Here is a 57,671-nt window from a genome sequence, read left to right as displayed (position 1 = left end):
AGAAAAAATTATCTTTTGGCAAAGCAAACGAAAGGAAAAGTGAGTGGAATGGCAGAAGACGTGAAGCGCGATCCGGCCAAGGTCAGCTCTTACTTTATCGCCCAGTGGCCCGCTTTAGCGGTCGTCACCGTCTCCGGCATCATCTACAATGTCGGCATGGCGGCCGGACCTTGGTTTGAAGGCCAGCTGGCCCAGTGCCTGGTCAATATCCTGCAGCAAAAGGCCCGGCCTAGTGCCATGGTCAAATTGAGTCTTGGCTACGTGCTGGCCATCTTCATCGTGCAGTTCATGCGCTATTTGAAGCGGCTTTACGTTCGCAAGTTTGCCAACCAGACGATCCTGTCCATGCGCAGCAGCCTGTACCAGACCCTGCTGACCAAGACCAGCCTGGACGACATCGGGACCATCATGACCAAGGCCATTTCTGACGCGGACGACTGCGCGGAGGGGATGCGGAAGTTTACGACGGAAATTTTTGACACGGGCGTGGTGATGATCGTCTACATCGTGATGCTGATGTGCTATGACTGGCGCTTATCCTTGATTGCCCTGCTTTTTCCGCCTTTGGCCTATGTCTTGGCCGGACAGCTGAAGAAAGTGGTCACGGGCGCCGTCGCCAAGGCTAAAGAGGCGGCTGGCGACTTGAATGCCGCAACCTTGGACCGGGCCGGCAACAGCCTGACCTACCGGATCTATGGGGTGGAAAGAATTCGCGACGGCATTTACGAAAAGTTTCTGCAAAACTATGAAAAGCGCCAGATCAAGGCCGGGGTCTTGATGAGCGCGGCTGAGCCGATCTACTACATCATCTCGTCCATTAGCGTCATCTTTATTATCTGGCTGGGCGGGCGCAACGTCTGCGGCTTGGGCTGGCAGAGCTGGAACATCGCGGCTTTTTCCACTTATTTGGCCTGCTTTGGCAAGCTTTCCGTGAAGTCTTCCCACGCCGCCAACCTCTTTAATGCCGTGCAGAAGGCGGAAGTCTCCTGGAAGCGGATCAAGCCGCTCTTAACAAACGACGTGCCGGCAAGAAAGCAGCTGGCCCCATTTGGCCCAGTCAAAGTCAAGCAGCTGACTTTCAGCTGGAAGGACGACCAGCCCTTGCTGGAAAATATTTCCCTGACGGCCAAGCCAGGCGAGATTGTTGGGGTTACCGGTCCAGTTGCCTGCGGCAAGTCGACCTTTGGCCAGGCCTTTTTGGGCCAGCTGCCATATTCGGGGACGATCGAGCTGAATGGGCAAGACTTGCGCCAGCTCCAGCAGGCCGGCTATTTGACCACGGCCTACCTGGGCCATGATCCCCAGCTCTTGGCCGCATCAATCAAGGACAACATCGCCTTAGGGCAGGAAAAAGCGGTTTCCGCCGTCTTAAGCGACGCCGATTTAGTCCAGGACTTGGAGCAGATGCCGGATAAAGCGGCAACCCAAGTCGGGGAAGGTGGGACCAGGCTGTCGGGCGGGCAGGCCGCGCGGGTTGCCCTGGCCCGTGCCCTCTACCATGAGCGGCCGATCTTGATCTTGGACGATCCCTTTGCCAGCGTTGACCAGAAGACGGAAATGAAGATCTTGCAGAATCTGCGCCAGCACTACCATGACCGGGTCATCTTCTTGATCTCGCACCGGCTTGAATTCTTCGCCAGCCTGGACCAAATACTGTACATTGACGGCAAAAAGACGGCTTGCGGCAAGCACGCGGACTTGCTGAAGAAATCGTTGGGCTATGCCAAGCTCTATTGCCGCCAAGTGAAAGGAGGCAGCAGCGATGAAAAATAAGCTCACGCCCTTGAAGATCTTTAACAAAGCCATTGCTCCCCACCGGGCATTGACCACCGCGCTTTTGGCCTTGATCGCGGTCAATGTCGCCGTCTCTTTGCTCCCGCCGCTCATTCTGGGCGTGATCGTCGACCAGCTGACCGGCAAGCACCCGTCAAGGAGCCTGCTGGGTGCTGGCCTGGTCTATTTTGCCGCGCTTTTGGCCAGCAAGCTGCTGGAGGCAGTCCGGGAAAGCATGATCACGGTCTGGGGCGAGAAGGTGACCCACGGGATCCGGACTGAGATGGCGCGAAAGCTCAGCCGCTTGCCGGCAAGCTACTTCAGCCATAATTCCAGCGGGACTTTGGTCTCCCGCTTCGTCAATGACGTCGATACCCTGGAAGACTTGTTTTCATCCGGCATCATCAGCATGATTGCCAACCTGGCTTCGATTATCGGCATTTTGGCGGTCGTCTTTGTCAAAAGCCTGGGGCTGGGCTTGCTCCTGCTTTTGTCGCTGCCCATTTTATGGTGGTTCACCGTGCTGATCCAGCGCGCCTCCTATAATGCGCAGCTTGACAACCGGCAGGCGGTCGCGGCCTGTGACCAGGTATTGCCTGAAACCTTGCGCAGCCTGCTGATGATCCGTCTCTACCAGGCAGAGAAATTCATGCGGGACCACTATCAGAAAATTCTCCGGCAAAGCTTCGCGGCCCTGGAGCGGTCCAACTTCTGCGACGCGGTCTACTCGCCGGTCGTTATTTTCGCGCAGGCGCTCTTGACCGCGGTCATGATGGTCTGCGCCAGTCTTGGCGGGGGCTTTCGCGGCTTCTTTGGCATCAGCGCCGGAACCGCGGTGACGGTGATTGCCTATGTGGGCCAGGTCTTTACGCCCTTGGCCGACATTGGGATGGAAATTCAAAATGTGCAAGCCGCAATGGCTGGGGCCAAGCGGATCGAGGACTTCATGAATGAAGCCGAGCGCCCGGCCAGTCAAAAGCAGGTCCTGGTCCAAACGCCGGCGATTGCCATCAAGGACTTGTCCTTTGCCTATGAGCCAGGTCGGCCGATTTTTGACCATTTCAACCTGACGGTCAATGCTGGCGAAATCGTGACCTTGAAGGGCCGGACGGGTGCTGGCAAGAGCACCTTGTTTAAGCTGATCTTAGGCCTTTATCAGCCGCAAGCCGGGCAGATCAAGATCTTTGGCCAGGACGTGGCTGTCCTGCCAGAAGCGGAAAAGCGCCAGCTCTATGGCTGCGTTGAACAGAATTTCAAGCCAGTCGCGGGCTGCCTGCTGGAGCAGATTAGCCTGGGTGACCCTGGAATTAGCGAGGACCAGGTCTGGCAGGCCCTTGAAACCGTGGGCCTGGCTGAGCGCGTCCGCAAATTGCCGGATGGCCTTGACAGCAGGCTGTCAAACGCCGCGCTCTCCAACGGCCAGCTGCAGCTGCTCTCCATTGCCCGGGCCATCGTCTGCCAGCCTAAGCTGCTTTTGTTTGACGAGATTACGGCCAACATGGACGTCGTGACGGAAGACAAGCTGCTGTCAGCCTTGAAAAGGGCAGCGCGGGGCAATACGCTTTTGTCCATTTCCCACCGGACTGAGCTCTTGCGTGGCGGGAAGATCATCACTATTGGTAAAGACCAATAGCCGATAAATAGCAAATCAGTCATATTATTGGCAAATAATCTGTGAAAATTCCCGTAGTTATATTAAAATAAAAGTTAATGGCTAATTATGCGAGTAAGCGAATGCTAGGCATAATAATTAGCATGATTATTAAGAGTTTGCTAGAACATGATTGAATATAATAAGAATACGCAAGTGCCTGAGCACAATAAAGAAAAAACGACAAATATCGCATTTTATCAATCAGCTGAATTGCTGGAGCGGGCCGCGAAGAACAATCTCAGTGCTGGCTTCGCTATTTCGGGCATGATTGCCGGCATCGGCTTGATTGGGCTGATTGGGATGAACAGCAGCGTGGCGACAAAGGATGTCTTGCCCCAGATTGACAACATGTTCGTTTATGTCCTGCTCTTGCTGGTCAACTGCTTGCATTTGAACGTTTTGCTGATCACCAGGCGCATGAAGAAGCTGACTGCCAAGACTAAGCTGAATATCTGCTACGGCAACTTTCTGGTAAATGCCTTTTTGTCAGGGGTGACGCTTTATAGCACCCAGGTAGGCAGCAGCTATTTCTTTGAACTGGTCTTGATCATGACCGTGATCTCGCTTCTGCCTTACTACCGCTTCGGCAGAGGGATGCTGGTAGTTGCAATCAGCGCCTTGACGACATGGGCGATCATTGACGGCAATCGGTTGCACGTGGCCTGGCAGGATTTCTATGACCTGCTGATCTTTTATGCAATTTGCATCGCCAGCATCTTTTTAAGGCGCTACTGGTTTAAGGAATCGTCGGCTCTTACTGAGCGCCTGCAGCTGGCCAACAGCCGGCTCGCCGTTCGCAGCCGAACTGACGATCTGACCGGCCTGCTCAATCGGACCGCCCTGCGGGAAGACTTTAACGACTACCAGCATGAGCAAGTCGGCATGGCCATGATCGATCTGGATGACTTCAAGCAGTTCAATGACCAGCATGGCCACTCATATGGCGACCGGATTCTGGCGCAGATTGGCCAATATATGCTGGATGAGCTGGATTCCCCGCGCATTTCCTGCTACCGCTATGGCGGCGACGAGTTTTTGGTGATCGGCATTGACATGGATCCGGAAATGTTTAAAGCCAATCTGCGCAAGTTCCAGGAAAATTACGCCTTCATCACTGAAGGGCAAAAGACGCCGGCAACCTTGAGCATTGGCTGCTGCGCCGGCTTCCTGGACTCAAAGCATGACCTGCGTTCTTGCCTGCGTCTTGCCGACAGCTGCCTGTATGATGCCAAGAAACGGGGTAAAAACGCGCTGGTTGCCAAGCGCTACAGTGCCTTCTCGGGCAATATTGACAATCATTAAAAGAATAAGAGGATAAACAAATATGTATGCTTATGCTGCAAAAGATGAAATCAAGATCTACCGCTACTTGTCCATGGACTGCCTTAAAGAAGCAATGGCCAACCTGCGGGCTGACTGCCAGATTATAGTCGAAGCTGAAGGGGTGGTCGGCACGGCTGGCAACTTCGTGACCCGCAACGACAAAGTTTACGATCTGGACTATGCGATCGTGCTTCTTAAGGCGCCAAGCGAGTATGCGGCTAATCCTGATTTGCTGCACCAGCTGATTGAAAAGGAATTTGACGCGGCCTTGGCTGACAAATTTGACAAAGTGCCGGGGATGCCACTGGCTCTGCGCTACGTCCACCATGCCAAAAAGAGCGGCCTGGTCAATTTCCAGCTGGACTTGACGATCGTCAAGCGGGATGAGGGCGATGAAGAGCGCTTATATGAAGCCGATGGCCATTACCGCTGGAGCGAGCCCTTCAACCGCCGCTTCTTGCGCATTCAAGAAGAAACCATCAAGGACTGGGACCAGTGGCAGGACTTGCGGGATGAATACCTGCGCTTGAAGAACGCCTCGCTTGACCAGGAAGGGCAGCAGCTGTCTGTTGACCTTTACCGGCAGGCCGTCGCCAACATTTATGGCTAAAAACTGAAAAATATGCCTGACTTTCAAGAAACTGAAAGCCGGGCTTTTTTCATTGACGGAATGTTTTGAAATTATGAAGCAAGAATGGAATAATAAGAAGCAGGTGAAGTTAAGCGGTTTTGTGAGAGTTATCGATTTTTTAAATGAGGATGAATTTTCGAATATGAAATTAAAGGATCAGATTAAATTAATTGCGACTGACATGGATGGGACCTTGGTCAACGATGCCAAGGAAGTGCCAGCCAGCTTTGACCAGTGGGTCTTGGACCACCCGCAGGTGCAGATGGTAATTGCCAGCGGCCGGCCTTACTACACGAATGAAAAGCTGTTCGGCAAGATTGCCGAACACCTGATTTTTATCGGGGACAACGGCGGCGTCATCTACCAAAACGGCAAGTTCCTGTATGAGCAGGCCTTGACGGCTGATGAAGCCTTGTTTTGCCTTAAGCTCTTTGAGGACAATCCATCAGCTAGTCCAATTCTTTGCGGGGCAAGTCAAGCGATCTGCTACGACCCAAAGGGGGACGAAGAATTGTCCAGGCAGCTTGATACTTACTACATCAAGCGCAGATACGTCAAACAGCTGGAAGCAGAAGTTGCCAGCGACAAGATTATTAAATTCACGGTCTACTTCAAGAACCAGGGGGCAGAAGAGGCCTACCGAAAGCTGCCGCCAATGCCGGAAAACCTGACGGCCGTTTTGGCAGGGGCAGACTGGATTGACATTGTGAATAAGCAGGTCAGCAAGGGGGCGGCCTTGCGGCAGATTGAACGACTCAAGGGACTGAAGCGGGAGGAAACTCTGGCATTCGGCGACTACCTGAATGACTATACTATGCTGCAAGAAGCCGGCCATAGCTATGCAATGGTCAACGGGCACCCCGACTTGAAGGCAATTGCCGACCACATCGCGCCAAGCAACAACGATGAAGGGGTCATGCAGGTCCTGAAAGCAATTTTTGACCAGGATTAAGACAATATTGAACTAGCGCTCATCTAACTTAGATGAGCGTTTTTTCTACTCTAAGTCAAGTGTTATCACCTGCAGCAGCAGCTGTACCAGATGGGGCTGCGCTTTGAAGCCCTCCAAGGCGGGGTGCATGGGCAGAACCGGTCCTTGGCCTTGCTGGCCCGCAATGAGGGAATGAAGCAGGCCGATCTGGCCCGCAATGCCCACGTGCGGCCGTCTTCAGTTTCAGAAGTTCTGGAGCGGCTTGAAAAAAGTGGCCTGATCGAGCGCCGGCGCGATCAAAAGGACCGGCGGGTTCTGCGGGTCTACTTGACGGACAAGGGGCGCGCGCAAAACGAAAGCAACAGTGCCCGCTGGTACCGCTTTGTTGGCCACTTGATGGAGCCTTTGAATGAAGCGGAAAAGGAGAGCTACTTGCAGATCCTGCAGAAGCTACAAAGCCAAGCTGACCTGCTGGAAAGCCGCTTGGAAGCTGATGCTGCCAAAGAGCGGAAGCAGTCAGAGCAAAAGCAGTGAGATGAAAAAACTAGAGCAGAATTAGTGCAAAAGCCATTGCCAAAACTCGCTTTCAAGCACGTAGACTTCAGCTATGCCGAAAAGCAGCCCCTGATTCGAAATGCCATGACTGACCTGCAGCAGAAGCGGACCAGCTTTGTCGTGGCCCACCGCTTGTCTACGATCTGAAACGCTAACAAGATCATCGTATTGAACCATGGTCACATCATTGAGACCGGGAACCACCAAAGTCTGATGGCCAAGAAAGTCTTTTACGCTGATCTTTACAACAGCCAGTTCCTGGGCAATCCAATCTAATTGACATAATAATTGATATGGAAAATAAAAAGATCTGCCTGAGCTGAGCTCAAGCAGATCTTTCATTTTGCCCTTTGACATTTTGAACACACGTTCTGTATAATGATTTTGTCGAGAAATTGCTTTTAAGTGAAAAGACCCTCAGCTTGGCTGAAGGTCCGGAATTACTTGTCTTTCTTGTCTTTTTGCTTCTTTTGCTTGACCCAATAGACGATCCCGAAGGGAACCAGGTTTTCATTGCCAGACAGAATTCGCTTGATGTTTGACCGGTGGCTCCACCAGATCAAGCAGACCAAGAGTCCGGCCATGACGGTTAGGAAGCAGTCATGGTAGAAGAAGCTGGAAATAAAGATCAGCACTACGGAAATCAGGCTCGTGGCTGAGACCATGCTGGTAATGAAGAGCAGGGGGATGAAGTAGCTGGCGCACAGCAGGAAGAAGTGAACGTTGTAGCCCAGCAGGAAGCCCGCGGTCGTCGCCACGGCCTTGCCGCCCTTGAACTTCAAGAAAATTGAGAAGGCATGGCCAAAGATGGCGGCTGCCCCAAAGACCAGGCATAGGTCGTGGCGGCCCAGCTGAAAGATCATCGGCAGGCAGGTCGCCAGGGTGCCTTTGAAGAAATCGACCAGGAAGACGATGGTCCCAGCCTTTGGGCCCAGCACCCGGAAAGTGTTGGTGGTTCCAATATTATGCGAGCCGTAATCCCTGATGTCCTTGTGGTAGAAGATTTTGCCAACCAGCACGCCGGTAGGAAAAGACCCGATCAAATATGCTAAAATTAAAAGCAATGCAAATTTTATTGCAAACATTCATATCAACTCCGTTTAATCTTGTTTTCTATTTTAACAAAGATTAGTATGAATGGATACGCAGTTTGCGATTCGAAAGTTTGGAGGAAAGCTATTTTGCCAAAAAATACCTATGATGATTCTTCAATTCAGATTCTGCACGGGCTTGAGGCCGTAAGAAAGCGGCCCGGCATGTATATTGGCTCCACGGATATCCATGGCCTGAACCAATTGGTCTACGAAATCGTCGACAACTCCGTCGATGAAGCCATGGCCGGCTTCGGCAAGGAGATCAACGTCACCATTCATGAGGACAATTCCGTGACCGTGCAGGACTTTGGCCGGGGGATGCCAACGGGGATGCACGCCTCAGGCCGCCCGACCATTGAGGTCATCTTGACCGTTCTGCACGCGGGGGGCAAGTTCACCGAGCAGAACTACAAGACTTCCGGCGGTCTGCACGGGGTCGGCTCGTCTGTCGTGAATGCCCTCTCCAGCTACATGAAGGTTCATGTGGTCAGAGACGGCAAGGCCTACGAGGAAGAGTTCCACAACGGCGGCCAGCCAATCGGTACCCTGAAGTGCCTGGGGGCGACCAAGGAAAAGACGGGGACGACCATTACTTTCAAGCCGGACCCGATGATTTTTTCTACGACCAAGTACAATTACGAAACCATCCAAGAGCGCATCCGCGAGTCGGCCTTCCTGCTCAAAGGCGTCAAGTTCACCTTGACCGATGAAAGAAAGCCGGAGCATCACGACGTTTTCGACTATGAAGACGGGATCCAGAGCTTCGTTGACTACCTCAACGAAGGCAAGACGGCGATTGGCAAGGTCTTCTACTTTGAAGGCGAGCAAGACGGGATGGAGATCGAGTTTGCCGGCCAGTACAGCGATTCTTACTCAGAAAACTTCGTCTCCTTCGTCAACAATGTCCGCACTGCTGATGGCGGCTCCCACGAAGTTGGGGCCAGAAGTGGCTTTACCCGGGCCTTCAACGATTACGCCAAGAAGCAGGGGCTGCTCGGCAAGAAGGACAAGAACCTGGAAGGGTCCGACTACCGGGAAGGCCTGAGCGCGGTCTTGTCCGTCAAGATCCCAGAAGAGATGCTGGAATTTGAAGGGCAGACCAAGGGCAAGCTGGGGACGCCGCAGGCCAGAAGCGCGGTCGACGCGGTCGTGTATGAGAAGATGTCCTACTACCTGATGGAAAACGGTGAATGGGCCCAAGACCTGGTTAAGAAGGCCCAAAGGGCCAGAGATGCCAGAGAAGCGGCCAAGAAAGCCCGGGATGAATCCAGAAACGGCAAGAAGCGCCGCAAGAAGGAAATTCTGTCCGGGAAGCTGACTCCGGCCCAATCCCGCAACCCCAAGAAGAACGAGCTCTTCCTGGTCGAAGGTGACTCCGCCGGCGGCAGCGCCAAGCAAGGGCGCGACCGGCACTTCCAGGCCATCCTGCCTTTGCGGGGCAAGGTCTTGAACACCCAGAGAGCCAAGCTGGCCGACATTTTCAAGAACGAAGAGATCAATACCATGATCCATACCATCGGCGCGGGCGTGGGCACGGAATTCAAGCTGGAAGATTCCAACTACGACAAAGTCATCATCATGACTGACGCGGACGACGACGGGGCCCACATTCAGATCCTGCTTTTGACCTTCTTCTACCGCTACATGCGGCCAATGGTCGAAGCCGGCAAGGTCTACATCGCTCTGCCGCCGCTTTACCGCATCAGCAAGAAGGGCCAGGACCTCTATGCCTGGACCGATGAAGAGCGCGACGAGGATGAAAAGAAGGCCGGCAAGGGCTATGCCCTCCAGCGCTTCAAGGGGCTGGGCGAAATGAATGCCGACCAGCTGTGGGAAACCACGATGAATCCGGAAACGCGGATGCTGATCCGGGTCAGAATCGACGATGCCCAGCTGGCTGAGCGCCGGGTCACCACTTTGATGGGGGACCAGGCCTCAGCCCGCAGAAAGTGGATCGAGGAAAACGTCAAGTTCCGCATGGGCGAGGAAGAATCAATTTTGGACAAGGTAAACGATTAGGAAAGGTGATTTTGCTTTATGCCAGAAACTCACGAAAGAATTCGTGAAATGCCGCTTGAGCAGGTCATGGGCGAACGCTTTGGCCGCTACTCCAAGTACATCATTCAAGAGCGGGCCCTGCCTGACATCAGAGACGGGCTCAAGCCAGTGCAGCGGCGGATTCTGTACGCCATGTACCGTGACGGCAATACTTACGACAAGCCATTCAAGAAGGCGGCCAAGGCCGTCGGTAACATCATGGGTAACTACCACCCCCATGGCGACAGCTCCATCTATGGGGCTCTGGTCTTCTTGTCACAAGACTGGAAGATGCGCGAACCCCTGATTGAAATGCACGGGAACAACGGGTCCATGGACGGGGACAGCCCGGCTGCCATGCGTTATACCGAATCGCGCCTAGCCAAGATTTCCAACGTCTTGCTGGAAGACATCGACAAAGAAACGGTGCCGATGGTGCTCAACTTTGACGACACCGAATATGAGCCGACCGTGCTGCCGGCCCGCTTCCCTAATCTGCTGGTCAATGGCTCGACCGGGATTTCCGCCGGCTATGCTACGGAAATCCCGCCGCACAACCTGAGCGAGGTGCTGGATGCCTCCATCCACCTGCTCAAGCACCCAGACGCCACTCTGGCTGATTTGATGCAGTTCGTGAAGGGCCCGGACTTCCCGACTGGCGGGATCGTCATGGGCACCAAGGGGATCGTGGACGCCTACAGAAGCGGCAAGGGGCGGATTCAGGTCCGCGCCAAGACCAGCATCCAGGAGATTCGCGGCCACCGGGAAGAGATCGTGGTTACGGAGATTCCCTACCTGGTCAACAAGGCCCAGCTGGTCAAGAAGATCGATGAGATCCGCGTGGCCCGGGAGCTTGATGGGATTTCGGAAGTCCGTGACGAAACTGACCGCCACGGCTTGTCGATTGTCATCGAACTGAAGAAGGATGCCGATGCCCAGAACATCCTGAACTACCTGCTCAAGAACACCGACCTGCAGGTTTCCTACAACTTCAACATGGTGGCGATCGACCACATGACTCCTGTACAGGTAGGCCTTAAGCGGATTTTGCAGGCCTACCTGGAACATGAAGAAGAGGTCGTGATCAAGCGGACCAAGTTTGACCTCGGCAAGGCAGAAGGGCGCTTGGAGATCATCAACGGCTTGATCAAGGCCATGAGCATTCTGGACCAGGTCATCAAGACCATCCGTGCTTCCAAGAACAAGGCTGACGCCAAGAAGAACCTGGTCGCGGAATTTGCCTTCAGTCAAAGGCAGGCGGAAGCCATCGTCTCCTTGCAGCTGTACCGTTTGACCAATACTGACGTCGTTGCCCTGCAGAAGGAGAAACAGGAATTGGAAAGCAAGATTGCTGCCTTCAATGAGCTCTTGTCCAACAAGAGTGCCCTGCAAAAGCAGATCATCAAGGAATTGCGGGCAGTCAAGCATGACTTTGGCAATGACCGGCGGACCGAAATCAGCGATGAGACCGCCAAGGTTGAAGTCGATGAGAAGGCCTTGATCGCTGACGAAGACGTCCGGGTGCTGATTTCCCGGGATGGCTACATCAAGCGGTCATCCTTGCGGTCCTTCCAGTCGACTGATTCAGCTGAAAACGGCCTGCCGGAAACTGATGAGGTCGTCTTTGAGCAGACCTTGTCGACTTTGACCAACCTCTACCTGTTCACCAATCACGGCAACTTGATCTACCGGCCAGTGCACGAGCTGGTGGAGACCAAGTGGAAGGATATCGGCCAGCACTTGTCTCAGGAATTGGGACTGGCGCATGACGAGGCGATCATCAAGGTCTTCGCCCTGAAGAGCCTGGACGATGAAAATGCGGTCTTCCTCTTGGCCACTAATGACGGCTTTATCAAGCAGGTTGCCTTGTCCAGCCTGCAGCCGACCCGGACCTACAAGTCTCGGGCCATCATGGCCATGAAGATGAAGACGGCTGATTCCCGGGTCATTGCCGTGGACATGCTGGACAAGCGGGCTGAGTATGAGGCAACCTTGTTTACCAACCAGGCCTTTGCCCTCAAGTATGCCGTCTCCGAGGTGCCAGAAACTGGGGCCAAGGCAGCCGGGGTCAAGTCGATCAACCTGAAGGAGGATGACTTTGTCGTTGGGCTCTTGGTAAATGAGGTCAAGTACGATGGCCTCTACAAGGTCGGAATCATCACCCAAAGAGGGGCCTTCAAGCAGCTTAAGCTGGACCTGATTCCAGTGACCAGCCGGGCCAAGCGGGGCGTTTTGGTCTTGCGGACTTTGAAGCAGCAGCCGCACCGGATTGCCGGCCTGGCCTTCTACGCGCAAAACCATGAGCTGCTGCTGACCACCTCAAGCCTGCGCCAGCAGACGATTCTGACGACGGATCACCCGTTGGGCGACCGGCAGACCAACGGCTCATTCGTGGTCGATGTCAAGACTGATGGGGAGCCGCGCAGCCTGAAGCTGGGCCGGCCGGTTTCCGACCAGCCCCGGGACGTCTCCAGCCTCTTTTAGTGCAAGCAAAAGAAAAAAAGAATTTAGGCAAAAAGATTGAACAAAAGCCGCTTTTTTTAGTAGACTTAAAGAGGATTAAATTTTGAATTAGAGAAGGGACAATTCAAATGGAAAAAGAACTTGTTTTTGGTCACAGAAACCCAGATACTGACGCAATTGGCACCGCCATTGCCTACTCATACTTCCAGAACCAGCACGGCTACAACACTGAAGCCGTAGCCTTGGGCGAAGCAAACGATGAAACTGCCTTTGCCTTGAAGAAGTTTGGCTTTGAAGCACCTCGCGTTGTCAAGACCGTTTCAAACGAAGTCAACGCCATTATGCTGGTTGACCACAACGAACCTCAACAAAGCGTTGAAGACCGCGACAAGGTCAAGGTAACCCACGTGATCGACCACCACCGGATCAGCAACTTCGCGACGATCGACCCATTGTTCTACCGGGCTGAACCAGTTGGCTGCACCTCAACTGTTTTATGGGAAATGTTCCAAGAACAAAACATGGAAATCCCAGCCAATATTGCCGGGATCATGCTGAGTGCCATCATTTCCGACACCTTGCTCTTGAAGTCACCAACCACGACCGACACTGACAAGAAGGCCGTTGAATCACTGGCCAAGATTGCTGGCGTCGACTACCAGGAATACGGTCTGGAACTGCTGAAGGCCGGCACCAACATCGCTGCCAAGAGCGTTGAAGAATTGATCGACCTTGACGCCAAGAGCTTTGAACTGGCAGGTAAGACGGCTCGCATCGCCCAAGTCAACGTCGTTGACGTTCCAGAAGCCCTGGAACGCAAGGAAGGCTTCCTGAAGGCCATGAAGGATGCCTCAGCAAAGAACGGCTACGACTTGTTCATGCTGGTGATCACCAACGTGCTTGACTCTGACTCAGAAGTGCTCTTCGTTGGCGACGACGAAAGCCAAAAGGTCTTTGCCAAGGCCTTCGGCAAGGAACTGAAGGACTCAGAAGCCCACTTGCCAGGCGTCGTATCACGCAAGAAGCAAATCGTGCCACCATTGACCCGTGCTTTTGAAGGCTAAGAAGCCCGATTAACAAGGTGAATTGATAGACTAATTAAGCGCTAGCCTGACGGCTGGCGCTTTTTTACTCCCAACAAAACAAAGCCTATCCGTTACTACAATAATTATTAAAAACAAAAAAGCGCGGCTTCGCCGCGCAATAAAAAACAAAGCAAACAGTCTAGCTCAATTGCAGAAAAAAGCAAGGACTAGACTGTTTAATTACAGCTGTTTCAGCTGCTCATAGTCGTTCTTGAGGCCTGAAGCAAGATAGACCGGGACTTGCACGCGCTCAATGTCAGTCTGCCCATACAAGGCCATCAGCGCTGCCAGCTGGTCTTTCCAAGATTCGATTTCCAGGTACAGCTCTTCTTGGCCATGCTGCAAAAGAAAGTGCAGGAAGCTGTTGGCCACGCCAACGAATTTTCCGCCCAAGGCCAGGCCTTTAAAGACGTCTAACGCGTTTCTGACGCCGCCAGAGACAATCAGCTTGTCAGTCAATGGATGAGCCAGAAGGGCGGCCAGAGCGGTTGGCAGACCTAAGTCATTCAGGTAGGGGATTTGGCTTTGCCGGCGGGAATTTTCAATTTGGGAGAAGTTGGTCCCGCCAGCACCGCCGATGTCGAACCATTCAAAGCCAGCTGCCTGCAGCTGGCGGATGGAGATTGGGTCAAGGCCGGAGCCGACTTCCTTGATCACGATCGGGACGCTGACGGCCTCGCGGATCTCTTTCAGCCGCTCTAGCCAGCGGAAGTCCCGGTCGCCTTCGGGCATGGCAATTTCCTGGGCGACGTTCAAGTGGATCTGCAAGGCGTCCGCCTCCAGCTCCTTCACAATCTCTTTGACGCTTGCGGCTGGGGTCAAAGGGTTGACATTGGCGAAAAGCAGACCATCGGGATTGGCTTCCCGGGCGACGTAGAAGGATTCAAGCTGGCTGGCTTCTTTGGTCAGGATGCTGGCGGAGCCTAAGGCCATGGCCAGCTTGGCCTTGGCCGCGACATAGCCCAAAGACTGGTTGATCTGCTTGGACTTCTCTGATCCGCCAGTCATCGCGTTGATGAAGAAAGGGGCAGACAGCTGCTTGCCAAACCAGTTGACAGCCAGGAGCTCCCGGTCAACGACAGTTTCCGGCAGGGCGGGACGCAGGAGGCGGACCTGGTCAAAAGAATTGGAATTTTCGGCATTAAAAAACATCTGAGTCAAAGCCAGATGTTCTTCTTTTCTTGTTGATCTTTGAGACATCGAAAACCTCTTAGTAAGTTAATTCAGATTGGTGAATGTGAAAGGCCAAGGGCAAGATCTTGTTCTTGAGCCATTCCTTTCTGAGTCGGTCGACATCAGTATTTTCATCGGTGATCACGATCCCGCAGTCGCCGTTGCCGGCACCACTGGTCTTGGCCGCGCCGCCGAACTTGTTGGCAATTTCGATTAGCTCAGTCAAGCGGGGGATTTCGATCGCGATGTTGTTCATCGCGGCAAAGTGCTGCAAAAGACGCCGGTTGACGGAAATCTGGTGCTTAATGAGGTCAATTTTGCCTTCTTCAAAGCCCTTAATCATCTTGAGCACGCACTTGCGTGAATCTTCAAGGAACTTCATGTATTCCGTCTTCAGGACTTGCTTGTTGGCATTGGTCTTGTCAACCAGGCGGGAGGTTGAGGCTGGCTGCTGGCTCCAGCCAATGAGGAGCTCCATGCCTTTAGGCGGAAGCAGGGTTTGGATCTTCAAGCCTGGCCAAGCTTCGCCCACGACGTCTGACAAGGACTTGGAAGCCAGCTGCTCTTTCAGCCAGACCTTGTCGAAAGTCTGGTAGGCAATCCAGCCGCCGTAAACGCTGGCGGCAATATCGCCGGCACTCCCGTTGCCTTGAACTGAGTAGTGGGAAATGGTGGACAGCTTGTAGATCAGATCCTTGCTTGCCTTGACCCCGTAGAAGTGCAGAATGGCCTTGACCGTAGCGACCGTTACTGCCGCTGAGGAGCCTAAGCCGTACTTCTTGCCGTCAGCTGAGTCTAAATCAGAGTTGACGTGCAGGTCGTAGACGCCCATCTTGACCTTTTGTTCCAAGCAGTATCTTTCCGTGAAGGAAATGGCTGAAAGAATGTATTCAAAGGGGTTGTCCCGGTTGTCGATCACCATCTTGGAACCGCGGCGGACCCAGTGAATTGAGTCTTGTGAGTATTGCTTGGAGTGAATCAAACCAGTATCGCCCTTGCTTGGGGTGATGGAAACTTTAACGTATTGGTCAAGCGCGACCAAAATTGCAGGACAATCCTGCTCTAATACGGCGTATTCGCCGGCAATATAAAGTTTGCCTGGTGCTTTTTCAGTAATCAAAAAAACTCTTCCTCTGTTCTATCTTTAATTTAACCTTAATCCTGATACGAAATGCCTGGACCAAAGCCAGCCTCAATAATCTTAACACGTTCAAAAGCCGTCTCAAAATTATTTATGATTTTTTTACAATTTTGCGACTGGCACAGAATCTTAACATTCGGACCCGCGTCAATCGTGTAATAGCATTCTACACCTTTTTCCCGTAAATTGCCGACAAGCTTGATCGCTTTGATCGTATCCGGCTCAAAATAAGTGAAGCCTGGCTGGGCGGTCAAGGTCAGTGAATGCATCTCGCTGGCATTGAGCTCGGCCAAAGAACCCAGCTTGGTGAAGTCGCCTGTCTTGATCGCGTCCTCCATGTCTGCCAGCTCCTGGTCGTTTCTGTCCAGCCAAGTCTGGTAGAAGGGGGAAGTCTTGCTGGCTTCCATGCCTTTAGTGGATGAAATCTTCTTTGGCTGATCATTGAGCTCAACCGCCAGCAATTTTAAATCCATCTTCGGGCTTTCAACAAGCGGGTAAGCAAAAGAATCAGCGTCGCTGCTCCCTTTCTGCCAGACGGCAAAGCCGCCGTAGATTGACCGGGAGGCGGAGCCAGATCCCATCCGGGCCATCCGGGAGAGCTCTTGCCGGTCAACATCCAGCTGGTAGTGGTCGGCAAAAGCCGCCGCCAGGGCCGCGAAAGCGGAACTGGATGAGGCCAGGCCGGCCGCGGTTGGAACGTGGTTGATGGATTCAACGGCCAGAGAGCCGGAGACGCCAAAGCGCTCCTGCATCAGCTTGAGATAGTTGAACACGCGGCTGGCGGCCGGACCCTCTTGCTTGACTCCGTTTAAAGAAAAGGACATCTCGCTGGCGTCAGTCAGCTTGGTTTCACTATAAAAGGCGTCCAAGGTCATGGACAGACTGGACATGAGCGGCAGGCGCAGCTTGGCGTCCTTCTTGCCCCAGTACTTGATCAGGGCGATATTGGTATGCGCGCGGGCAGTTCTACTCATTTGTTCTCCAACTTTCTTTTATTTTTGTCTATTGTTTTATCGTCATCATTTGGTGGTGTATTTTTCTTACAGTCTCTATTTTATAGTACAAATCGGGACAAAAGAAAAAATCTAGAAAAATTTCTAGATTTTTTCTATTTTTAGCTAGATTTCTTCAATCCAGTGGTGGGCGATCAAATCATGGCAGTCAGCCGCGATCTTCCGGGCACTGGCCCCATCCTTGCACAGGGCAATCACGATGCCGCCGAGACCCCCGCCGGAGAGCTTGCAGCCAAGCGCCCCGTCTTTTGCGGCAATTTGGCACATCTGGTCGATTTTTGGGGTCGAAAGGCCAAAAGAAGCCAGAATGGTCTGAGCTTCATTGAAGCAGGTCCCAACGGCGGCTGGATCCTGTTTGACCCAGGCATCTTCAACTTGGTCAGCCAGGCTGCCTAAGCGCTGCATGTCCGCTTTCGCCGCCGGCGATTTTTCCAGAAGCCGGGCGACCATGGTGACGGCTTCCCGGGTATTGCCCAAGTCCCCGGTATCCATAATCAGCAGGATTGCTCCCAGAGTTCCTTCCAGCGCCTGCGGGCCGGCTTGCTTGCTGAAAAAGACCAGGCTTTCGGAATTGACCGTTGCCGCGTCCAGGCCGGAAGCCTTGCCGTGGTTGATGGTTTCGGCATGGTTGGTGATGTCCATGATGTCTTGTTCAGTCAGCTTAAGGCCGAGGAACTGGCTCAAGGCCTTGGTCGTCCCTAAGGCCACGGTGGCGGAAGAACCTAAGCCGCGCTCAATTGGAATTTCGCCGGTGTAGGTCAGCTTGACCGGGATTTCTTTCCCAGCCCGCTTGCATAATTCGCGCACGACGTATTTGAGGCCGTTATAGTCATCTGGGGCCTCAAAAAATGGGCCATGGTAAAGGGCGGTATCCATCCAGGTCGTCCCAGCCGTTTCCTCAACGCTGGTCGTGATATGGAGGGCCTTGATTGGCATTGCCAGGGCATCATAGCCATAAACAACTGAATGTTCGCCAATCAAGATTACTTTGCCATGAGCCGTACAAGAAGTTTGCACTAATTAATCACCTCAATCGATATTTGTCTTCTTCTGTATTTGAACTAGAAAAATTTCCAAAAAACTGTCTTGCTTGCTAAAATTTAATTATTGAGTCATTCGCTGATAAGCAAGGAGTGAAAACCGTGATCAAGATTTTAACCGGACGTCAATACGATCCGCTGCAAGACGAGCTTCTCAGCCGCGCCGCCAAGTGCTACCTGGCCGACCGGCAAAAAGAAACTTTTGTTATCGTTCCAAACCATATCAAGTTTAACACAGAAGTGGCGACGATAGAGAAGGTCGCGCAAATTCAAGGACAGGATGAAACCAGCGTCAAGAATCTGCACGTCCTGTCTTTCTCGCGTCTGGCCTGGTATTTGTTCAAAAAAGCGGACATCAGCCTGCCGGAAAGCCTGGATGACGCGGCTGCGGTCATGATCCTGGAGAAAATCGTCAACCAGGAGCAGGAGAAGCTGCGGCTTTTTCAAAATACCCACGCCAACCAGGGGATGATCAAGCAACTCTACAATACGATCCTGCAAATTCACACCGGCCGTCTGGATTTGGCCAGCCTGCTTGATGACGCGGCCAATCCCGCGGTCGCTGGCGATCTGGACACGGAAACGGCTGACAAGCTGCACGACCTGAACATCATCTATGACCGCTTCTTGGCCACCATTCTCCAGAAGCATTTCGCGACAAAGGATGAGCTGAACATTGAGCTCAACGAAGTTCTGCAAAACAACCCCCAGCTTTTGGCTGGCAGCTCCTTCTTCTTCACGGACTTCAGCCACTTCAGCATTCAGGAAAAGACGACTGTGCAGCTGCTGGCCGTTTACGCGGAGAACCTTACCCTGGCCTTCAAGACAGCTGACGGCAAGATCGCCGGCGGGGTTCTGCCAGGCGACTATGACTATGTCGTGCAAAAGACCATCCGCGACCTGCTGGGCTATTTTAGGGAACACCAGCTGCCTTTTCAAACTGAAGCCGGCAATTTCTTAGGCCACAAAGGGGCAGGCAGTCCCGGCCAGGCCGACTTGAACCAGCTGTGGCTGCAAGGCAGCCAAGCCAGGGCCAGACTGCAGAACCTGACCCTGGTCAAGGCCGACTCCCGCTACGCCGAAGCCTATTTTGTGGCGCGGACGATTTACCAGCAGGTGGTGACTGGCGGAGCCAGCTATAACGACTTCTTGGTGCTTGCCCCCAACCTGCAGGAGTATGAAACCTATCTGCTGCCCATTTTGCGTCAGAACCGGATTCCCTTTTTTGACGACCTGCAGCAGCAGATGAAGTACCACCCCCTGGCCATCTTTTTGGAAGACTTGGCCAAACTGTACGCGGAGCCGGGGCAAACCGGGGCCATCTTGGGGATTATGAAGACCCGGCTGCTGATTCCGCGCGGCTACTTTATCAAGGCAGCCCAAAAGCACGGGCTTGACTGGTATGCTCTTGAAAGCCAAAAGGACCAGGCCGTCTGCCAGGAGGCTGAGCGGGCCTACTTGCGTGACGTCGACCGCTTGGAGACCTTCGTTCTCTCCCACGGGATCACCCACTCCTTGTGGAACAAGTCTTTTAAGGACTTTGCCAAGGCCCAGATCACTTATCTGGACCTTGACGATAAGTTGATCAAACGCCTGGACAGCCTGCGCGAGTATTTTGTCAGCCGCCTGGCTAAGCTTGCCGGTCAGCTGAAGCAGGAAACAGACAGCCAGACCGCGGTCACGGACTTCTTTACCTTTTTGACTAGCGAAGGGGTCAGTGACCAGCTGGACCGCTGGCGCGGCAGTGCCAATGACGCGGGCGACTTGCAGCAGGCCCAGTGGCCGGAGCAGGTTTGGAACTTGCTGCTGCAGCTGCTGAAGGACTATTTGCTGATCAATCCTGAGCAATTTAATGCCCAGTCCTTCTTCAAGATGCTCCAAGCCGCCTTCAGCGAAGCCGAATTTGCTACGATTCCTTCGACATTGGACGCGGTTACCCTGTCTGAATTGGGGATGGTGCAAAAGGCCAGGTACAAGCAGGTCTTTATTATTGGCGCCAGCAGCGGCAGCCTGCCCAAGATTGAGAACAAGCCGGCCTTTTTGACCAGCGAGAACTTGGCCCAGCTGGACCAGTTCTTTGACGAGGACTCCTACCTGGAAGACCGGCAGGACTTGAACAACCTGGACCAGGAGTACCAATTTGGCGGGGCGCTGGCTTTAGCTTCTGAGCGGGTATATGTTTCCTATCCAGTCATCAATTCCAACAACGACCCCCTGGAGCCGTCGCCGTACTATGAACGGCTGCTGAATCTGGCTGGCGGGCGTGAATATGCCCAGCATGACCTGCCAAAGATCGAAGCAGGGGGCGAGGAACTGGCCAAGCAGCTGCTCTTGTTCATGACCACCCCGCAGGCCAGCGTGGGCTACTTGACCTATGCCAACCTGCTGGCCAAGGGGCAAAGCCGCTTTTTGACCAAGCTGCTGGAGCTGACTGAGCGCTATATTCCAGACCGTCTGGCCGCCATCAAACAGGGGATGGCTTTTGACAACAACCCTGAGAATATCTCCCTGGAGCTGGCTGAGCGCCTTTATGGCAAAAACATGTCCTCTTCTGTCTCACAGCTGGAGAGCTACTACAAGAACTCGTATGAGTACTTCCTAAACTATGGCCTGCGCTTGAGAAGACGGTCAGAAAACGAGCTGGACGTCATTCAAGCCGGCAACTACTTCCACCGGACCTTTGAGCTGCTGGTCAAAGAGCTCAAGGCGCAAGGGAAGAACATCGCGGAGATGGACAACCTGGAACTAGAGCAGTTTTTGGCTGAAATCCGCCGCAAGATTGCCCAAGAGCCAATCTACCAGCAGCTGCTTAACGATCCTTTCAACCAATACCTGTTCCATGCCTTCGACAAGACCACCAGCAAGGTGGCCAGGGCATACCGGGATGAGCAGCAAATGACGCGGATGCATGCCGTCTTCGCTGAGCTGCCTTTTGGGCCAACGGAAAAGATCGCGGGTCTGGAGCTTCCGCTCAAAAAGTTCGCTGGCAAGCGCAAGGTCAATATCCGCGGGAAAATCGACCGGGTTGACCTCTTCCAGGGCGAAAAGCACGTTTTGGGCCAATTGATTGACTATAAGTCGTCCGAGCACCAGTTTAAGCTGGCTCCATTTGCCAACGGGATTGACCTGCAGATGATCACATACTTGGACGTGCTGCAGAAGAATGCCCACCTGCTGGCCGCTGAAAAGCAGCTGGACCTGCTAGGAGCCTTCTATCAGTACGTGACCAGGAAGCTGAACTCCATCAACGCCACTGGCAGCAATGCCGTCCTTGACGCCAAGCTTCTGCCAAAGGCAGACAAGCTGGGCGGGGAGAACTGGCTGGCCCTTAAGGGGGTCTATGTCGGCAATCCGGACTGGTTCGCGGAAGTCGACGACGTCATCAAAAAGGGACTGGACCAGGAAGCAGCCGGCTACAAGTCGCGGATCTACAGCCGGGTCGTGACCAAAAAGGGCGGTGGCTTGCGACAGACGCAGACGGAATTTACGGAAGACGAGCTGCAGCTGCTGCTGGAATATGCCGAGTACTTGATCGAGCAGGCGGCAGATGAGATCTTCAGCGGACAGATCAAGCTGAATCCATACCGGATGGGGGCGGAAAACGGTCTGCGCTACAGCGACTTCAAGGATATCTTCTTCTTTGATGAGCAGCTGCCGGAAAACCACTACCATGAGATTCAAAGCATGAACAAGGATGAGCTGCTGGCAGCCGCCAGACAAGCTTTAGGCAAGGAAGAAACGGAGGACGCGGAATAATATGTCAAGCAAAGTCAAATATACGCCAGCCCAAGAGGCCGCGATCAATACCAGAAGCAGCGACATCCTGATCTCTGCCTCGGCGGGCTCTGGCAAGACCAGCGTCTTGGTTGAGCGGGTGATCAAGGAGGTCATTGCCGACCAGATGCCGGTTGACCAGCTGCTGGTCATCACTTTTACCAATGCCGCGGCTGAAGAAATGAAAAAGCGGATCAAGCAGCGGCTTGAAGAAGAAAGCCGCAAGCCGGGCTTGTCCAAAGAGGAGCGCAATTTCCTGACCCGGCAGCTGACCAGTCTGGAGACGGCCAACATCTCCACGATCGACTCTTTTTGCTTGGACGTGGTTCGCCGCTTCTATTACACGATTGATTTGGATCCAGACTTCTCAATCCTGACGGATGAGACCCAGCAGAGCCTGCTCAAAGAGCGGGCCCTGCGGGAGGTTGAGCACGACTATCTGGAAAGCCCGGACCCAGTCCAGAAGCAGAAGTTTGAGACTTTCTATGATGCCTTTTTGGGCGACCGCAATGCCGATGCCTCAAGAGACCTGCTCAACGCCCTTTACAACTACGCGATGGCCAAGCCCGACTATGAGGACTGGCTGAGCAATTTATGCCAGCCATACCAAGTGCCGACCAGCGACCTCGTGGACAGTCCCCTTTGGCAAAAGCAGATCAAGCCTTACCTTTTGGCCGCTTTTGGCGACCTGCGGGAGAAGGTCGCGGAAGTTTTAGCGCTGGCGGACATGGAGCAGGCAGCCATGGACAAGATCCGCAAGCTTTATGAGCTTGAAGCGGCCCATCTGGACCAATATCTGGAGAGCCTGGACACTGATGACCCATACGACGTGCAGCTGGCCAAGGCCCGGGACTGCATTTTTGAGGGGACCTTAAGAAAGGTCAAGGCCTTCCCGGAAGCCAGCCTGGAAGCGGCAGAAGTCCGCAATGAGGTCAAAGACCGGGTCAGCAGCCTCTTTTTGGCCTTTTACGCGGTTGACAACCAGCAGCAAAAGGAGCTGATGGACAAGGGCTATGAGATCAGCCAGATCATCGCGGAAGTCGAACTGGCCTTCATCGAGCGCTTTGCCAAGATCAAGCGCGGCGAACGGGTTCTGGACTTCAGCGACATGGAGCAGTTTGCCTACAAAATCCTGACCAAGCAGGACGAAGGCGGCGATCTGGCCCGTTCCTTCTACCAAAACAAGTTCAAGGAAATCATGGTCGATGAATACCAGGATACCAACGCCCTGCAGGATGGCCTGATTCAAAGCCTCAAGCGGGAGGGAAAGAACAACGTCTTCATGGTCGGCGACGTCAAGCAGTCCATTTACGGCTTCCGCCAGGCTGAGCCCAGTCTCTTCATCGCCAAGTATGATGACTTTGGCCAGGCCGGCCCAGAGAGTGGCAAAAAGCGGATCATTTTCCCGGAAAACTTCCGCTCCAGCCAGCCAGTGGTCGACAACGTCAACATGATTTTTGACCCGGTCCTGACTAAGGACTTCGGCGGCATTGACTACAAGAGCGAAGGGCAGCTGAAGTACGCCGCCGGCTATAAAAAGGATTTGAACCTTTCCGCCGCAACAGAAGTGCTTTTCCATGAAAATCTGTCCGTGAAAGCGGCCGAAAGCGACGCCGACGATGACGGCGAGGCAATGGATCCAACTGACGTGCAGATGATCATCAGCCGGATCCAGCAAATGGTCAAGAGCCAGATGCAGATCTATGATCCCAAGACTAAGACCAAGCGGGCGATCAAATACGGCGACATTGCCATCTTGACCAGAGCCAAGTCCAACAACCTGGCCATCAAGCAGACCTTTGACAGATACCAGATTCCCCTCTTTGTCATGGACGTTGAAAACTACTTCCAGACATTTGAGCTGACAGTAGTCATGTCCTTCTTGAAGGTCATCGACAATCCTGACCAGGACATCCCCCTGGTCGCCGTCCTGCGCTCACCGATCTTCAACTTCACTTCCAGCGACTTTGCCAACATCCGCCTGGCCCAGCGGTCAGTCAGCTTCTTTACGGCTATGGAAAGCTATGCCCGCCGCCATGATGATGAGCTGGCCGGAAGAATCCAGGGCTTTTTTGACCTGCTGGATGACTTGCGCGACTTTGCCAACAGCCACCGGATTTCCGAGCTGCTGTGGACCATCTACCAGAAGACTGGCTTTTTGGAAATGGTCACGGCCATGGCCAATGGCGAGCAGCGGCGGCTGAACCTGACGGCCTTGTATGAAAGAGCGACGGCTTATGAGAGCTCGGGCTTCCGTGACCTGTACCAGTTCATCAATTTTATTGCCCGCATGCGCAAGAACCAAAAGGACCTCTCACAGCCAATTTCCAGCGAAAGCGCTGAAGACGCGGTTAAACTGATGACGATTCACGCTTCAAAGGGGCTGGAGTATCCAGTCGTCTTCCTGGTCGGCCTCCAAAAGCGCTACCTGATCAGCTCCGACCTGTCCGGCAGCTGGGTCTTGGACGCGGAAGGGCTGGGGATGGCCTTCCCGTCCCCTGTCAAAGCACCGGAGGTCATGGCAGATACCTTGTTCAAGTCTTGGCTGAAGATCATCAAGAAGCAGAAGCTGCTGGAAGAAGAAGCCCGCTTGCTGTACGTCGCCTTGACCCGGGCCAAACAGAAGCTGGTCTTAGTCGCTGATATCCCCGTGTCAGCCAAGACGCCTCTTGCCAGCAAGGAAGCGGCCTGGAGCCGGCAGATCAAGGGCGGTCAGGTCTCCCTGATCGATAAGATGAACGTCAACAAGCCCCTTGACTTCCTGGCGCCAGCCTTGGCCAAGTATAAAGAGCAAGAGCATGCCAGCGACTTGCACGTCAAGGACCTGGCTGACGGCGATGACGGCCGGCTCCGGTTCGTTCACTACACTGATGGGCAAGATGAGCCAATCTTGCCAGAAGAAAGTGAAAAGCCGGCAGCAGAAGCCGCTTTGTCCAAAATCGAGCTGGAAGCGGTCAATTGGACCAAGAAGTTTTTTGACTACGAGTATCCTAATCAAGCCGCTACGACCACGACGGCCTACCAGACCGTATCGGAAATCAAGAAGGCGGTTGGGGATCCCGACGACAAGGAACTGGAGAATTCCCACACGCCGGAATTGGCCGCCACCAACCGCTACCTGCAGCCAATTGACACAGAGCCGGACTTCTTGTTCAAGAAGGGGGCTTCAGCAGCGGAAATCGGGACGGCCACCCACCTGGTCCTGCAGTATTATGACTATTCACAAGAACCCAGCCGGCAGAATCTGGATGAGCAGATCGACCAGCTGGTCAAAAGCGGCAAATTGACCCAAGCCCTGGCCGAGCAGATCAATCGCGACCACCTTCAGTGGTTCATCTCCAGCACTTTTGCCAGCCGCTTCCGTGAACATCCTGAGCGTCTCTACCGGGAGCAGAACTTCTCAATCATCCTCAATCCAGGCCGCCTGTTTGCCAGTTTGCGCGATTTTCCGGGCAAAATTTTGGTCCATGGGACAATCGATGGCTATTATGCCGGTGAAAATGGTATTATTTTATTTGACTACAAGACTGACCACGTTGACCGGGCAAACTTGGAGTCTTCAATCGCGGAATTGAAGGAAAAATACCGCGGGCAGCTGGAGCTCTATGAGAAGGCACTGAATGAGATCAGCGAGCCCGGTCAAAGCGAGCGGAAAGTGGCTCATAAGTACCTGATTCTGCTGGACTGCCAACAGGTCGTGGAAGTCACCGGATGAGGAAGCAGAAGCAATTTACAATATTTACAACAATTAACAGCAATACCATGAATGGAAAGGAGTGGACGCATGGGACAGTTTTTTGACGATGAGACCTTTGCCGTCGTCGACTTGGAAACGACTGGAACCCGGAAAGAAGAGGGACACCGGATCATCCAGTTCGGCTGCGCGATTGTCAAGAAGCGCCAGGTCGTCAAGACCTATTCTTTGATGATCAATCCGCATGGCGAGATACCGCTAGCGGTCACCAACCTGACCGGCATCAGCAATGAAATGGTCGCCAGTCAGCCGGACTTTGCCCACTACGCGGCCAAGATCCGCAAGATCCTGGCGGGCACGGTCTTTGTGGCCCATAACGTCAATTTTGATTTTCCCTTTTTAAACTATGAGCTGGAGCAGGCCGGGCTTGACCCCTTGGACATCAAGGCCGTGGATACGGTTGAATTGGCCAAGATCGCCTTTCCAACCCAGCCGTCTTACAAGCTGCGGGATTTGACCGCCAGCCTGCAAATTTCCCACAAGAATCCCCACAAGGCCGATTCTGATGCCTATGGAACCGCAATTCTGCTGGTCAAGATCATCGAGAAGCTGGAGCGGTTGCCGCAGGCAACTCTGAACTTGCTCGGGACGATGGCGCCCAAACTGATCCGCGACACGGGCTGGATCATCAAGACGATTGCCGACGGCTCGCGCAAGAAGCGGCGCAAGCTGCCCAAAGATAAGATTCAGGTCCAGAATCTGGTCTTGCACAAGCAGGAGCTGCCAGTCGTCCAAGAAGGGCGGCAGACGGAATTTCCAGTAGGCAATGAGGCCAAAAAGAAGCTCTTCAAAAATCAGATCAATTACCGCCAGCCCCAGGTTGACCTGATTGACTACATGCATGAGTTCGTCAATGATGACCGCCAGCGGATTTTGCTGGTGGAAGCACCCAACGGAACTGGGAAGACTTTTGCCTACCTGTTTGCCTATGCCTACCAGCTCTATTCTGGCCGCAAGCTGGTCATCGCCACGCCGACCAAGGTTTTGCAAGAGCAGCTTCTGAACCAGGAGATTCCCCAATTGCTCAAGGTGACTGGCCTGGGGCTGAACGCGGAAATGGTCAAAGCTTCCAGCCACTACCTGGATCTAGACGGCTTTGCCTCAACCCTGCGTCAGCCTGCTCCCAACAAGACGACCTTGATCCTGCAGATGGGCATCCTGGTCTGGCTGACGGAAACGACAACCGGGGACTTGGATGAGCTGCAGCTGACTGCTGAGCAGCTGCCAATTTTCACCCAAATCAAGCATCCAGGGGATGCCCGGGTCGGCACCCGCTTTGCCAGCGTTGACTTTTGGAATCTGGCCAGAAGAAAGCAGGAGCAGGCCAATATCCTGGTCACCAACCACGCCTACCTGGTCAACCACTATATGGACTCCATCTGGGGACAGAATCCCTACCTGGTTGTCGATGAGGCCCACCGCTTTGCTGAGAGCCTGGTTTCCTCCAGAACCGATTCGCTGCGGTTTGAATCCATCTGGGGGATGGTCAGCCACTTGCGCAACCTCTTGTACTTTACCGACAACAACCTGGCAAAAGAGAGCGAGGAGAACGTCCAGCTCAAGCTCCTGCTTGAATTGCTGGACGAAGAAAGCTTAGACCTGATCCGGACTTTGAACCGGATGCAGAAGCTGGTCTACAGCCGGAAAGACAAGGCTTTAGGGCAAAGAACCCTGCCGAACAAGAGCATTCAGTTCACGATTGAAGGAACTGACCTCTTCCCGGACGACTCCCCCTTCAGAAGCTTGTTGAAGGAATTCCAGCAAAAGCTCGAGCAGGTCCGGATCCACACCAACCAGATCATTGATCTGCTCTACCGGGAGCGCGACCGCTATTTGACCGATGAGCAGTCCTTGATGGATGAACTGGCCGAGCAGGTTGACCATATCGACTATTACGCGGAAAAGAGCTATCAGCTGGCCGATCTGCTAAGCCAGAAGGAGAATCTTAATCATTTGGGCTTTATCGTCCACGTGACCAACCCTGGGGACTCACTGAGCAGCAACCTGCACTGGATGACCCTGGACAGTTCTGAAGAATTGCATAAAATTTATGACCGCTTTGACCATTTGTCCTTCGTTAGTGCGACAATGTCCAATGACGGCAAATTTGATTACGCCAAACACGAACTGGCCTTAAACGGCCTGGCGGTCGATTCCTTTAAGGGCAAGTCGACTTTTGACATGGACCAGCACCTGAAGATTCTCGCGGTCGACGAGCACCAGCCAGAGCCGGACAGCCCCGAATACCAGCAGCTGATTGAAAAGATCCTGACCAAGGACTTGAATGGGCAAAAGCACGTCCTGGTCTTGTTTACCAGCTTGGATTTGATCAAGAAAGTCTATCTGAACCTATTGAATGACCCAAGAGTCAAGGACTATGAGCTTCTGGCCCAAGGCTTGACCGGCTCCAACGAACGCCTGGCTAAGCGCTTCGTGATCGCGGAAAAGTCAATTCTGCTGGGGGCTGATTCCTTCTGGGAGGGGATCGACTTCCACAACTGCGGGATTGACCTGGTCATCGCGACCCGCCTGCCATTTGAGTCGCCGGACCTGCCGGAAGTCCGCCTCAAGCAGCATTATCTGGCCCAGCAGGGCATCGACGTCTTCAACCAAGAGTCTCTGCCCAAGGCCGCTTTGCGCCTGCGTCAGGGATGTGGCCGCCTGATTCGGGGGGAAGAAGACCATGGGACCTTCTTGATCCTCGATCCCCGCATTTGGACCAAGCAATACGGAGCCTATTTCCGGGCCAGCCTGCCGGCCAGGGTTGAAAAGGTGGCAATCAAAGAGCTGAAAGCAAAATTAAAGATGGCGAGGTAGCATGCAAGCATGTTAGATGAAAGAGTACAAAACGTTCTGCAGTATTTGGCCTGGCTGATCTTGTTCCTGTTCTTAGCCTACGTGGGTATGGTAGCCCTTGTATATCAAGCATCCAAGCCCTATAGTAAGTATGAGGCCAAGGTCGACAAGCTGGTCAAGCAAACCGCGATCACCCAGGTGGATGAGCACTACCACCTGGACCGGGGCGTCGTTTCCTATTCAGCCAGCGGGACGACCAAAAAGGGCAAGCAAGCCTACATCATTTACTTGCCAAAGTCCAGCAAGGCCTACTATTACACGGCCAGTGACGGGGTGAGCGAAAGCAGCGTCAAGGATAAATTTGCCAAGACCTATCCCAAGAAGCAGATCAGAGCCATAAACTTGGGCTGGAAGGACCAGCAGGCCGTCTGGGAAGTCGCCGCGACCAACGCGGATGGCAGCTACTGCTACGCGGTTTACAAGTTTAAAGACGGAAATCTGCTTTCTCTGGTCGATAATTTATAAAATTTCTGCTATGATTGAAGGAGTTAAACAAATTTTTAAGGTGGATATTATAGAATGACAAAATTGATTTCAATTAGAGAGTCAGCCCAACACGTTGGCGAAGAAGTTCAGATGCATGTCTGGCTGACCGACAAGCGTTCAAGCGGCAAGATCGTCTTCTTGCAGCTCCGTGACGGTTCAGCCTTTTTCCAAGGCGTTGTCCGCAAGAACAATGTCAGCGAAGAAGTCTTTGAAGCAGCCAAGGGGCTGCGCCAAGAAGCCAGCTTCTACATCACTGGCACGATTTCAGAAGATGCCCGGTCACACTTTGGCTACGAGATCCAAATTACTGATCTGAAGGTTGTCTGCAACAATGAAGGCTACCCAATCGGCAATAAGGAACACGGGATCGACTTCCTGCTTGACCACCGGCACCTGTGGCTGAGAAGCCGCCGGCCATTTGCCATCATGCAGATCAGAAACCGCATCTTCAAGGCAACGGTCGACTTCTTTGAAAACGAAGGCTTCGTTAAGTTCGATGCGCCGCTGCTGATGCACTCAGCTCCAGAAGGCACGACTGAGCTCTTCCACATCGACTACTTCGACCACGATGCCTACCTGTCACAATCAGGCCAGCTGTACGGTGAAGTTGGGGCTGAAGCCTTTGGCAAGATCTTCACCTTTGGCCCAACCTTCCGGGCTGAAGAATCAAAGACCCGCCGCCACCTGACTGAATTCTGGATGATGGAGCCGGAAATGGCCTGGATGCACCAGGACGAGTCACTTGACTTGCAAGAGCGCTTCTTGTCATACGTTGTCGGCCAAGTTCTGGAACACTGTGAATACGAACTGGAAATCCTTGGCCGGGACATCGACAAGCTCAAGCCTGCTGCTGAAGGCCACTACACCCGCCTGTCATACGACGACGCGGTCAAGATGCTGCAAGAAGGCGGCCGCGACTTCAAGTGGGGCGATGACTTCGGGGCTCCAGACGAAGCCTTCCTGTCAGAGAAATTTGACCGTCCATTCTTCATCGTCAACTACCCAACGGCAATCAAGCCATTCTACATGAAGAAGAACCCAGAAAACCCAATGACCTACCTGTGTGCCGACGTCGAAGCACCAGAAGGCTATGGGGAAATCATGGGTGGTTCAGAACGTGAAGCCGACTACGACACCTTGAAGGCACAAATCGAAGAAGCCGGTCTCAACCTGGACGACTACAGCTGGTACCTTGACCTGCGCAAGTACGGCAGCGTGCCGCACTCCGGCTTCGGGATGGGCTTTGAACGCGTTATTGCTTGGATCTGCAAGCTGGACCACGTTCGTGAGGCAATTCCATTCCCAAGAATGATCAACAGAATGCAGCCTTAATCCTTGCTAAGACTGATGTTAAAATAAAAGGGTGAGTCAGCTCACCCTTTTATTTTTTATTGCGACTTTTTGAAAGGAAGATTTGCCATGACCGACATTAATTTTTACCGCCGCTTGGGCATGACCAGCCTGGGCAACGGCTTGATTGCCTACTATGCCCAGCTCGGACTTTCTGAGGCGGAACTGGTCCTGGTCATCCAGCTGGAAGCTTTTTTTCAAAGAAACAACTGCTTCCCAAGCAATGAGAAGATTGCCGCCAATACCAACTTCTCAAGCAGCGACGTGGCTGTCTTAGTGCAAAGCCTGATTGACAAGGGGGACTTGGAAATCAAGCAGCTGACTGACGATGAAGGCCGCATTTCCAGCTGCTACAGCCTTGATCCCTTGTACAGCAAGCTGGACCAGTATTTGGATGAGCACGTGCAGATCAAGAACGATCAGGGGAAGACGATTGAGAATCGCGCGAGCGACCTGGACAATGATCCGCTCAACCGCCTCTGCCGGGAGTTTGAAATTGAATTTGGTCGCTATCTGACGCCAATTGAGCGGGAAGAAATCAGCGACTGGCTGACGATTGACCACTACGAGCCAGAGATTATCAAGCTGGCCCTTAGAGAAGCCGTCTTGAGCCGGGCCTTAAGCTTTAAGTACGTTGACCGGGTCCTGCTCAACTGGCAGCGAATGAACTTGAAGACGCCGGCAGAAGTACAGAATTTTTTAGAAAGGAACCGTTAAGATGGCTAAAAAAGCAGGCAAGGCAGATACAGAATTGTTGTCCGACGATGAGGCCAGAGAGGTCCTGCGCCGCATCGACGCCATGTATCCAGACGCGAAAGGGGAGCTGCACTGGGAAAACAAGTTTCAGCTGCTGTGCGCCGTCTTGATGAGCGCTCAGACGACTGACAAGATGGTCAACCGGGTAACGCCTCGTCTTTTCAGCGATTTCCCTAGTCCGGAAAAGCTGGCCCAAGCGCCAGTCACGGCTATTGAAGCTGATATCTCCCAGCTTGGCCTGTATCATTCCAAGGCCAAGCACCTTAAAGAAATGGCCCAGATGCTGGTTGATGATTACGGCGGCGAGGTTCCCGGCAATAAGGCTGATCTGCTCCGCCTGCCAGGCGTTGGCAACAAAACGGCCAATGTCGTTTTGGCCGAAGGCTGGGGCGTACCCGCGATTGCGGTGGATACGCACGTGGCGCGGATTTCCAAAAAGTTCAAGATCGTGCCGGAGGACGCCAAGCCCCTGGCAATCGAGCACCGGCTGGAGGATCTGCTCCCAGAAGAAGAGTGGATCCACACCCACCATGCGATGATTCTCTTTGGCCGCTACACAATGCCCGCCCGGGCCAAGAATCCGGATCCATATGCCTATCTGAAGTAAAAACTAAAAATAGTCACAAACGATAAAAGACCGTTAGAAGCTGCTTCTAACGGTCTTTTTGGCATTATAGATAAATTTTACTGGTTGACGATGGTTCTTGGCCGGCCGCCCTTGGCAATGGTCAATTGGTCGTTCAGGCAGATCTGCACCATGTTGCGGATGGAAGTCTTGGTGTAAAAGGCTGAGTGCGGGGTGATCACGACGTTTGGCATCTTTGCCAGGGTCTTGTAGTCTTCTGGAATGTCATCTTCGCTGACGTTCTTGTGGCCGAAGTAGCTGCTTTCCTTAGCCAGGGTGTCCAGGCCAGCACCCGCGATCTCGCCTGCTTTTAAGGCTTTGATCAAGGCCTTGGTGTCAACCAGCTCGCCGCGGGCACAGTTGATCAAGTAGGCTGACTTTTTCATTTCCTTAAGCTGCTTTTCACCGATCATGTTCTCCGTTGACGGGAAGAGGGGCGTGTGCAGGGAAACGATGTCGGCTTCCTTTAAGACCGTGTCAAAGTCAGTGTAGGTCAAAAATGGCTCAAACTCAGGGTTGTAGGCCACGTCATAGGCAATCACCTTGGCGCCCATGGCTGAGAAGATCTGGGCAACGGCGCTGCCGATATGGCCCACCCCGATCAAGCCGACGGTTAGGTTGTAGATTTCGTTGCTAATTAAGTCGCCTGGCCAGGTAAAGTCGTGGTCATGGTCCATCCGGTAGCGGAAGACGCCGATCTTGCGCAAGAGGTACATGGCCTGGGTGACCGTCATTTCAGCGATTGCCCGCGGGGAGTAGACCGGCACGTTGGTTACCAGCAGGTCGTATTTCTTGGTGAAGTCGAAGTTGATGGTGTTGAAGCCAACGATGCGCAGGCCAATGCACTTGACCCCGAATTCATGCAGCTTCTGGTAGACGATTTCTTCCGTGATTGGGCCCAGCGGCTTCAGGGAAATGCTGCTGCAGCCTGCGGCCAGGTCAACGTTTTCGCTGGTCAGCGGTTTGTCGGTCGTCTTGACTTCCACGTCGTTCTTCTTGGCCCAGTCGTCGATATATGGCACTTCGACCGGACTGACGTTATACATGGCAATTTTGGTCATAAAAATAGCTCCTTTTGCTTTCGTAAATGACTATGTTTCTGAATATGTTTCAGTTCACTTTCTATTTTAACGCAAACGCGGCAGAAAGCGGTTGGATATCATTACTATTTCTCAAAATATAAAGAAAAAGCCTGGCCGGCCTTTCGGCCTGCCAGGCAGCAGGGCGCTAATTGTCCTGCTTATTGTCAGCTTGCTTGTTATTGTCGTTGTTGCCTTCATCTTGTTTTGACGACTCAGTCTTTGATGACTGGCTGCTTTGACTGGGTGAGGAAGTCTTGCTTGAACTGGATGCACTCGATGAGCTAGACGAGGATGCCTTGGTCCTTGAAGAAGAGCTCGAGCCGGCTTTAGCAGAGCTTGAGCTGTGCTTGACGCTGGAAACCGCTGACGATGAAGTTCCAGAAGTGGTGCCAGTTGAGCCGGCATACTCTTTATCAGCCGGCGCGTAGCCTTTGACGAAGAGCTCCCAAGTGTAGGACTGGCCAGACTTGGCTACCGTGTCCTCGCTGTTCTTGACGATACGGCGCTTAAGGACCGTTGACGGCTTGTCCCAGTCAGTTGAAGTGGTATTGCGCATCAAGTAGGCCATCAAGTACTTATACAGGATCTGGGCGGAATATTGGCCAACCCCAGAGATCGTCCCGTCCTTCAAGTTGTCATAGCCAGTCCAGATGCTGATGGCATATTCCTTGGTGTAGCCGTTGAACCAGGCGTCCTTTGGCGTTGAGCTGTAAGACGGGTATTTGACCAGCTCATCGTCGGAATACTTGACCGTCCCGGTCTTTCCGGCTTCGTAGAGGCCAGAAACCTTGGCTTCGGTGCCAGTCCCGGAAGTGAACACGCCCTTAAGCATGTCGGTGATCATGTAGGCAGTTGACTTCTTCATGACCCGGACGCCCTTGGAGTTGTAGTTTCGGGTCTGTCCGTCAGCCGTTTCGATCTTTGAAACGAAGCGCGGCTTGCGGTAGATCCCTTCCGTAGCAAAGGCAGCGTAAGCACCGGCCATCTGCAAGGAGGAGGCATCTGCCCCGATCGCCGTGGACAAGCCGGCGCTGGAGCTGATGTTGACGCCAAGCTTGCGGGCAAACAATTTAGCCCGGTTGATGCCGACTTCGTCCAAAGTCCGGACGGCCGGAACGTTTCTTGACTGAATCAAGGCATAGCGCATGCTCATGGCCCCTTGGTAGGAGTTGTCCCAGTCGTACAGCTGGATGCTGGTCCCAGGGTAGACGTACTTGGTATCTTGCACGATGTGGCTGGTAGGCCAGTTCAGATATTCGATCGCTGGCGCGTAGTCCAGGACCGGCTTGATGGTGGACCCGGTAGAGCGGCCCGTTTGCACTGCCCGGTCCAGGCCCAGCTGCACGGCTGGCAGGTGCCGGCCCCCAAGGATGGCCACGACGTGCCCGTTCTTAGGGTTGACCACGGTGGCCCCGACCTGCATCTTCTTGCTGGTGAATGGGACGCTGCCACCGTTAGCCAGAGAATAAAGCTTGTTTTGGGCCTTTTGGTCGATGTTCAAGGTAATCTTCAGGTTGTCGTTGTACGGGTCGAAGCCATCGGCCTGAACTTCAGCAATTGCTTCTTTGATATAAGCATCGTCAACCTGGCGCAGCTTGGACTCGTTCGTTGAAGAGTGCTTCTTCAAGCCAGTCTGGACGTTTTCCTTCTTGGCGGCGGTCAGCTGCTTCTTGGTGATCTTCTTGTTCTCGTACATGGCCTGCAGGACCAGGTCTCTTCTGTACTTAGCCTTGGCCGGGTACAGGTAAGGATTGTAGGCGACCGGAGCGTTTGGCATCCCCGCCAGCAAGGCCAGCTGGGCCAAGTCAAGCTGCTTGAGCTTCTTGCCATAGTAATAGTTGGCCGCGGTAGCCATCCCGTAGGTCCCGTAATTCATGAAGACCTTGTTGATGTAGAATTCCAGGATCTGATCCTTGGAATACTCCCGTTCGACCTTCATGGCCAGCCAGGCTTCCTGGGCCTTTCTGGACAGGGTCCGCTGGGAGGTAGCCGTTGAAAAGCAGGTCAGCTTGACCAGCTGCTGGGTGATGGTTGAGCCGCCGGCCGCGATGCCCTGGCTCTTGACGTTGGTCAAGAGGGAACCCACGATTCTGATTGGGTCCAGGCCGACCTTTTCTTCATAGAAGCGCTTGTCTTCAATCGAGACGACTGCATCTTTGAGCGTCTGCGGGATGTCTTTGCTCTTGGCATAGACCCGCGTCTGCGACCCGATTGACATCAAGAACTTGCCATTAGTGGTATAAAAGCTGGAGGTACCACCGCTTTGCAGCTTTTCAGTGCTGATGCTTGGCGCGTCTTTGGCGTAGAAGGCAAAAACGCCGACGCCGGACACGACCGTCAGGAGGACGATCAGGAGAAGCCATTTCAGGACCTGCAGAACAGGATTGCGCTTCTTCTTGGATTCGCCCTTGTGAAAGCGAGCCATCCGGGTGTTTTCTTGGTTTGAATTATTTGTTGCCATTACTGTTTGTTCCTATCTGCTATGATTTGGTCAACCGCGTCGATGTAGGGCAGGGCTGGCCGAAATCCGCTTTTAATTTCAATGGAATTGGCTTCGATCTCCTCCAGGCTCATTGAGCTCTTGCCATTTTTCTGCCAATCATTCCAGCATTTGATCAAAAAAGTGGCCGGAGTCACAAAATAGCGCTCAAGGGTCATAAAGCCGATAATTGCAAAACAAATTCCATCCTGTTGTAAACATTGGTGCAAGTGAACGATCTGGTGCTCATGGAAGTTCTTTAAAGGAAAGGAAGTCTTGTTCTGGGTTTCCTTGGCTTCAAAGTCCAGATAGTAGCCCCGGTAGACGCCGTTGTAGTCGGTCGTGGAAGCCTGGCGGAAGTAGGCTTCGCGAATCACCGCCTTGGAGCGCTTGGGATAGTCGACTTTCACGATCTGGATCGGGGTCGGCTTTTTGTGGACGACGGCGACAGCCTTGTTCAGGTAGTATTGATTCGATTCATTGATCTGCTGCTCCAAGGTCATCCCGCGGTCAGAAAAACTGGCCCGCTTGCCGGCTTTCTTCCAAAAGCCCCGATCTTTTGGCGCGGATGCCCGGTAGGGAACGGCAGAACCGGTTGGGTACTTTACCATTGCAATTCACTCCTGCAAGACATTATAACAATAAAAAGTTGAGAAAACTAATCGACCTCCCGCCGCTAGTTTCCATCATGTTACAATAGGTGATAGTAATATTGTACAAGAAAGCCGTGGCAAAAACGGACCAGACGCCCTGAAAAAATAAGCAACGGGCAAGAAAAGGGGGCAGAGCATGCAGCGAATTTGGGTGACCGGCTACCGGAATTATGAGCTGGGGACCTTTGGGGACAAGGATCCGAAAATCACCGTGATCAAATATGCCATCAAGAACTATTTAAGGCAGCTACTGGAAGACGGGCAGCTTGACTGGGTGATCACCGGCGGGCAGCTGGGCGTTGAGCAGTGGACGGTTGAAACTGCTCTGGAGCTGCGGGCGGAATACGACCTGCGCGTGGCAATGATGGTGCCTTATATGAATTTTTCCTCCCGCTGGAGCGAGGGCAATCAGCTGAAATTCCAGGAGCTTAGAGACCAGGTCGACTTTTTCGCCCCAACTTCCCGCGAGGACTACCGGAATGGCGGACAGCTGCGGGCCTACCAGCATTTCATGTTTGACCATACCGACCGGGCGATGATGGTCTATGACCCGGAGCATCCAGGCAAGACCCGCTTTGACTATGACATGGTCAAGCAATACGAGGATGACGGCAACGATGACTATCCTTTAGACCTGATTGACATGTACGATCTGGAGGACGCGGCAAACGAATATGAAGAAAGCCACCGTAAATGGTAAAAAAGAGGTAAAATTTAACATTTTTGTCCTTTTTTACATAGCCCCTTTTTGATAGAATTGTTTGTGTATAAAGGAGTCAATTTTAATGGCAGATTTAAATGATGTTAAGCTGTCCGCACAGGACATTCTCAAGAAGCAATTCAGAAGCAAGGTCAAGGGCTACGATCCAGACGAAGTCGATTCATACCTGGACCAGATCATTGCTGACTACGAAACCTTCCAGAGCATCATCGAAGACCTTTATGGGCAGATCGGTGAGCTGCAGGGCAAGGTAATCGAAGCACAGAAGCAGGCCAAGTCAGAGGTCGCCTTGGCCAACCAAAAGGCCAGCCAAGCCATCGCCAGCCGGGCTAAAGTGCCAGCAAGCGCGACGACTGAGAACCTGGATTCGCAGGTCGGTGAAGAAGAAGTCAAGACCTACACGCCAACTTCACAGCGCGGCGGCTTTGGCAGCAGCTTCAACAGCGTGGCTGCGACGGGCAATGGTGAAATTTCAACCAATATGGCAATTATTCAGCGCCTGTCCACTTTGGAACGCAAGGTTTACAACCTGGAACAAAGAGTTTATGGAATTCAGGACTTACAAAAGTAAGAATTTTTGTTATAATTAAAACGTTGCAGATTTTGAGCAGTCGCGGCCGGCCTTGAGCCGGCTGAGGAAAGTCCACGCACGCACGAGCTGCGATGCTCGTAGTGATCGTATTCAGCCCAATAAGCTGGAGGAAGTCAATTGACTTCACGGCGGAAAAAGCGCTAAAGCCGCAAGGCCACGCGTGACTATCCTGGAAAGTGCCACAGTGACGGAGCAAGTCGGGAAACCGGCTTGGTGGAACGAGGTAAACCCTGCGAGCGTGTAACCCAAAATTTTTGGTAGGGGCGTCTCAGCTTAGGTAACTGAACTAAAAGCTGGACTACTACGGTAGAGATAGATGGCTGCTGAAGGCAACTAGTGCCAAATGGTTGCTGGAACAAAACGTGGCTTATAGAAATTTGCAAGGCAGAGTTGGGCTTCTTCGGAAGTCCAACTTTTTTTGTGGGCAAAAAGCATTTTGGACAGATTGTTTTATTTTTGCTAAGAGTCGGTCGTCAGCTTTCTCTTTTGCCCCAAAGTTCGTTATACTAAAGAACAGATGGAAACGTTTTTGGCATTTTGCCAAGCATTAGCGCTGATAAAAGAACAGGAAAGATCATACATGGAAGAATACACATTATACGCCACGATGGGGGCGGGTTTTGAAAGCGTCGTTGCCAAGGAGCTGCAGAGCCTGGGCTATGAGACGCGGTCTGAAAACGGCCGGGTCTTTTTCAAAGGCAGCCAGGCCGACATCGTCCGCTGCAACCTTTGGCTGAGAACGGCCGACCGGGTCAAGATCCTCTTGAAGGAATTCCCGGCCAAGGACTTCGAGACCCTGTACAATGAAACTTATGCCTTCGACTGGGCCCAGTTGCTTCCAGTCGATGCCGAATTTCCGGTCAAGGGGCGGGCAGTTCGCTCCAAGCTGCACTCAGAGCCTGACGTGCAGGCAATCGTCAAGAAGGCGATCGTAGACAAGATGAGTGCCCAGTATCGTCGGCGGGGGATGCTGCCGGAAAATGGCAGCCGCTTCCCGCTGGACATTCACATCTATAAGGATGTTGCCCGCCTTTCCCTGGACACGACCGGTGAAAGTCTCTTTAAGCGCGGCTACCGGATTGAGCACGGCGGGGCGCCATTAAAGGAAAACTTTGCCGCTTCCCTGATCAAGCTCACCCCGTTCAATGGGACTCATCCCTTCATTGATCCAATGTGCGGGTCCGGCACCTTGCCGATTGAAGCGGCCATGATTGCCAAGAACATTGCCCCGGGCACCTTGCGCCAGTTTGCTTTTGACGGCTTTGACTGGTTTGACCAGAAGCTGCACCCGGAAATGGTGGAGGAGGCCAAGAGCCTGGTCAAGCCATGCGAAACCGCCATTCAAGCCAGCGATATCGACCAGTCCATCCTGGAAGTAGCCAAGCTCAACGCCCACAATGCTGGGGTCTTGCAGGACATCCGCTTCAAGCAGGTTGCCGTAAAGGACTTTACGACTGAGCTTGAAAACGGGGTAATCGTTTCCAACCCCCCATACGGCAAGCGGCTCAAGGACAAGGAGGGAGCTGAGAAGCTCTACGCCCAGATGGGCGAGGTGCTGCGCCCGCTTGACTCTTTCAGCCAATACTACTTGACGGCTGATCCGGACTTTGAAAAGTTCTTTGGCAAGAAGGCGACCAAGAAGCGCAAGCTTTACAACGGCAATCTGCGCGTCGACTTCTACCAGTTCTGGGCCAACCGGAAGCATTAAAAATTATTGAAAAGTCAGCTATCAATCGCGACCATTTCACCCACCTGCTGAAAGAATTGTTCACGAATTTCTTTACTTTCTGAAGAAATCACCATATTTTCAATCACAATTGCACTAAATCCTTAACAAACCGACTTTTTTTGTTATAATCAAACTTATCTAGCGACAAGGAGTATTTCATGAAGAAGCACTTTATTTTCCTTGGCAACATGGGAGTCATCTACTACAGCTGGCTGCTTTGCGTTTTGTTTCTGGCAATTATTTTCTGCCTGGAAGGAACGGCCTTTGTCAACCCGCCGATGGTCTTGACCTTCACGATCTTTGCCCTTTTGCTTGTCTACACTTGGAACTGCTCCTACATCGCCTTGGAAGAGCCGGCGCGCCTGCGCCTGCCCTACCAGAAGACGGTCGTCCTGGATCGCAAGCCAGTTTTGCTAGCTCGTTGGAAGTCGTTTCGTGTCTATCGGGCCCAAGTCTCCAAGCACCAAACGATTGATTATGTTGTTTTTCATAGAAAGCGTGGATCAAAATAATGAAGTCAGATATTGAAATCGCACAAGCAGCTGAAGCCAATGAATTGCCAATTAAGGATGTTGCCGCCAAGCTTGGCTTGACTGAAGCCGACCTGCAGCAATATGGCAGCGACAAGGCCAAGATCAACTGGCCAGCCATCCAAAAGTTCGAAAAGAACGGTCACTTGGGCAAGCTGATCCTGGTCACCTCAATTTCACCAACTCCAGCCGGCGAAGGCAAGTCAACCATGACCATTGGCTTGGGGGATGCCATCAACAACCAGCTTCACAAGAAGGCCTTCATTGCCTTGCGTGAGCCATCAATGGGTCCAGTCTTCGGGATGAAGGGCGGCGCCGCTGGTGGTGGCTACGCTCAAGTCATTCCAATGGAAGACATCAACCTGCACTTCACTGGCGACATGCACGCTTTGACTTCCGCGATCGACAACCTAGCCGCCCTGGTTGACAACTACATCTACCAAGGCAATGAAATCGGCCTTGACCCGGAAAAGATCGTCATCAAGCGTGGCTTGGACGTCAACGACCGGACCCTGCGCAAGATTACCATTGGCCAAGGCTCCAAGTTCAACGGCGTTGAACGCCCAGCCAGCTTCCAGCTGACTGTTGGCCACGAATTGATGGCCATCTTGTGCCTGTCCAAGGACATTGCCGACTTGAAGCACAGAATCGGCGAAATTCTGGTTGGCTACACGACTGAAGACAAGCCAGTCTTCGTCAAGGACCTTGGCTTCCAAGGGGCAATTGCCGCCTTGCTGTCAACTGCCTTGAAGCCAAACCTGGTTCAAACTCTGGAACACACGCCAGCCTTCGTGCACGGCGGTCCATTTGCCAACATTGCCCACGGCAACAACTCCATCATCTCAACCAACCTGGCCCTGCACCTGAGCGACTACGTTCTTTCAGAAGCTGGCTTTGGTTCCGACCTTGGCGGACAAAAGTTCCTGGACTTCGTATCAACCAAGTTGGAAAAGAAGCCAGATGCCGCCGTCATGGTCGCTACGGTTCGGGCCTTGAAGTACCAAGCTGAAAAGTCAACCGACCACTTGAAGGAAGAAAACCTGGACTCACTTAAGGAAGGCTTTGCCAACCTGCAGCGGCACATGGCTAACGTTGCTTCATACGGGATTCCTTTGCTGGTGGTCATCAACAAGTTCCCAACCGACACGCCAGCCGAGCTCGACCTGCTCAAGAAGCTGATCAATGGTGAAGGGCACCCATGCGAAGTCGTTACTGCCCATGACGAAGGCTCAAAGGGCGCGGTCAAGGCTGCGGAAACTCTGGTTAAATTGGCTGATGCTAGTGATTATGACCTGGTTCCAAGCTATAATGAAGATGATGATTTAAAGACCAAAGTAGAAAAAGTTGCCAAGCGCATCTACCACGCTGGGCAAGTTGAATATACCGAAAAGGCCGAAAAGCAGCTGGCCCGCTTGCAAAAGATGGGCAAGGACAAGCTCCCGGTCATTATCGCCAAGACTCAATACAGCTTTAGCGACAATGCCAAGGAACTTGGTGCTCCAACTGACTTTACCCTGCACGTCAAGAGCATCAGCCTGCGCAACGGTGCCGGCTTCGTAGTCGTATCTACGGGCCACATCCTGGACATGCCAGGTCTGCCAAAGCACCCAGCTGCCTTGGATATTGACGTTGACGACAACGGCAAGATCAGCGGCCTCTTCTAGAAATGAGGATTAATGCAAGTAATCGGATTAATTGTGGCAGCTCTGATCGCTGCTGGTGACCAATGGCTGAAGTACTACATCGTGACCAACTACCAAGTTGGCGAAAGCCATGACGTTTTGCCAGGCCTGTTTTCTTTTACCTACGTCAGGAACAATGGGGCGGCATGGAACGTTCTGTCCGGGCAGATGTGGTTCTTCTATCTGGTCAGCATCGCCGCGATCGGCGTCGTTTTGTACTTCTACTTCAACAAGAAATATGACCACTGGCTCTTTAAGTCCGGCCTGGTCTTTGTTCTGGGAGGGATCATTGGCAATCTGATTGACCGCCTCCACTTGAAGTACGTCATTGACATGATCGACTTGGACTTTGTCCGCTTCAACATCTTCAACCTGGCTGACTCAGCCATTACCGTTGGGGTGATCATGATTTTCTGTTACTTGCTGTTTTTTGAAAGAGAGGACGACTAATGACTGCCCATTATGATTTGACGGCAGCCAAGGGCGGCGTCCGTCTCGACAAATATGTCGCCGAGCAGGTGACTGAGCTCTCTCGGACCAGAATCAAGGAATTGGTTCAGGCTGGGAAGATTTTGGTCAATGGCAAGCAGGCCAAAGTGGCTTACAAGGTGGAAGCAGGGGATCAAATCTCCGTTGACGTGCCGCCTTTGGAAGCCCTGCAGGTAGAAGCCGAAAACATCCCCCTGGACATCGTTTATGAGGATGAAGACGTGATCGTGGTCAACAAGCCGCAAGGCATGGTTGTCCACCCCGCTGCTGGCCATCCGGACCACACTTTAGTCAATGCCCTGCTCTACCATACCAAAGACTTAGCGGCCAGTCCCGAGGGCTTTCGCCCTGGGATCGTCCACCGGATTGACAAAGACACGTCAGGGCTGTTGATGGTTGCCAAGAATGCCAAGGCGCGCGAATCCTTGGAGGCCCAGCTGGCCGCCAAGAGCAACAAACGACTCTATTTGGCGATCGTTCATGGCAATTTCAGCGAGGAAGCCGGAACGATTGACGCGCCAATTGGGCGCAATCCCCGCGACCGCAAGCAAATGGCGGTTGTCGAAAACGGCAAGCCTGCCGTGACCCACTTCAAGGTCTTGGAGCAGTATCCAGGCTACAGTCTGATCCAATGTCAGCTGGAGACGGGCCGGACCCACCAGATCAGAGTCCACATGGACTACATCGGTCACCCCTTAGCGGGTGACCCTTTGTATGGTCCAAGAAAAACGCTGCCTGGGGCAGGGCAGTTCCTGCACGCCGCCGTCCTGGGCTTTAAGCAGCCTACAAGCGGCAAGTGGCTGGAATTTTCCGTTGAGCCGCCGAAGCTTTTCCAAGATACGGTGGCCGAGCTTAGAAAGAAGCGAGTAAAGCAAGCATGAAACGCTATCTGATTCTTGAAGACGGCACTTCCTATGTTGGCGATGGGATAGGCGCGCCAATTACGGCTACGGGCGAATTGGCAATCCAAACCAGCAATTTTGGCTACCAGGAAGTCTTGACCGATCCAGCCAATGCCGGCAAGATTCTGGTGTTCACGACGCCAATGATCGGCAGCAACGGCATCAACGCCGTCGACTACGAAAGCATTCAGCCCAGCGTGCGCGGGGTGATTGCCAATGACGTGGCCTTGAACATCACTGACAACGACACTTTTCAGTCTTTGGGCGACTTTCTGAAAGAAAAGGGGGTCCCGGCAATTTTTAACGTTGATACCCGGGCCCTGGTGCGCAAGCTGCGCTCCAATGCCAAGCTCAAGGCCTCGATCATGGATACCAATGACGAGCATGCTTTTGACCAGATCAGGGCGTTGGTGTTGCCTAAGAACAAGACGACCCTGGTCTCCACCAAAAATGCCTATGCCGCGCCAAACGTAGGCAAGACTTTAGCCATTATCGACCTGGGGCTCAAGCACTCCATGCTGCGGGAATTGTCCCTGCGGCAGGTCAACGCCAACGTTCTGCCATACAATGCCAAGGTCCGCGACATCAAGAGCCTGCGGCCTGACGGGATCGTAATCTCCAATGGCCCCAGCCTGGCCAAGGAGGTGCTCCCATACTTGCAGCCAATCCTGGACGAATACCTGGGCCAGCTCCCAATCTTGGGCGTCGGCCTGGGCTTTTTGGCTATTTCCGCCTACTTAGATCTGAACCTGGTTGATCTGCCGCGCTACCAGAATGGCAGCAATTTCCCGGTGATCAGCCAGAAGGAGCCCAGAATCTGGCAAACGTCCATGAACATCGGCCAGCTGGTGCTCCCTGACGATTCTGACGTGCAGGTGGATGAAGAATTCTATGACCTGCATTCTGACCTGCTGGCCGGCTTTATCTCTGAAAAAAGCAAGCTGGTGGCGGTGGCCTTCAACCCTGAAGGCGCACCGGGAACGAGTGATGGTCATGCCATTTTTGATGAATTTCTGAAACTGGTGAAATAATGCCCCGTGAAAATGAATTAAATAAGATTTTGATCATCGGCGCAGGCTCAGCCCTTGCTGGCAACGTGGCCAACACTGACCTGCTGACCAGGTCGGCCATTCAGGCCCTGCTTGAGGATGACATCCAGGTAGTTCTGGTCAATCCAAACCCAGCCAGCGTCTCAACTGACTCCATGCCAGGCCTCACGGTTTATTTGGAGCCGATGACCCTGGACTTCTTAAAGCGCATCCTGCGCATGGAAGAGCCAGACGCCATCATGACTGCCTATGGCTCTCTGACGGCTTTGGACGTCACCAAGAAGCTCTTGGCCGATGGGATCTTGAGCCGGATGCAGATCCGGGTCTTGACCATCAATGAAAAAGGAATTGCCATGAACAACCCGCAAAAGCGGGCTAAGTTCCTGGAAGCCAACCATCTGCCGATAGGCCAGTCTTGGTTTTTGGACTCCCTTGGCTTGAAGAACGATGAGCACCTGGCTGAGCAGCTGGAGAACAAGCTGGACTTTCCAATTCTTCTGACTAAGAAGTACTTCTATGAGCATGACCAGCACATCAGCTTCAAGAGCAGTCAGGACTTGGCCAAGTACCTTTGGCAGGAGAGCTTGGACAAGGACTTTAAGACCACCAGCTACCGGATGACGGAAGACTTGTCCAACTGGGAAGAAGTCATCGTTGACCTGCTGCGCGATGAGGACGGCAACTTCTGCTTCGTCGGAGCGACTGGGTCGCTTGAGCCGGTTGGCATCGATTCTGGCGACAGCGTCCTGATCAAGCCGCTGCTGACCTTGAACAATGACCAGGTGCAGCTGCTTCGGGCAGATGCCCAGAAAATCGCCAATTCCTTGAAGCTGGTCGGTTTTTTGAGCGTGCACTTTGCCGTTGCCCACCATGGGACGGAAATGACCCGCAAGGTCCTGGCCGTCAAGCCGCGCTTGACCCGAACGGCCGTTTTTGACCAAAAGAGCAGCCTCTACAGCATTGGCTACGTCCTGGCCAAGATTGCCATCGGCTACCGCTTGAACGAAATTACCGATCCGGCAACCGATCTCTGCGCGGCAATTGAGCCAGTTTGGGACGCGGTCAGCATCAAGGTGCCATTCTGGTCTTTTGCCAAGACCGGCTACAACCACTACCAATTGGGCAAGCGGATGCAGTCAACGGGGGAAGCCGTGGGGATTGGCCGCAACTTTGAAAGTGCCTTTTTCAAGGCCTTGATTTCTTCAAATGACCTAGAATTGATGTGGTCGGTTTTTGTCAGCGAAAGTCAAAAGAGCGAAGACGAGATTCTCAGCGACTTGACCCACCCGACCGAAATGCACGTCATCCAGCTGCTGGCGGCCCTTTACAAGGACATCAGCTACCAAAAGCTGTCGAATGCCCTGAATATCCACCCCGTCTATTACCAGAAGCTGAAGTATCTGATCAAGATTGGGCGGGACATCAAGCATGCCAAGGAGCTGGACCATGACCTCCTGCTGAAGGCCAAGATCCGGGGCTTTTCAAGCGACCTTTTGGCCAAATTGACGGGCATGGACGTCCATGACGTCTACCCGCTCTTGAAAGAGAAGGGGGTTGAGCCGGCCTTCTCCGCCATTGACGACAGCGCTGGGGTCTACCAGCCGAAAGTGAAGGTCTACTACCAGACCTACGGGGTGGAAAGCGAGCTTGACTTCAAGCACGAGGAGCATGGCAAGCCGAAGGTCTTGGTGTTGGGGATGCTGCCATTTCAGGTTTCCGTCACCAGCGAGTTTGACTACATGCTCTTCCATGCCCTGAAGGCCTTAAAGGCGGCTGGCTATGAGACGGTTCTCTTGTCCAACAATGACGAGGCGGCCTCTATGGACTACAGCTTGGCTGACCGGGTCTACTTTGAGCCGATCAACATGGACAGCATCATCACTATCTGCGAGGAAGAGGGGATCACTGACGTGGTCAGCCAGTTCTCTGGCAAGCAGGTTTCCGCCCTGCGTCCCGCCTTGCAGAACCACGGCTTCAAGCTGTTTGGCCAGCATGATATTGAAAAGATCATGCCTTTAAGCAGGTTCTTGGAAAAGCAGGAAGACGTCAACACCGTGCCGCACCTGGCTACGGACCAGTACCAGGCAGTCCTGGACTTTGTCCAGCAGACCGGCTATCCGGTCCTGGTCGGCGGCTTTCACGACAAGAGCAAGCAAAAGTCGGCCGTCGTCTATGACCTGCCAGCCTTGGAGAAATACTTTGCCGAAAACCGGGTTGACCAGTTTACGGTTTCCCAGTTTATTTCCGGCAAAAAGTATGAAATCACGGCCATCACGGATGGCGAATCCGTCACGATCCCGGGGATCGTTGAGCACTTGGAGCAGTCAGGCTCGCACGCGTCTGATTCCATCGCGGTCTTTGGCCCCCAGTACCTGTCCAAAGAAGAAGCTGAAAAGCTGAAGCAAGAGACGATCAAGGTGGTCAGCCGCTTTAAGTTGCGGGGAATTTTCAACCTCCACTACCTGGTGACCAGCAACAAGACCTACCTGCTTCAAGTCAAGACTTACGCCGGCCACAACCTGGCCTTTTTGTCCAAGTCCATGAACAAGGACCTGGTCGAATATGCCGTCAAAGTCTTGTCTGGAAGCAAGATCAGCGAGCTGGGCTATCCAAACGAAGTCTGGCCCGTGGACGAGTTCATCCACGTCAAGATGCCGGTCTTCTCCTACCTCAACTACAGTTCAGACAATACTTTTGACTCAAGGATGAAGTCGTCTGATGCCGTCATGGGCCGGGACACCCAATTAGCCAAGGCGCTCTATAAGGGATATGAGGCCAGCGAGCTCCACATTCCCAGCTATGGGACCATTTTCTTCTCCGTCAGCGATGAGGAGAAGCAGGAGGTGGCCAGCCTGGCCAAGCGCTTTGCCCGCTTGGGCTTCAAGATCACGGCCACGGAAGGGACGGCCAATATTTTAGCGGAAGCTGGGATCACGACGGGGGTGATCGCTAAAATCCAAGAAGGATCGCGGAATCTGCTGGAAAGAATTCGCAGCCACCGGATCGTAATGGTGGTCAACGTGGTCAACCTGTCGGACTCGGCCGTTGAAGACTCGATCAAGATCAAAGACCAGGCCTTAAAGACCCACATTCCGGTTTTCTCCAGTCTGGAGACGGTGCAGTTGATTCTTGACGTTCTGGAGTCTCTGGCCTTGACGACTCAGCCAATTTAATCGTATGATAATATGTAAATAAAAATATCAGATTATTTTAATTGTATTGTTTGATTTCGTTATTACTGGTTATATTTTTCCTTGATGATTCAGGAGGACATTGGCTCATGAGAGCAATTTTGACTACCGTTGGACAAGACAAGACCGGGATTATCGCCGGCGTCAGCACCTTTTTGGCAGAAAGAGGGATCAATATCCTGGACCTGTCGCAGACGATCATGAAGGGCTACTTCACGATGATGATGGTTGTCGATGTTGACGACAGCGCTGACTTCTCAGCCTTAAGCAGCGACTTGACCGGCCTGGGCAAGAAGATGGGCGTTGAAATCAACATCCGCAACGAAAAGATGTACGCTGCCATGCATGAATTGAGTGGAGGTCTGGACTAATGGACATTCGTCGCATTATGGAAACGGTCAATATGATCGACAATGAAAACCTCGACTTGCGGACGACCACGATGGGGATTTCCTTGCTTGACTGTATTGACAGCGACAGCGACCGCGCCTGCCAAAAGATTTATGACAAGATTACGACCAAGGCGGAGAACCTGGTCAAGGTAGCCAAGGATCTGGAAACCGAATACGGAATCCCGATCGCCAACAAGCGGATCACGGTCACGCCGATTGCCTTGATTGCCGCAGCTTCAGGCGACAAGGACTACGTCAAGTATGCCATTACCTTGGACAAGGCGGCCAAGGCCGTTGGCGTGGACCTGATTGGCGGCTTTTCCGCCTTGGTGCACAAGGGCTACCAAAGCGGGGACCGGGTCTTGATCGAATCCATTCCCCAAGCCTTAGCTGAGACTGAGCGCGTCTGTGCCAGCGTCAACGTCGGCTCTACCAGAAGCGGGATCAACATGGATGCCGTTGCCCAAATGGGCGACATCGTCATTCAAAATGAAAAGATCAACCCTCTGCAAAACGGCAACCTGGTCATCTTCTGCAACGCCGTTGAAGACAACCCGTTCATGGCCGGGGGCTTTCACGGGGTAGGGGAAGCAGACGTGGCCTTGAACGTTGGCGTCTCCGGCCCTGGCGTGGTCAAGACGGCTTTGGAAAAGGTCCGCGGGGAATCAATGGACGTGGTGGCCGAGACTATCAAGCAGACTGCCTTCAAGGTAACCAGAATGGGACAATTGGTGGGCCAGGAAGCTTCCAAGCGCCTGGGCGTTGACTTTGGGATCGTGGACTTGTCACTGGCGCCAACGCCAGCGCAAGGCGACTCAGTTGCCAACATCCTGGAAGAGATTGGCTTGGAATCCGTTGGAACCCATGGCACCACGGCGGCTTTGGCCATGCTGAACGACGCCGTCAAGAAGGGCGGCATCATGGCCTGCTCTCACGTCGGCGGCCTGTCCGGCGCCTTCATTCCAGAATCAGAAGACGCCGGCATGATCGCGGCGGCTGAAAAGGGCATCCTGACGGTTGACAAGCTGGAAGCCATGACGGCCGTCTGCTCTGTTGGCCTGGACATGATTGCCGTGCCAGGGGACACCCCAAGCGAGACGATCAGTGCCATGATTGCCGATGAGGCAGCGATTGGGATGATCAACAACAAGACCACTGCCGTCCGGGTCATTCCAGTTCCGGGCAAGGACGTGGGCGACTCCATCGAATTTGGCGGCCTCTTTGGCTACGCGCCAATCATGCCGGTGCACAAGGAATCAAGCGCCAAGATGATCCACCGCGGCGGCCGGATTCCTGCCCCAGTTCACAGCTTTAAGAACTAGGAGCGCTAACCGCTAGCTAAAGAATGAACAAAAAACGTCACTGAGCAAAGCTCAGTGACGTTTTTGCATGCAATGCTTTTGTTTTAGTCTTTGGCTTTCTTAGCCAGGATCGCTTCTTCATCGGGCGTGACCTCAATTGAGTTCTGCCCGGTGTAGATAACGAAGCCAGGCTTGGCGCCATTTGGCTTCTTGATCCGCTTGACCTGAATATAGTCGACTTGGACGTGGGAGCCATGTCTGGCCTTAGAGAAGTAAGCGGCGATTTCGGCTGCTTCCTTGATGTCCTGGTCAGTCGGCTGGCTGTCTTGCAGGATCACGTGGGAGCCAGGGATGTTCTTGACGTGGAACCAGTAGTCGCGCTTGTCGGCCTTCTTTAAAGTCAGCCAGTCGTTTTGCAGGTTGTTCTTGCCCACCAGCAGCTGCTTGCCATCGGACAGGGTGAACTTGGCCAAATTCTTTTCGCTGATCTTGCGCCGGCGCTGCTTTCTTTGCGTTTGCTTGAGATAGCCTTGGGCAACCAGCTCATCCTTGATCTGGTCAATGTCCTGGGGATCGGCGTTGTCGATTTCCGTCTGTACGGAATCCAGATAGCGCAGGCTGTCTTCAGAAATGGCGATCTGCTCTTGCACGTGCTTGATGGAGTCACGCATCTTCTTGTAGCGCTTGAAGTATTTCTGGGCGTTCTTTTGCGGCGACAAGGCAGGATCAAGCTTGATCGTCATTGGCGAGTTGTTTTCATAATAGTTTGGCAGGTCGATCTTGGTCATCCCCGGCTTGACTTGGTTCAAGTAGGCCGTCAGCAGCTCCCCGCTGATTCTGAGGTTTTCCGAATTTTCAGCGGCGGCCAGTTGCTTGTTTAGCTTGCCAATCTTTTTGCTCAGCTTCTTGCGCTCGTTGCTGACGACGCGCTCAATTTGCTGGGAGCGCTGCTTGACCCAGTCCCGGTTGGCCTGGTAGGCGTAGAAGTCATCCAGAGCCTCGTTGAGCTGGCTGGCAGAGCTCTCCTTGGTCATTTCCAGGTGGTAGGGGAGGTAAGGGTAGATGCGGCGCTTGTGGCGCGGAGTAAGGAGAACGAATGCCCGGGGAGATTCAAACTGCTGGTAAAAGATCTTCAAGGAGCCATAGGAAAAGTCGTCTTCCAGGTAACCGGTCAGTTCCTTGCGGTCATCGCCGTCCAGTCCATCCATCTGCTTGGCAAAGTCGGCTGGGTCCGGGTACTTTTGCTTGAGCTGCTTAAAAGCCGCTTCGCTGAGCTGAAAGCCATTGATGCCAGGATTGAGGGGCGGCAGCTCATACTTGGCCTTGGGCAGAAGGAGGCGGACCCGGTTTTCGTCAGGGTTGATCCGCTTGAGCAGGTCGATGATTTTGCCATCCTGCTTGTTGTAAAGAATGACGTTTGAGTGGCGGCCCATCAGTTCAACTGACAGGACCAGCTGCATCTCATCCCCCAGCTCATTGCGGCCAGAGAAGGAGAAGTTGATGATCCGGCTTAAGCCGACCTGCTCGATGCCTTGCAGGACTGACCCTTCCAGGTACTTGCGCAGGACCATGACAAAGAGGGGAGCCACATCGGGGTTGGAGAAGGCTTCCTTAGTCAGGTAGACGCGTGGATACTCAGGATTAGCAGAGATCAAGAGCTGGCGGTTCTTGCGGTCTTTTCTGAAGACCAGAACCACATCGTTGTTGAAGGGCTGGTAAATCTTGGACAGGCGTCCGTCAATAATCTGGGGCGTCAGTTCTTTGAGCAGACTGTGGATAAATAAGCCATCAAAAGCCATCAAATCACCTCATAATAATTCATAAACATGCTTGAGTTGCCAACTTGCTGATAAGAAGCAGTTTAAAGCGCATTTTTTGCAATCAAATATTAATTTTAGCAAAAGGGGACTTTTAAGTCCACTTTCGCGCCCCTTCCTGCCCCCGGCTAGCAGCCATATCATAGCCGCGGCCACAATAACTGTAAAAAACAGGCTATAGATACATATCGCGTGTGTTGCTGGACAATTTTTTATGCTATAATCATCTTACGAAACTATGTATGGAAGGATTAGCAATGAAAATCGCATTAGTCACTGACAGCACCGCAAACTTGACCAAAGAAGAGGCCGCGGAAAACAATATTAAGGTAATTCCAATTCCAATCTACATCGACGGCAAGGAATACCTGGAAGGCGTTGACATTACGCCGGAACAGCTTTTTGAATCGCAAAGAAACGGTGCTGGCTTCCCATCAACTTCACAGCCAAAGATGGGGGATTTGATCAGCACTTTTGACCAGCTGCATGCTGAAGGCTATGAAGCGATCATCTACATCTGCCTGTCCAGCGGGATTTCCGGCTCATACAGCACTTTGATGGGAATCAAGCAAAGCAACCCTGAATACAACCTGTACCCTGTTGACTCACAGATCACTATCCGCCTGCAAGGCTATCAGGTCTTGGCAGCTGCCAAGATGATCGCGAAGGGGACCTACACCCCAGAGGAGATCGTGGCCAAATTGGCGGAAATCCGTTCAACGATCGATGAGCTCTTCATCGTCGACGACTTGAACAACTTGAGCCGGGGCGGACGCTTGAGCAACGCCAGTGCCTTCATTGGCTCCTTGCTCAACATCAAGCCGCTGCTGACCTTCAACGATGAAGCCAAGATCGTGGCTTATGACAAGGTGCGGTCAATGAAGCGGGCGGTCAAGAAGATCGAACAGGAAGCCTTGACCAAGATCAAGGCCCTGGACATTCCAGAAGACAAGCTGCGGATCTTGATCATCCAATCCAACGACGCCGCGCAAGCCCAGGAGGTCACCGACTTCTTCAAGGCTGAAGTGCCAAACGCCGTCTTTGAAACTGATGAATTCAGCCCGGTAATCGCGACCTACTTGGGTGAAAAGGCAATCGGGATCACTTGGATGATCGACGTTGACCAACTGGAATTCTAGTTCAAGTCAGCTTATGCAAAAACAAAAAGCCTCAGATTCTTAGTGAATCTGAGGCTTTTTGCTTGATGCTGAATTTGCTTACTTTTCGCGGGTCAAGAAGCGGACGCGGGTTACGGCTGGAATGGCGCTCAAGGTTTCCACGATGCTGTCGCGGGTCTTCTTGTCGACCTCGTCAATGTCGATCATCGTGTAGGCGTACTTGCCCTTGGCCTTGTTGACCAGGTTTTCGATGTTGATGCCGCGGCCAGCCAGGTTGGTTGAGATCTGCCCGATCATGTTGGGGATGTTCTTGTGGATCAGGGTGATCCGGTGGTCGCTTTCAAACGGCGCTGATACGTCAGGCAGGTTGACTGAGTTCTTGATGTTCCCCGTCTCCAAGAATTCGGTCGTCTCCCGGGCTGCCATCCGGGCACAGTTGATCTCAGCTTCAATGGTTGAGCCGCCAATGTGCGGCATGATGACGATGTTGTCGTGGTGCAGGATGGTTGCATCGCTGAAGTCAGTGTAGTACTTGCCCAGGCGGCCTTCATTCAAGGCTTCGACGACCGCCTTGTTGTCAACGATTCCCAGACGGGAGAAGTTGAGCAAGATGGTAGTTGGCTTCATCTGCGCGATCTTGGCGTCAGCAATCAAGCCAGTGGTTTCATCGTTCTTTGGCACGTGGACGGTGACAAAGTCAGCGTCAGTCACCGCGTCAGCAATGCTGCTTGCCCGTTTGATGCGGTCTGACAAGCGCCATGCGGCATCAACGGTCAGGTATGGGTCATAGCCGACAACCTTCATCCCCAGGTCAAGGCAGGCGTTGGCCACCAATGAGCCGACGTGACCCAAGCCGATTACGGCCACGGTCTTGCCCAGCAGCTCAGTCCCGTTGAAGTTGGTCTTCTCCTTTTCAGTCCGCAGAGTGATGTCGGCGCCAGGCTTGGCGTTGGCTGACCAGTTGGCAGCGGCCACGATGTTCCGGCTGGCAATGATCATTGAAGCCAGAACCAGTTCCTTGACCGCATTGGCATTGCCGCCTGGCGTGTTGAAGACGGCCGTCCCGTTTTCCAGGGCCTTGTCCAGGGGGATGTTGTTAAAGCCGGCCCCGCAGCGGGCGATCGCCTTCAAATTCTTTGGAAAGACGTGATCGTGCAGGTCGACTGACCGGATCATGTAGGCGTCGGCATCATCAGTCTGGTTGATGCGGTAGTTGTCGCCGAATTCGGCTAAGCCTTCCTTGGCAATGGCATTGTAAGTCTTAATCTGGTACATGGTTAGCTCCTTTGAAAATTTCCTAATAATCTAGCTGTTTGTCTGCTATGCTTTACTTGTGCTGGTCTTCAAATTCTTGGATGAAGTCACACAAAGCCTGAACGCCCGCAAGCGGCATCGCGTTGTAGATGCTTGCGCGCATCCCCCCAACCAAGCGGTGCCCCTTGAGGTTGAGCAGGTGGTGGGCAGCAGCTGCTTTGACGAATTCCTGGTCCAGTTCCTTGTCGCCAGTGACGAATGGCACGTTCATCAAGGACCGGCTGGCCGGGTCAACCTTGCTTGCAAACAAGTCGCTGGCTTCCAGGCAGTCATACAAGGTCTTGGCCTTTTCCTGGTTCAAGGCTTCAATGCCCTTTAAGCCGCCCTTGCTCTTGATCCACTTCAAGACTAGGCCTGCCACGTAGACTTGGAAGACTGGCGGCGTGTTCAAGGCTGACTTCTTCTTGGCTTCGGTCGCGTAGTCGAACAGTCCTGCCAAATCATCATTCTTGTGGACCCAGTCCTTCTTGAAGACGACGACCGTCAAGCCGGCAGGAGCCAGGTTCTTCTGGGCGCCTGCATAAATCAGGTCAAACTTGCTGAAGTCATACTGTTCGCCCAGGAAGTTTGATGACATGTCGGCAACCAAAGGCAGGTCCAGCTTAGGCACGGCGGCATCCCGGTAGGCCGTCCCCATGATCGTGTTGTTGGTCGTGATATGGAGGTAGTCGTAGTCATGAGTGAATTCAACGGGGATCTTTGGCACGGCAGTGTAGTTGTTGTCCTTCGCCGTTGCTACCGTGTCCACGCTCATGCCAGGAACCTTGCCGGCATCTTCAGCGGCTCTTTGGGCCCAGTGGCCGCTGTCAACGACCGCGATGCGGTGGAACTTTCTGGCCTGATTCAACGGCACCAGGGTGAATTGCTGAGTTGCCCCGCCTTGCAGGAAGAGGACGTCATACTTTTCCGGGTCAAGGCCCATGATTTCAAGCATGTCAGCCTTGGTTTCCTCATAAAGGTCCATGTAGAGAGGAGACCGGTGTGAGATCTCCATTACGCTCATTCCGCTGCCCTTGTAGTCAGGCAAGTCAGCTTTAATCTGGGCAATTACCTCTACGGGAAGCATGGCTGGTCCCGCCGCGAAGTTATAGGTCGTCATGATAACAAATCCTTTCTCAAAAAAGTCAATTCAATAATTTTCCAAAATCAAGCAAATAAGAACAACAGAAACAAAAAACAGAAGGCACTCAGCTTGCGTGAGCACCCTCTGTCTTGCAAATGTTATGTTGGAGTTGTTACAGGCCTCACTGTTTACTGTTGATGCTTAAGTAGTGAAAGGCCATCACAAATTGCAGCCTTCTACTTGGGGGAAGAAGACTGGGAGGAGGAACGATGTTGTGGATGTTTGTGTAAGTTCAGTAACATAATCAATTCTCCCTTCAATGTGATTGCTTTTATTATAAAATACAAATTAGAAAAGTCAACATCTTTTTAATTTTGGTATAATATTTTTGTACGAAAAGAAGAAAATCATTCTGCAAGCTACTCAAGGAGGAGCATATGACTACTTTTTACATCGTCCGTCATGGACAAACTGCCGCCAACAAGGCGGGCCTCAAGCAAGGGACGATCAACAGTCCGCAAACCTACTTGACCAGTCTGGGCAAGGAGCAAGCCGCCAATCTGGCGGCCCATTTCGATATCAGCGGCTTTGACCGCATCTACGTCTCCCCCCTGGTCCGCACCCAGGAGACAGCCAAGATCCTCAATGAAAAGGCCCAGCTGCCCCTTGAGCTGGATGAACGGCTCCTGGAGATCTCTTATGGCTCATGGGATGGCCAGGTCAACGCTGAATTAATGGCGCAATATCCGCAGTACTTCTCCAGTCTGGTCAACGATGTCGTTGAAGACTACGTCCATGGGGCAAGAGGGGCTGAGAGCTTCAAGCACGTTGAAAGGCGGGTCGCTGACTTTACGGCCGAAATTTCCCGCGAGCACCCTAATGAAAAGATCGTGGTCGTGACTCATGGCTTCACGGTCCGCTCTTTTGCCATCAACGCCACCAATGGCAGCGGCTTGGAGATCCTTGAGCCAGACAACTGCTCGGTAACCAAAATCATGGTCGACCCGCTCACGCAAAAGCAGCACTTGGTCTACTACAACCGGATTGCTGACAGCGTGTTCTAAATTTCTTTCCAAAGACCTGCTTAAACTAAAAACCAACTCAAGCTGTCGCTTGGGCTGGTTTCATTTTCTCATAATGGAATTATTTCAGTTCCCCGTTTTCCAGGGTCAAGGTCCGGTCATAGACCAAGCCAGGAATGTCATCATGACTGGCAACGACTACTGCCTTGCCTTCGGCTTTCAGCCGTTCCAGCAAGTCGACAAACTGCTTGACGCCTTTCTTGTCGATGCCCCGGGTTGGCTCATCCAAAAGAATAATGTTTTGGTCTTCCATGATGGCTTGGACGATGCCGACTTTCTGCCGCATGCCGATGGAGTATTTGCCAATAGCTTGCCGGCTGTTCGGGTCCAGATCAAAATCGGTGAGGAGCTTCTTGACCTTGTCGGCCTGGAATTTGTGGTGGACATTGGCCAAGAAACGAAGGTTGTCCCAGGCGGTTTCATATTCCAGAAAGCCGGGGTTCTCGATCAAGGCACCGATCACGTCGCCGGAGTCCAGGCTGACCGTGCCACTGTCGGCCTTAAGCAGGCCGGTGATGATCTTGAATAAAGTTGACTTGCCTGACCCATTGATCCCAACGATGTGGATCAATTCACCAGGCTTGACGGTTAATGAGACGTCTTTTAGGACATCGGCGTCTTTAAATTTCTTGCTGACATGAGTAACCTGTAACATTTTTCCTCCAAAAGCAAAAATCAGAAGTAGATATAGTGGGTGGCCCGGTACAAGGGGTCAAAGAGAATACTGTACTTGGACAAAAGGGTGGACTGCTCCAAATTATAGTGATAGAGCATGATCACGGCAATGGCGATAATGAAGATCAGCCAGGGGTGGCTGACACGTAAGCTCAAAATCATGAAGAAAGCACACAGGGCAAAGCAGAGCAGGTGCAAGAAGAGGAGCAGACTGCCCAGGGCCGGACTACCCCATCTGAAGTAGTGGCGAACGCCCAGCAGATAGGGGAGAGCCAAGCCAACCGTCATGACTAGGATGTCCAGTAGAATCAACTGGAGCAGCTTCTTTACCAGTCCAGTTTCAGCTTGGCGGATGCCAAGAAAGACAGCGATTGGACGGACTTTGAGAATCTGCCCGAAAATGATCAAGAGGATAAAGGTTTGCAGATATAGGGAAAGCAGGTTGTTGTATAAGAAAAAGTAGACAATATCTCTTTCCTTGATGGCGTGCAGTGTATAGATGCTGGCAGCAACAGACAGGATGAAGATCAAGGCCAGGCTAAGTCGACGGAAACGTTTGGTTTGTGGCAGAAGCTCGAGGTCAATATCAGCCATTTTGCACCTTCTTCAGATACCAAAATCTGATTAGGCCGGCAGCTATCAGCAGGCAGGTGGCCAGGGTCAAGAAGTAAAGACCGTAGACGTTGACTGGCTGGTGAGCATTCACGAATGATAACAGGCCTGGAGACATGATATTTGGCAGGAAAAGCATATCTGACAAGATCAATAAAGGACCGCTGTTGGCAGTTATAAGTGTAGGAGTTAAGATACAGATCAACATAATAATAGTACCGCTTACCAAGTACAGGCTGTTTTTCTTGATCCAAAGGCCAACGGCAAGAATTAGTAGGGAGAAGCCACCCCAGCCGATGGCAGACATTAAAACATACAGAACTAAAGCTACTAGGCTATTCTGTGAAAGAGAAACGCCGCCGGAATTGTCCCAAAGGAAAAAACTGGGATTTTGGTAGACAAAAGGACTGTAAAAGAGACTAATGATAATCATCTGATAGACGTTGATCAGAATAGCCAGACCAAAGCCAGTGCCAAAGGCTCTTAGGCAGGCAGTTTTAAGATAGCCTTGATAGCCCGACCGCTGCTGGTAATTTGAAAACGAATTATTGTTTTTGGTAAAGACGGCGAGCGCTGATCCTAATACAGGTATCAATGAAAATTCAAATAGGTATAGAGAGAAGGCATCGTCTAACACGCCGCCAAACTGAATACCGAAAAACATATACAAGAAGTTGTCAGGATCAAAACGTACTATCTTGTTTTGACCGATTTCATAAAAAATCTGCCAGGTTACCAATATTAGATAAAGGCAAACCAGAGATACAGCAATTTTTCTTGAACGACTCAATTTATGCTCCTTCAAAAACAAAAGAGGGGCTGAACGCCCCTCTTATTTTATTTATAGTCCGCACTGAAGTGCAGCTTTACTCTGGTTGTATTTGGCTCATAGCTTTGAGAACGAACATCGGCGTAATAATGGTAGCCTTTTTTACCAGAGTTGTTATTGGCTCTTGTAGTATGATTCAATTTCAATGGAACTGTGCCAGATCTTGTGGCCGCCTTGTTATTAATCAAGTGAACTTTATAGCCAAAGTTTGCCGGTAATGCGTCACCATTGAAAGACGCGTAATTGGAGTTGGTCATCTTTTTGTTTGGACTGCCATAAGAGCTCCAACGACCATGATCGCTAACGGTTTCTGAACTGATTGTCCAGTATGCTTTGCCTGAGGCAGAAACAACAGTAACGCCTAATACAAAGACAGTGGCTAAAGGAACTAAGACTTTGAGTAAAAGCTTACTCATTCAAAACATCTTCTTTCTTAAAACCAACTCAATGGTAGCACGGTTGAATATTTTGTCAATATTTTTGGCGAATTTTGCAACAAATTTGAATTCTCGATGAATAGAGAAGACCAACCAAGCTATCTTGAGTCGGTCTTTTAAAAAACATTTGGAGCAGCTTCTTTACCAGTCCAGTTTCAGCCTGGCGGATGCCAAGAAAGACAGCGATTGGACGGACTTTGAGAATCTGCCCGAAAATGATCAAGAGGATAAAGGTCTTAAACTTCCCACTTACAAAAGTGGGCTTGTACCTTGAAAATTCAATAGTTTAGTCAATAAAAAAGCACAAGGCCTTTGTTCGCTTGATATAATTCAACTACAACATCATCAATATCAAACGAAAGGCTTGTGCTATGTCTAGTTTACCATCATTCGATACCAAAAACGAACCCCAAATTTC

Annotated in this window: 44 protein-coding genes, 1 other RNA gene and 1 pseudogene; 31 read left to right on the top strand and 15 right to left on the bottom strand. The window is 52.6% G+C overall.

All coding sequences use genetic code 11. From position 1 onward, the window contains the following. The first annotated feature begins 48 nt into the window (after positions 1-48). From FYJ62_RS05905 to FYJ62_RS05875, 7 genes and pseudogenes are all read left to right on the top strand, one after another. Entirely contained in the window at positions 49-1,773 is a 1,725-nt protein-coding gene (locus tag FYJ62_RS05905; RefSeq protein ID WP_154548720.1) for an ABC transporter ATP-binding protein, read from the top strand. Next, positions 1,763-3,406 (top strand): ABC transporter ATP-binding protein, encoded by a 1,644-nt coding sequence (locus FYJ62_RS05900; protein WP_154548718.1) that lies wholly within the window; start codon positions 1,763-1,765, stop codon positions 3,404-3,406. The genes FYJ62_RS05905 and FYJ62_RS05900 overlap by 11 nt, the downstream gene beginning before the upstream one ends. A gap of 147 nt (positions 3,407-3,553) precedes the next feature. Then, a complete protein-coding gene (locus FYJ62_RS05895; RefSeq protein ID WP_154548716.1) occupies positions 3,554-4,729 on the top strand; it encodes a GGDEF domain-containing protein in 1,176 nt (391 codons plus the stop codon). A 22-nt stretch (positions 4,730-4,751) separates the two neighbouring features. Continuing rightward, on the top strand, positions 4,752-5,360 hold the full coding sequence (locus tag FYJ62_RS05890) for a hypothetical protein (RefSeq protein WP_154548714.1): 609 nt from the start codon (positions 4,752-4,754) through the stop codon (positions 5,358-5,360). A gap of 163 nt (positions 5,361-5,523) precedes the next feature. Further along, a complete protein-coding gene (locus tag FYJ62_RS05885; protein ID WP_154548711.1) occupies positions 5,524-6,333 on the top strand; it encodes an HAD family hydrolase in 810 nt (269 codons plus the stop codon). Positions 6,334-6,423: 90 nt separating this feature from the next. After that, complete coding sequence (locus FYJ62_RS05880; RefSeq protein WP_154548709.1) at positions 6,424-6,846, top strand: MarR family winged helix-turn-helix transcriptional regulator; 423 nt, start codon at positions 6,424-6,426, stop codon at positions 6,844-6,846. Positions 6,847-6,936: 90 nt separating this feature from the next. Beyond that, positions 6,937-7,143: pseudogene (locus FYJ62_RS05875) on the top strand (ABC transporter ATP-binding protein); the annotation flags it as partial. Between the two features lie 164 nt (positions 7,144-7,307). On the opposite strand, the gene plsY reads toward FYJ62_RS05875, so the two are convergent. Next, positions 7,308-7,952, bottom strand: coding sequence for a glycerol-3-phosphate 1-O-acyltransferase PlsY (plsY, locus tag FYJ62_RS05870; protein ID WP_154548707.1), 645 nt, complete (start codon positions 7,950-7,952; stop codon positions 7,308-7,310). Between the two features lie 48 nt (positions 7,953-8,000). Here plsY and parE point away from each other — a divergent pair, with 48 nt between their 5' ends. From parE to FYJ62_RS05855, 3 genes are all read left to right on the top strand, one after another. Next, entirely contained in the window at positions 8,001-9,980 is a 1,980-nt protein-coding gene (gene parE, locus FYJ62_RS05865) for a DNA topoisomerase IV subunit B (protein WP_154548705.1), read from the top strand. 18 nt (positions 9,981-9,998) lie between these two features. Continuing rightward, entirely contained in the window at positions 9,999-12,482 is a 2,484-nt protein-coding gene (gene parC / locus FYJ62_RS05860) for a DNA topoisomerase IV subunit A (protein WP_154548703.1), read from the top strand. Between the two features lie 107 nt (positions 12,483-12,589). Then, the gene (locus tag FYJ62_RS05855; RefSeq protein WP_154548701.1) at positions 12,590-13,525 is read left to right on the top strand and encodes a manganese-dependent inorganic pyrophosphatase; all 936 of its coding nucleotides are present in this window, start codon (positions 12,590-12,592) and stop codon (positions 13,523-13,525) included. A gap of 201 nt (positions 13,526-13,726) precedes the next feature. On the opposite strand, the gene fni is transcribed toward FYJ62_RS05855, so the two are convergent. From fni to mvk, 4 genes are all read right to left on the bottom strand, one after another. Then, entirely contained in the window at positions 13,727-14,746 is a 1,020-nt protein-coding gene (gene fni, locus FYJ62_RS05850; RefSeq protein ID WP_154548699.1) for a type 2 isopentenyl-diphosphate Delta-isomerase, read from the bottom strand. 10 nt (positions 14,747-14,756) lie between these two features. Continuing rightward, positions 14,757-15,839 carry a phosphomevalonate kinase gene (locus tag FYJ62_RS05845; protein ID WP_154548697.1) on the bottom strand — a complete coding sequence of 361 codons (1,083 nt, stop codon included), beginning with the start codon at positions 15,837-15,839 and terminating at the stop codon, positions 14,757-14,759. 35 nt (positions 15,840-15,874) lie between these two features. Further along, positions 15,875-16,834 (bottom strand): diphosphomevalonate decarboxylase, encoded by a 960-nt coding sequence (gene mvaD / locus FYJ62_RS05840; RefSeq protein WP_154548695.1) that lies wholly within the window; start codon positions 16,832-16,834, stop codon positions 15,875-15,877. 144 nt (positions 16,835-16,978) lie between these two features. Beyond that, the gene (mvk, locus tag FYJ62_RS05835) at positions 16,979-17,890 is read right to left on the bottom strand and encodes a mevalonate kinase (RefSeq protein ID WP_326832000.1); all 912 of its coding nucleotides are present in this window, start codon (positions 17,888-17,890) and stop codon (positions 16,979-16,981) included. 125 nt (positions 17,891-18,015) lie between these two features. Between mvk and FYJ62_RS05830 the strand changes: the two genes are divergently transcribed. The 7 genes from FYJ62_RS05830 (at position 18,016) to nth (ending at position 31,496) form a co-directional block, all read left to right on the top strand. Continuing rightward, entirely contained in the window at positions 18,016-21,669 is a 3,654-nt protein-coding gene (locus FYJ62_RS05830) for a PD-(D/E)XK nuclease family protein (protein WP_326831999.1), read from the top strand. 1 nt (position 21,670) lies between these two features. After that, positions 21,671-25,402, top strand: coding sequence for a helicase-exonuclease AddAB subunit AddA (gene addA, locus FYJ62_RS05825; protein ID WP_154548693.1), 3,732 nt, complete (start codon positions 21,671-21,673; stop codon positions 25,400-25,402). 69 nt (positions 25,403-25,471) lie between these two features. Further along, on the top strand, positions 25,472-28,258 hold the full coding sequence (locus FYJ62_RS05820) for a helicase C-terminal domain-containing protein (protein WP_154548691.1): 2,787 nt from the start codon (positions 25,472-25,474) through the stop codon (positions 28,256-28,258). A gap of 9 nt (positions 28,259-28,267) precedes the next feature. Continuing rightward, the gene (locus tag FYJ62_RS05815; protein ID WP_154548689.1) at positions 28,268-28,762 is read left to right on the top strand and encodes a hypothetical protein; all 495 of its coding nucleotides are present in this window, start codon (positions 28,268-28,270) and stop codon (positions 28,760-28,762) included. A 54-nt stretch (positions 28,763-28,816) separates the two neighbouring features. Continuing rightward, positions 28,817-30,115 (top strand): asparagine--tRNA ligase, encoded by a 1,299-nt coding sequence (gene asnS / locus FYJ62_RS05810; RefSeq protein ID WP_154548687.1) that lies wholly within the window; start codon positions 28,817-28,819, stop codon positions 30,113-30,115. Positions 30,116-30,202: 87 nt separating this feature from the next. Further along, positions 30,203-30,850, top strand: coding sequence for a DnaD domain protein (locus FYJ62_RS05805; RefSeq protein ID WP_154548685.1), 648 nt, complete (start codon positions 30,203-30,205; stop codon positions 30,848-30,850). A 1-nt stretch (position 30,851) separates the two neighbouring features. After that, entirely contained in the window at positions 30,852-31,496 is a 645-nt protein-coding gene (gene nth / locus FYJ62_RS05800) for an endonuclease III (RefSeq protein ID WP_154548683.1), read from the top strand. 77 nt (positions 31,497-31,573) lie between these two features. On the opposite strand, the gene FYJ62_RS05795 is transcribed toward nth, so the two are convergent. From FYJ62_RS05795 to recU, 3 genes are all read right to left on the bottom strand, one after another. Next, on the bottom strand, positions 31,574-32,575 hold the full coding sequence (locus FYJ62_RS05795) for a D-2-hydroxyacid dehydrogenase (protein WP_154548681.1): 1,002 nt from the start codon (positions 32,573-32,575) through the stop codon (positions 31,574-31,576). A gap of 166 nt (positions 32,576-32,741) precedes the next feature. Next, positions 32,742-35,057 (bottom strand): transglycosylase domain-containing protein, encoded by a 2,316-nt coding sequence (locus FYJ62_RS05790; protein WP_154548679.1) that lies wholly within the window; start codon positions 35,055-35,057, stop codon positions 32,742-32,744. Continuing rightward, positions 35,057-35,686, bottom strand: a complete 630-nt coding sequence (gene recU / locus FYJ62_RS05785) for a Holliday junction resolvase RecU (protein ID WP_154548677.1) — start codon at positions 35,684-35,686, stop codon at positions 35,057-35,059. Before recU ends, FYJ62_RS05790 begins: the two co-directional genes overlap by 1 nt. Before the next feature lie 178 nt (positions 35,687-35,864). On the opposite strand from recU, the gene FYJ62_RS05780 reads away from it, so the two are divergent. From FYJ62_RS05780 to FYJ62_RS05725, 12 genes are all read left to right on the top strand, one after another. Continuing rightward, the gene (locus FYJ62_RS05780; protein WP_154548675.1) at positions 35,865-36,428 is read left to right on the top strand and encodes a DUF1273 domain-containing protein; all 564 of its coding nucleotides are present in this window, start codon (positions 35,865-35,867) and stop codon (positions 36,426-36,428) included. An 85-nt stretch (positions 36,429-36,513) separates the two neighbouring features. Continuing rightward, positions 36,514-37,020 (top strand): DivIVA domain-containing protein, encoded by a 507-nt coding sequence (locus tag FYJ62_RS05775; protein WP_154548673.1) that lies wholly within the window; start codon positions 36,514-36,516, stop codon positions 37,018-37,020. Between the two features lie 28 nt (positions 37,021-37,048). Continuing rightward, positions 37,049-37,416: RNase P RNA component class B (gene rnpB, locus FYJ62_RS05770), an RNA gene on the top strand. 205 nt (positions 37,417-37,621) lie between these two features. Beyond that, positions 37,622-38,749, top strand: a complete 1,128-nt coding sequence (locus FYJ62_RS05765; RefSeq protein WP_154548671.1) for a THUMP domain-containing class I SAM-dependent RNA methyltransferase — start codon at positions 37,622-37,624, stop codon at positions 38,747-38,749. Positions 38,750-38,928: 179 nt separating this feature from the next. After that, positions 38,929-39,282, top strand: a complete 354-nt coding sequence (locus tag FYJ62_RS05760; RefSeq protein ID WP_154548669.1) for a hypothetical protein — start codon at positions 38,929-38,931, stop codon at positions 39,280-39,282. Further along, positions 39,279-40,964: a formate--tetrahydrofolate ligase gene (locus FYJ62_RS05755; protein WP_326832001.1), complete on the top strand. Its 1,686-nt coding sequence runs from the start codon at positions 39,279-39,281 to the stop codon at positions 40,962-40,964. The genes FYJ62_RS05760 and FYJ62_RS05755 overlap by 4 nt, the downstream gene beginning before the upstream one ends. Before the next feature lie 12 nt (positions 40,965-40,976). Then, the gene (lspA, locus tag FYJ62_RS05750; protein ID WP_154548665.1) at positions 40,977-41,432 is read left to right on the top strand and encodes a signal peptidase II; all 456 of its coding nucleotides are present in this window, start codon (positions 40,977-40,979) and stop codon (positions 41,430-41,432) included. Then, entirely contained in the window at positions 41,432-42,352 is a 921-nt protein-coding gene (locus tag FYJ62_RS05745; protein ID WP_154548663.1) for an RluA family pseudouridine synthase, read from the top strand. Before lspA ends, FYJ62_RS05745 begins: the two co-directional genes overlap by 1 nt. Beyond that, entirely contained in the window at positions 42,349-43,404 is a 1,056-nt protein-coding gene (locus FYJ62_RS05740) for a carbamoyl phosphate synthase small subunit (protein WP_154548661.1), read from the top strand. The genes FYJ62_RS05745 and FYJ62_RS05740 overlap by 4 nt, the downstream gene beginning before the upstream one ends. Beyond that, positions 43,404-46,595 carry a carbamoyl phosphate synthase large subunit gene (locus FYJ62_RS05735; protein WP_154548659.1) on the top strand — a complete coding sequence of 1,064 codons (3,192 nt, stop codon included), beginning with the start codon at positions 43,404-43,406 and terminating at the stop codon, positions 46,593-46,595. The genes FYJ62_RS05740 and FYJ62_RS05735 overlap by 1 nt, the downstream gene beginning before the upstream one ends. A 107-nt stretch (positions 46,596-46,702) precedes the next feature. Next, positions 46,703-46,984, top strand: a complete 282-nt coding sequence (locus FYJ62_RS05730; protein WP_154548657.1) for an ACT domain-containing protein — start codon at positions 46,703-46,705, stop codon at positions 46,982-46,984. Beyond that, complete coding sequence (locus tag FYJ62_RS05725) at positions 46,984-48,327, top strand: PFL family protein (RefSeq protein ID WP_154548655.1); 1,344 nt, start codon at positions 46,984-46,986, stop codon at positions 48,325-48,327. The genes FYJ62_RS05730 and FYJ62_RS05725 overlap by 1 nt, the downstream gene beginning before the upstream one ends. An 83-nt stretch (positions 48,328-48,410) precedes the next feature. On the opposite strand, the gene FYJ62_RS05720 is transcribed toward FYJ62_RS05725, so the two are convergent. Then, entirely contained in the window at positions 48,411-50,105 is a 1,695-nt protein-coding gene (locus FYJ62_RS05720; RefSeq protein ID WP_154548652.1) for an Rqc2 family fibronectin-binding protein, read from the bottom strand. 275 nt (positions 50,106-50,380) lie between these two features. On the opposite strand from FYJ62_RS05720, the gene FYJ62_RS05715 reads away from it, so the two are divergent. Beyond that, positions 50,381-51,262, top strand: coding sequence for a DegV family protein (locus FYJ62_RS05715; protein ID WP_154548650.1), 882 nt, complete (start codon positions 50,381-50,383; stop codon positions 51,260-51,262). A gap of 78 nt (positions 51,263-51,340) precedes the next feature. On the opposite strand, the gene FYJ62_RS05710 is transcribed toward FYJ62_RS05715, so the two are convergent. Both FYJ62_RS05710 and serC read right to left on the bottom strand, forming a co-directional pair. Beyond that, positions 51,341-52,516 carry a phosphoglycerate dehydrogenase gene (locus FYJ62_RS05710; protein WP_154548648.1) on the bottom strand — a complete coding sequence of 392 codons (1,176 nt, stop codon included), beginning with the start codon at positions 52,514-52,516 and terminating at the stop codon, positions 51,341-51,343. A 52-nt stretch (positions 52,517-52,568) separates the two neighbouring features. Continuing rightward, positions 52,569-53,654 carry a 3-phosphoserine/phosphohydroxythreonine transaminase gene (serC, locus tag FYJ62_RS05705; protein WP_154548646.1) on the bottom strand — a complete coding sequence of 362 codons (1,086 nt, stop codon included), beginning with the start codon at positions 53,652-53,654 and terminating at the stop codon, positions 52,569-52,571. A 401-nt stretch (positions 53,655-54,055) separates the two neighbouring features. Here serC and FYJ62_RS05700 point away from each other — a divergent pair, with 401 nt between their 5' ends. Next, the gene (locus FYJ62_RS05700; protein ID WP_154548644.1) at positions 54,056-54,682 is read left to right on the top strand and encodes a histidine phosphatase family protein; all 627 of its coding nucleotides are present in this window, start codon (positions 54,056-54,058) and stop codon (positions 54,680-54,682) included. Positions 54,683-54,761: 79 nt separating this feature from the next. On the opposite strand, the gene FYJ62_RS05695 is transcribed toward FYJ62_RS05700, so the two are convergent. Genes FYJ62_RS05695 through FYJ62_RS05680 form a run of 4 tightly spaced genes read right to left on the bottom strand, consistent with a single transcriptional unit; the run spans position 54,762 to position 57,232 of the window. Further along, the gene (locus FYJ62_RS05695) at positions 54,762-55,355 is read right to left on the bottom strand and encodes an ABC transporter ATP-binding protein (protein ID WP_154548642.1); all 594 of its coding nucleotides are present in this window, start codon (positions 55,353-55,355) and stop codon (positions 54,762-54,764) included. A gap of 20 nt (positions 55,356-55,375) precedes the next feature. After that, on the bottom strand, positions 55,376-55,969 hold the full coding sequence (locus tag FYJ62_RS05690) for a hypothetical protein (RefSeq protein WP_154548640.1): 594 nt from the start codon (positions 55,967-55,969) through the stop codon (positions 55,376-55,378). Continuing rightward, a complete protein-coding gene (locus tag FYJ62_RS05685) occupies positions 55,962-56,777 on the bottom strand; it encodes a hypothetical protein (protein ID WP_154548638.1) in 816 nt (271 codons plus the stop codon). The genes FYJ62_RS05690 and FYJ62_RS05685 overlap by 8 nt, the downstream gene beginning before the upstream one ends. A gap of 47 nt (positions 56,778-56,824) precedes the next feature. Next, a complete protein-coding gene (locus FYJ62_RS05680) occupies positions 56,825-57,232 on the bottom strand; it encodes a choline-binding protein (protein WP_154548636.1) in 408 nt (135 codons plus the stop codon). Between the last annotated feature and the right edge of the window lie 439 nt (positions 57,233-57,671).

This window comes from Lactobacillus porci, assembly GCF_009695985.1.
In the GTDB taxonomy this organism is placed as follows: Bacteria; Bacillota; Bacilli; order Lactobacillales; family Lactobacillaceae; genus Lactobacillus; species Lactobacillus absianus.
This window is presented reverse-complemented; position numbering and strand designations above follow the sequence as displayed.

Coding starts and splice junctions, on each gene's coding strand:
- FYJ62_RS05905 (WP_154548720.1), top strand. CDS start 49: ATGGCAGAAGACGTGAAGCGCGATCCGGCCAAGGTCAGCTCTTACTTT.
- FYJ62_RS05900 (WP_154548718.1), top strand. CDS start 1,763: ATGAAAAATAAGCTCACGCCCTTGAAGATCTTTAACAAAGCCATTGCT.
- FYJ62_RS05895 (WP_154548716.1), top strand. CDS start 3,554: ATGATTGAATATAATAAGAATACGCAAGTGCCTGAGCACAATAAAGAA.
- FYJ62_RS05890 (WP_154548714.1), top strand. CDS start 4,752: ATGTATGCTTATGCTGCAAAAGATGAAATCAAGATCTACCGCTACTTG.
- FYJ62_RS05885 (WP_154548711.1), top strand. CDS start 5,524: ATGAAATTAAAGGATCAGATTAAATTAATTGCGACTGACATGGATGGG.
- FYJ62_RS05880 (WP_154548709.1), top strand. CDS start 6,424: ATGGGGCTGCGCTTTGAAGCCCTCCAAGGCGGGGTGCATGGGCAGAAC.
- plsY (WP_154548707.1), bottom strand. CDS start 7,952: ATGTTTGCAATAAAATTTGCATTGCTTTTAATTTTAGCATATTTGATC.
- parE (WP_154548705.1), top strand. CDS start 8,001: ATGAATGGATACGCAGTTTGCGATTCGAAAGTTTGGAGGAAAGCTATT.
- parC (WP_154548703.1), top strand. CDS start 9,999: ATGCCAGAAACTCACGAAAGAATTCGTGAAATGCCGCTTGAGCAGGTC.
- FYJ62_RS05855 (WP_154548701.1), top strand. CDS start 12,590: ATGGAAAAAGAACTTGTTTTTGGTCACAGAAACCCAGATACTGACGCA.
- fni (WP_154548699.1), bottom strand. CDS start 14,746: ATGTCTCAAAGATCAACAAGAAAAGAAGAACATCTGGCTTTGACTCAG.
- mvaD (WP_154548695.1), bottom strand. CDS start 16,834: ATGAGTAGAACTGCCCGCGCGCATACCAATATCGCCCTGATCAAGTAC.
- addA (WP_154548693.1), top strand. CDS start 21,671: ATGTCAAGCAAAGTCAAATATACGCCAGCCCAAGAGGCCGCGATCAAT.
- FYJ62_RS05820 (WP_154548691.1), top strand. CDS start 25,472: ATGGGACAGTTTTTTGACGATGAGACCTTTGCCGTCGTCGACTTGGAA.
- FYJ62_RS05815 (WP_154548689.1), top strand. CDS start 28,268: ATGTTAGATGAAAGAGTACAAAACGTTCTGCAGTATTTGGCCTGGCTG.
- asnS (WP_154548687.1), top strand. CDS start 28,817: ATGACAAAATTGATTTCAATTAGAGAGTCAGCCCAACACGTTGGCGAA.
- FYJ62_RS05805 (WP_154548685.1), top strand. CDS start 30,203: ATGACCGACATTAATTTTTACCGCCGCTTGGGCATGACCAGCCTGGGC.
- nth (WP_154548683.1), top strand. CDS start 30,852: ATGGCTAAAAAAGCAGGCAAGGCAGATACAGAATTGTTGTCCGACGAT.
- FYJ62_RS05795 (WP_154548681.1), bottom strand. CDS start 32,575: ATGACCAAAATTGCCATGTATAACGTCAGTCCGGTCGAAGTGCCATAT.
- FYJ62_RS05790 (WP_154548679.1), bottom strand. CDS start 35,057: ATGGCAACAAATAATTCAAACCAAGAAAACACCCGGATGGCTCGCTTT.
- recU (WP_154548677.1), bottom strand. CDS start 35,686: ATGGTAAAGTACCCAACCGGTTCTGCCGTTCCCTACCGGGCATCCGCG.
- FYJ62_RS05780 (WP_154548675.1), top strand. CDS start 35,865: ATGCAGCGAATTTGGGTGACCGGCTACCGGAATTATGAGCTGGGGACC.
- FYJ62_RS05775 (WP_154548673.1), top strand. CDS start 36,514: ATGGCAGATTTAAATGATGTTAAGCTGTCCGCACAGGACATTCTCAAG.
- FYJ62_RS05765 (WP_154548671.1), top strand. CDS start 37,622: ATGGAAGAATACACATTATACGCCACGATGGGGGCGGGTTTTGAAAGC.
- FYJ62_RS05760 (WP_154548669.1), top strand. CDS start 38,929: ATGAAGAAGCACTTTATTTTCCTTGGCAACATGGGAGTCATCTACTAC.
- lspA (WP_154548665.1), top strand. CDS start 40,977: ATGCAAGTAATCGGATTAATTGTGGCAGCTCTGATCGCTGCTGGTGAC.
- FYJ62_RS05745 (WP_154548663.1), top strand. CDS start 41,432: ATGACTGCCCATTATGATTTGACGGCAGCCAAGGGCGGCGTCCGTCTC.
- FYJ62_RS05740 (WP_154548661.1), top strand. CDS start 42,349: ATGAAACGCTATCTGATTCTTGAAGACGGCACTTCCTATGTTGGCGAT.
- FYJ62_RS05735 (WP_154548659.1), top strand. CDS start 43,404: ATGCCCCGTGAAAATGAATTAAATAAGATTTTGATCATCGGCGCAGGC.
- FYJ62_RS05730 (WP_154548657.1), top strand. CDS start 46,703: ATGAGAGCAATTTTGACTACCGTTGGACAAGACAAGACCGGGATTATC.
- FYJ62_RS05725 (WP_154548655.1), top strand. CDS start 46,984: ATGGACATTCGTCGCATTATGGAAACGGTCAATATGATCGACAATGAA.
- FYJ62_RS05720 (WP_154548652.1), bottom strand. CDS start 50,105: ATGGCTTTTGATGGCTTATTTATCCACAGTCTGCTCAAAGAACTGACG.
- FYJ62_RS05715 (WP_154548650.1), top strand. CDS start 50,381: ATGAAAATCGCATTAGTCACTGACAGCACCGCAAACTTGACCAAAGAA.
- FYJ62_RS05710 (WP_154548648.1), bottom strand. CDS start 52,516: ATGTACCAGATTAAGACTTACAATGCCATTGCCAAGGAAGGCTTAGCC.
- serC (WP_154548646.1), bottom strand. CDS start 53,654: ATGACGACCTATAACTTCGCGGCGGGACCAGCCATGCTTCCCGTAGAG.
- FYJ62_RS05700 (WP_154548644.1), top strand. CDS start 54,056: ATGACTACTTTTTACATCGTCCGTCATGGACAAACTGCCGCCAACAAG.
- FYJ62_RS05695 (WP_154548642.1), bottom strand. CDS start 55,355: ATGTTACAGGTTACTCATGTCAGCAAGAAATTTAAAGACGCCGATGTC.
- FYJ62_RS05690 (WP_154548640.1), bottom strand. CDS start 55,969: ATGGCTGATATTGACCTCGAGCTTCTGCCACAAACCAAACGTTTCCGT.
- FYJ62_RS05680 (WP_154548636.1), bottom strand. CDS start 57,232: ATGAGTAAGCTTTTACTCAAAGTCTTAGTTCCTTTAGCCACTGTCTTT.